Consider the following 57,671-nt stretch of genomic DNA (forward strand, 5'->3'; position numbering starts at 1 on the left):
TCATTAAATTATAAAATTCGGCAATGAAAATAGAAATGATGATGAAAGAAACAGAATTTTTAAGAAAATTGTAAAAGCAGAAACGATGAAATGTATATTTGCGATTACTTATTTATATTTGAAAAAAAACATAGTTTTCACAGCCATCAACAAAAAACAAGGAACTAAAATCAAAAAATGAAACAGGCAATCTTCAATACAATTGTACATACGGGTGATGAAATAATCGATAAGGGTGTAATTATCATCGAAAACGGAATTATTCTTTCGGTACAAAAAGACCTTCCAAATGACATTGAAACGATTGATTTACAAGGAAAACATATTGGAGCCGGTTTTATAGATATTCAGATAAATGGCGGTGAAAAGTATTATTTCAGCCAGACCCCAAACGAAGCAACGATTCAGGATATTTACGACTCAAGCCTAAAGTTTGGTACAACACAAGTTTTGCCTTGTTTAATTTCATCATCAAAAGAAACCATTTTACAAGGAATTGAAGCGACACGAAATTATATTAAAAACCATAATAACGGCGTAATCGGAATGCATTTAGAAGGTCCTTTTCTAAATCCGTTAAAACGCGGTGCACACAGTATTGATCAGGTTCGCAAACCCACAAATACCGAACTTGAAGAAATTATCAAATACGGAAAAGATGTCATCAAGGTCATTACCATTGCTCCGGAATGTTTTACGGATGAGCAATTAAATATGCTTTTAGAAAGCGGTATCGTAATTTCAGCCGGACATTCTACAATGGGCTATAAAGAAGCGCAGCATTATTTTTCGAAAGGAATTAATCTGGTGACACATCTTTTTAATGCCATGACCCAGTTTGGCCATCGTGAACCCGGCTTAGTAGGTGCTGTTTTCGAAAATGAAAACGTATATGCTCCTGTAATTTTAGACGGAGCCCATTGTGATTATGCCGCCGCAAAAGTGGCTTATAAACTAAAACAGGACAAATTCTTTTTGATTAGCGACGCTACTTTTCTGGGACGTAAAATAGATAATTTTAAATGGGATAATTTTGATGCACATTTAGAAAACGGTTTTTACAGAAATGAAGACGGCAATTTGGCCGGAGCTGCAATTTCTATGCAGGATGCGGTTCAAAATGCTTATAATCATTTAAATGTTTCTGCTGATGAAGCAATAAAAATGGCGTCATCGAGAGTTGCGGCGGCTATAGGCATGGAAAACAAATTAGGAAAAATAAAATCCGGATTTCCTGCCAGTTTTGTCAAATTTAATGATGATTTATCTCAAATTGAGAGTTTGAACTTTCCTAAAAATTCATAAATCCGGAAGTTGCCTTAATTCTTATTCTTTTTCTTTCTGTGGTTTTCTGCATCGTTTTGCCATACAAACTCTTTTAACCAAATAAGAATCAATAGCATATAAAAAAACTAAACCTTTTGAATGTTTTAGTTTGAAATAACAACGCCCGTTGCTGCACAAAATCAAAAGCATTTTAATCAAATTTGAAAGTTTCTTTTTTAGTTCATTTCTATCTTCGTTTTTGCAAAAATCCGAATCTTCTTAAAGCATCTGAAAATTAACTAAATGATGAGTGTGTTCGAGCAAAAATCCAAAAAAACCTACTTTTATCACAAATTAAATCTGCATTTTTCTATCGACACGCTTGTTTAAAACAAGTTTATTGATAGTTTTGCGTTTGAATAACAACCCCCAAAACTTTATTAACCTATGAAAAAAAGCTTTCATTATTTTTTACTTGCGCTGAGTGCAGGTATAGCTTTTAGCTGCAGTGATCACGAAACCGAAGGTGATCCTTATCAGCCCAATTATCTTCCAAGTATTGATGCAACAGCATTACCAGCAGGAAACAGACCCATGACTATGTTTGAAGACAACGAAAGTGCTTCTAGAATGTATGACAATAAAGACCGCTGGTTTAGAGTCAACCAACCAATGCAGGTCATTCAAAAAGGAAAAGATTCTGTTCAAATTTCCCTGTATTCCCCTGTTGGACTTACTGATGTAAAAATCTACGCAAAACTGCCTAATTACGAGAAACGATTTTTGATTTACAATTTTACAAAAGTTCCGGCTTTTCACAGATCATTTCATAAAATCCCGCTTACAGAGGGTAAAAATGATTACGAATTAGAAACAGGAAATACTGTTACGATTGATAAAATTGAAGGTTTTTCTTCTGGCGCAATCGAATTTTCAGTAGAGTCAAGCGATCCTTTATTTCAAAAATTCAAAAAAATAAAATCATCGCATTTAGTTCAGTTCAGCGATTCTTATCATTTAAATGATCTTGGTAAATACCTGCCAATGAATCCTGTTTTGGCAAAAGAAGCCATCACGATGATTATCAATTACTCGTATGCCCTGAGCCATCCTCTTTATTACAGCACTTTTACGAATTTTGACAAATACAAAAAAGAACAGGCTGATCTGGCCGGAACTGCAATAAATGGTGCACTAAACTGGCACGGGAATACAGAGGATGCCAACGGAACTTACGATTATTACACTAAAGAACAAATCGAAAAAATATACTGGGACTATCTTGACGGCCGAACTCTTAATATGGCAATGGTAGGCGGTGACTCAGCCTGGGGCGGAGGCGCTTTGGCTTCGCAATGGGAATCTGGATATATCAGCGGGCACTGGCTTGGAGAAATGTCGGTTTGGTCGCACGAATATTCGCATCATATTGGTTTTAGCCACAGCAGTAATTTAGCAAACAGCGGCGAAGGCGGAGGCCAGCAGGAAATGCTGACTCATTTTTATAAATACCTGATTTATCTAAATGACCTGCCGTTTACAGATCCTGAAGTACTAAAAGGATGGACAAAAACATCTTATTTATCAGGAACTTACAAAAAACCTGTATTTACTGTAAACCAAAAAAATCCATTTTTATTAAAATATAAAGGAGAAGGAAAATGGAATTAATCAACAAAATCAAGATGAACAGACTGCCTTTTTTAATCTTATTGCTTTGCTTTATTACAAGCTGCAGTAAAGACAGCTACGATATAGAACCAACAAATTACGATTATTACTATCCTACCGAAGATGCATCGATCACGGCCAAACAAATTGGAGACGGCACCGGAACGTTAGATCCAAAAGGTATCGCAATTTCTAAAGAAAAACTGTATGTGTGCAACGGAGATGTTTTGGAAGTGTTTAATGCAGTAACTCTGGCGCATATCAAAACTATCGCAAATTACACAAAAGGAACTACGACAATACCGTTTACTCAATTATCATCGATAAGCATTGACAACGGCAGAATTTATGTAGGAAGCATCGATTCGAGACTTTTTGTTCTTGATGAAGCCACAACACTGGGTATCAATACAGTTGGAAACGGTAACTGGTGGGAAACTTTTGTGCACGTCTTTGGTGTTGTTGTAAAAGACGGATTGATATTTGTAAAAGAAAAAGAGAAAAGCATCAAAGTTTTTGAAACGTCGCAGATTACCGAAACAAGCAGTTGGAAGTTAACTCCTATTGCAAAACTAAATACTTTAAACGGATGGACGGAAGTATACTCTATGGATGTTTATTCAGGAAATTTAGTTGTAGCCGGAAGAGATGCTAAAAGCTATTTGTACTACAATATTGCCAATATTAAAGCAAATGCAGCTGCTTCTTTAACTACTCCTATCGAGCCTTCCAAAACTCCGTTTACGGATATTAAACCAATTTCTGTTGCTTTCACCAATGATTTTGCTGTAACATCAGAAAATTCAGGAAGCAGTAATTTTGTGCGTTTGTATTCAAAAGAAGATTTTATCAAGAAAAGCTACAAACCGCTAGTTAACTCTTCAGATATTCTGGGACAAAATCCTTTTGGAAGCATTGTAAGTACAGCGCAGCTTAATGATCATATTTTCTTGTCTGATAATACAAATGGTAAAATAAGAATCATTAAACTTAATAAATCTACAATTGCGGAACAGAAAAACTAGTTTATTGTAAATACAAAAGAAAAGCCTTTAAAATCAAAACTTTAAAGGCTTTTTTGGTTAATAAAAAAAGAAACAGTTCAAGCGAACTCTCTTTTTCTAAATCAGAATTATTTTCAGCATTGTGTTCTGTATTATAAACCTCTCAGCATCGTTATTGACAAACTACAAGTTAAATAAATTTAGAAGCTGATCCGTTTTTTTTACTATTCACAAATTGTAAAATAATAGGAATACAATGAGATTGTACTATTCAAAAAAAAAAACTGCTAAAAGTCTAAAATTGAAAACTTAGTTTACGAAACTAAATTTATCTTCAAACATCTGCCCAATAACCGGAATTGGTTTCTTTTGCTCATTCGCGGCATTGATGATTCCGAAAATCCATAAAATGAAAATCACGTAACCAATGTAACTTAAGAAATAAAGTGAAGGCACTATCGTTACAATAACCGAAAGCAGAATATTTACTACTAATGAGAAAAGAAAAATTCCGAAGCCTTGTTTAAGGTGATACGTTACAAGATCACTTTTTGGTGATACATCTTTGCTTTTTACGAAGGCTATGATCCATCCAATAATGGTAACGTAGCTCAGGATTGATAAGGTTTTATTATTCATGGTTCTATTTATTTGTATGATCCAAAAGTAGATACAATGAAAACAAAACAAAATAATCACTTTGTCATTGGCGGTTTTCAATTGGTATTTGCAGTACTTCAATACATAAGCAGTGTGAACAATTAAAATTAAATTTCATCTTTCATGAGTTTAAAAAACTGTTCCTTCTTTCCTCTCGAAATGGGTACAACCGATTTATCATTCATGTGAACCATTCCTTCCCGGGAATAACTCAAAATAGAATTTACATTAATTAAATGCGATTGGTGAACCCTGAAAAACATTGGTGAAAGCAAAATATCTTCATAGTTTTTTAAAGGCTTGGAAACCATAATTTTTCGGCCGTCTGTTAGAAAAAATGTGGTATACGAACCCGAAGTTTCGCATCGCAAAATCTGATCTAATTTAACTACATACATCGCTTCCTGCGTGGGCAGAACAAGTCGGTCCGGTGTTTTAGAAAGATTAGTCTGCAGTTCTGCCAGCTGTTGTTTTTCCAGAACTTTTTCCTCTAAAACCGCAATACGCTCAATAGCCATTTTTAATTCCAGCGGATCAATTGGCTTCAACAGATAATCTATAGCACTGTATTTAAAAGCATTAACAGCATGCTGTTCAAAAGCTGTTGTAAATATGAGATGAAACGAATGAAATGAAAGTCCCTGCAAAACCTCAAAACCAGTTCCGTCCTTCAGCATAATATCCATAAAAACTAAATCAGGTTTAAGTCTGTCGATCATTTTTTTTGCCTCATCAACACTCTCCGCATATCCAATTATCTGAATAGTATCGTTAGAAACCATTTCGAGCATAATAGACAAAGCTTCTCTCAATCGATGTTCGTCTTCAATAATTATCGTTTTATATATCATGATAAAATAGGAATATTTATAATTACAATAACACCTTGTCCGTCTGTTTCGATATCTCTTTCCTGGACCGTAAATCCGGCATTGGGATTTTCTTTTTGCATTTTAGACAATCTTTCGTCAGTAATTGTAGTCGAAAGAGATTGATGCGTATCGTTTAATTTTAATTTTCTTGAAGCCGCCAAACCTATTCCATTGTCTTTAATCGTACAAATTAAACTCTGATTTGTTTCATCTTCTTTAAAATAAATTTCGATCAAACCATGCACGTTATTTTCCTGGGGTTTTAAACCATGTTCAACCGCATTTTCTATAAAAGGCTGAATCAATAACGGAGGAATTAAAACTTCTTTTTCGACGTTTTCATCGCATTCAATAATATAGTCAAAACCATTATTTAAACGAAGCTGCTGCAGTTCGATGTAATTTTTCAGAGTATTGATTTCTTCTTCAAGAGAAATCGTTTCTTTTCGAGATTGTTCTAAAATCTGTCTCGTGAGCTTCGAAAATTTATTTAGATACGAAACTGCCGGAATTGTATCTTTCTGGAGAATCATACTTTGAATATTTCCTAAAGCATTAAAAATAAAATGCGGATCCATTTGCGAACGAAGTAATCTTCTTTCTAAAGACAAACGCGCCGCAAGATTTTCGATCGTTTCCTTTTCCATCAGCTGCATTTTAAGTTCGTTGTTGGCCTGTTCCTGTTTTAGAAAATCCTCACGGTTTTGATAATACCTCTGACGGTAATAATACGAACGAAACATAAATACGAGACCTATCAATAAAACTCCGGCAATACCGTAACCCAGTAGTTTATTCTTTTGTTCCAGTTCATTTTCTAATTCCAGCTGTTTAATTCTTTCTGCTTTTTTAGACGATTCGTACCTCGCCTCAGCATTTTGAAGCAATGATTGTGTTGACTCTTTATATTTTAACTGCGTATATTTTGCATAAAGCGTATCATAGTTGTAATAAGCCTGAAAATCTTTTCTTTTGACAGCAACATCTTTTAAACAGCTGTAAAAAGCAGCAAAAAGATAGTTATCTGTATACGGAAGGCTTTTTTGATAATTAATACCTTCAATAAAAAGAAGTTCTGCCTGACTATAATTTCCTTTTTGAGTTAAATAAAAACCTTTAAGTCCAATCGCACTTCGATAAATAATTCTCACATTGTACTTTTTAGCAATTGCCGTAGCTTTTTCTAAATTCATTAAAAAAGCTTTTTCATTAATTGGCTGCGGGCCTTTACTATAAAGATCGGCTAAATTTAAATAAGCAATTCCAATATTGCTTTTGCTTACAATTTTATCAGCATTTTTTTCTGCCAAAGCAACCGTTTCTTCAAAGAATTTTATTGCCGCTTCCCAATCAAATAAGCCGCCGGTTTCTAACTTATCACTCAAAAAGCCACCCAGTGCGAGCCTTGCATGCAGCTGACTCTCCGGATTACCTGATTTTTCTGCATGAATCATGGCTTCTCTCGCATACTTTTCTACTTTAGTCGGCGAAGCGGGCGAAAATAAATAGGATATATCCGATGCTATTTTAGCACATTGATCGTGTGCTTTTATTTTAGAGAATAACCTATAAGCTTCTAATAAATAATTAAGTGCCTGAGGTTTGTCTTCTATATACGATTTTAAAGCTCCCATTGCTGCAGATGCATGGGCCTTTGTCCTTATTTTTTTTACATGCTGCGAAAGATAAAAAGCAGTATCAGCATAATGCATAAACTCCTTTAAATCAAGTAGCCGCCGTTGTGTAAGCGCCAAATAAGCATAACAAATAACTTCGTCCTCTTTGTTCTTATTTAGCTGTGCTAAACTAAGAGCCTTCTGCTGTATTTTTAAGCACGAAACAGTGTCAGAAAAACGTTTGGCATAACCCTCGGCTGCCATTTTTTCGATAGGAGAAATACCCTGAGCCTGAATTTTGGATAAGGCTAAAAGCGAAAACAAAACATAAAAAAATAATTGCTGCTTTCGTAAATTAAATAAATCAATTGTAAAAATTTGGCGCATAAATAGTCGTAATTACTGGCAAAATACAAATTGTCAATATACTGACCAAACATTTTTAAGTGGTTTTTATTTGATAAAACATTAAAAAACAACAGCTTAAACAAGTTCAAAATCGAAGTGAAATCTCAATATATTTCAGAATTAACCAAATAAAAATCCAAATCCTCCATTTACCAATTCTCAATTGTTAATGGGCCGGCTATGAAGTAATCTTGTTCTAATAAATAATTTAAAATTTAAATCTATCATGAATAAGAAAATCCTTTCAATATTAGTAATCTGTTTTTGTTTTTTAGCTCAAATTTCATTTGGACAGAGCGATGATAAACGCACAAAAATAGAAATCTCAGTAAAAGACGGAAACAAAACCATTACGGTCCCTATACGATCTGCTACGGTTTCCTTTACCAAAGGGGAAAATTATAAGGATCCGGCTGATAAAACAAATAACAGAACTTACTTTTTCAATCTTGATTTTGAAAAACAAGATATCAATTTACTTCGCGCTTTTGCAACAAGTAAAGATGGTCTCGACGGACAAATTACAATGGTAGATACATATGGAAAAACACCATCCAGAAAATTCGAATTTAAAGGAGCCAAATTAGACTCCTTAAGCGATCAGCTAACAGGCGATTATTCAAGTTCTTATTATTCTTTATATTGCACTTTAATAATTATAGACGGCGTAACTATTCAATAAAATAGCGGCGTTAAGACAGAGTCCATTTCAAACTGTACAACATAAAAATTTGCATATGAAAATCAACAAAATCACTGCCTTATTATTTCTTACAAGCCTCCTGTTTTCATGTAATCTTTTTAATGACAGTCCCGATACGGTTTTTCAGCAGATTGGATTAAATGCTAATAAAGTTCCGTCAAGTTTTGAACGCATTTTTAAAGAATACCGTCAAATGAAAGCCAATGGAACTTTACAGACTCTGGCCGATGATAAAAAATCAATGCGCCCGTCTACCTGTGTTGAAGCAGTTAATTTTTACTACGGAGAAACATTTAAAGAAGACATTAAAAAAATTAATAATCTAAGTAAAACAGACGAAACGAAACCGATAATCAAAGCTGGAATTGAATTGTTTGAGTACGCTCAGGAAATACAACGAAATGATTTTCCAAAAATCGCCAAAATGATCGACGACGGAAAAACGGCAGAAGAAGTTGATCTTGCAGCAAGACATCTGGACAATACAAAAGGAGTTGAACTGGATAAAAAATATAAAAAAGTAATGGATCTGCTTTTACCATACGCCGACAAACATGGTGTAGAATACAAAAAAATATAACTAAAAGTCCTGCAGGGTTTTGAAAACCTTGCAGGACTAAAACATATAACATTCAAAAATCAATAATAAATGTTCAAAACAATACTTGATTTAGAATTGTCTATAATTTTTTCCAGCTTTTTAAAGAAAGCTTCGCTTACCATTGGGCATCCCTTGCTGTTAGAAATATAATAATCCTGTTCTTCATTTGGCACTGCCGAATAAGAATGCAGTACGATTGCTCTTTTCGCCGCATTGCTGTTCGTTTCATCTAATCCAGCCAATTTATAAGCTTTCCCAAACATTCCTTTATACGGCTTACCAATAACATAACGTCCTAAAGAAGTACATTTAGAATCAGGTTCATTACTGAATTTTAATTCTCCTCTAATACCCGTTTCAGAACCAGCACCATTTGCAACAAGTCCTTCTTCTAAAATTTGATTGTTGACTAAATCATAAACGAAAAATCTATTTTTACCCGACTTAATTCTCATATCAATAAAAAAGGCAATTTTTTTATTGTAAGAAGCGCTATTCTTCATGATGCTCTTTACTTCATCAAGATGATTATTAAATCTTTCAATTTCAAGATTTATTGGCTTAACCTCGTTTTCTTTTGGAAAACTAAAAAAGCTCATAGCAAAAAACAAAGCCAAACTGAATACCTTCATAAAAATCATTTTTAAATTTCGCCATGCAAATATAATATGCAAACGAAATCAAAAACACCCCATAAAAGACTGAAAAATAATAAAATAAGACTTTTTTTCTCGTCCGTATAATTGACATTGAAACATTTGATCATAAAAAAAAGACCTCAAATAGAGGTCTTTCGGTTTACTATATTTTCAAGCTTTTTACCAGCCCTTTACAGCACCGCCTTTAAATTCGCGAACTGCGGCCTGCTCTACTTCTGCAGATTGAAAAGCCTGTAAAAACTGTTTTACTTTTTCTTCGTTTTTGTTGTCTTCACGACTTACCACAAGATTCACGTATGGTGAATCTTTGTCTTCAATAAACAAAGCATCGCGTGCAGGAACCAATCCGGCTTGCGAAGCAAAAGTATTGTTTATGATCGCAATAGAAACATTAGCATCATCTAGTGCACGAGGTAATTGTGGTGCTTCTAACTCTAATATTTTTAAGTTCTTAGGATTACTTACTATATCTGTTACTTTAGGTAATAAACCAACACCTTCTTTTAGTTTTAATAAACCGTTTTTCTCCAAAAGCAATAGCGAACGACCTCCGTTTGTTGGGTCATTTGGAATAATAATCGTGCTTTCATTTTTTAACTCAGAAAGACTTTTGATTTTTTTGGAATAACCCGCAATTGGATAAACAAACGTTTTACCAATTATGGCCAGTTTATAACCACGTTGTTTAGATTGTTCGTCCAGGTATGGTTTATGCTGAAAAGCATTGGCATCGATATCGCCTTGGCTTAAAGCCTCATTTGGAATTACATAATCGTTGAAAGAAACTAATTCAACTTCTAATCCGAATTTTTCTTTCGCCACTTTTTTAGCAGCTTCTGCAACTTTTAATTCAGGTCCTGCTGCTACTCCAACCTTTATGTAATGCGGATCGTTGTTTTTACTTTTACCGCAATTTGCCACAACTAGAGACAAAGCAATTATTCCCGCTGTTTTTAAGAAATTTATTTTCATAACCATTCTTTTAATTTTAATTCTTAATTTTTAATTGATCATTATCTGTGGTCAAAATGTTTAGACAATTTGTCTCCTGCAAACTGAATCAGAAATACTAAAACAACAAGCAAAGCAAGCACTGAATTCATTGTTACGGCATCATAACCAATATATCCGTACTGATAACCAACTTGGCCTAAACCTCCTGCTCCAACTGCACCGCCCATTGCAGAATAGCCTACCAGCGTGATTAGAGTAATTGAAGCCGCGTTGATTAAAGAAGGCAACGCTTCTGGAAGTAATACTTTATATACGATCTGCAAAGGTGTTGCTCCTAAAGCTCTTGCCGCTTCTATTAATCCTGACGGAAGACCTAACAAACTGTTCTCAACCAAACGGGCAATAAATGGAGCTGCACCGATGCTTAACGGAACCAAAGCGGCACTTACACCAATAGAAGTTCCAACAATAGCACGCGTGAACGGAATCATCCAAACGATTAAAATAATAAACGGAATAGAGCGAAAAACATTTACCAAAACCGACAAAGTTCTGTTTAAAGCCGGCTGCTCCAGTATTTGATTTTTTCGCGTAAGAAAAAGCAAAACTCCTGCCGGAAGTCCGATTAGAAAGCCAAAAAAGCCAGACACAAAAGTCATGACAATGGTTTCCCAGGTTCCTTTTAATAATAAGTCAATAATAGAATCAGACATAACCTATAATTTCTGTTTTAATGTGTTTTGAAATAAAATATTGAATTGCAGCGTCGTAGTTTTCACGTTTTCCTGATAATTCAATCAGCATCACGCCAAAATTTACATCTCCGGCCTGATCCATTTGTGCACTTACAATTTTAAAATTGGTATCAAACAATCTTGAAACCTCTGAAATAACAGGTTCATTAACTGATTTTCCGGTCATTTCAAGCTTTAATAACGGATTTAAAGTTCCGTTATCTTCTCTCTGTAATTTTTCCTCGTAAACACTCGGAATTTCCAAATGCAGTGACGAAGCAATAAATTCTCTTGTAAGTTCATGTTTTGGATCTGCAAAAATTTCGCCTACACTTCCCTGCTCGATTAATTTTCCGTGGCTGATTACGGCAACTTCATCACAAATTGATTTTACCACTTCCATTTGATGTGTAATCAATAAAACAGTAATGTTTAAACGGCGGTTAATATCTTTCAGCAAATTCAAAATAGAACGTGTTGTGGCCGGGTCTAATGCGCTTGTTGCTTCATCACACAATAGAACTTTCGGATTATTCGCCAACGTTCTCGCAATGGCAACTCTTTGTTTTTGTCCGCCTGAAAGGCTTGCCGGATAATCATTTGCTTTTTCCGCTAAACCCACTAACTGCAATAATTCTAAAACACGAGATTTGATTTCGCCTTTTGAAGTGCCTGCTAATTCCAGCGGAAAAGCCACATTTTCAAAAACAGTTCTGGAAGAAAGCAGATTAAAATGCTGAAAAATCATTCCGATTTGTCTTCTTTCAATCGCCAGTTCAGCGTTTGACAATTGCATCAACGCTTTTCCATCAACGATAATTTCACCAGAAGTTGGTCTTTCCAAAAGATTAACGCAGCGAATCAGGGTGCTTTTTCCAGCACCTGAAGTTCCAATTACGCCAAAAATTTTCCCTGGAGGCACCGTAAGTGAAACATCTGATAGAGCCGCAACAATCCTGTCTTTCTGATGAAAAGTTTTGGTAACATTTTTTAATTCAATCATTTGTTCAAATTCAAATTTTAAAACAAAAAAGCCTTTCAAATCTTCATGAAAGGCTTTCCGAAATAAATAGTATTATTTTATATATAAGCCAGATCAGTGAATTCCATAGCATTAGTACAGCACATCATACGACAGCTATAATAATAATTCAAATTCTGGTTCTCGTTTCTCATTGCGGTTGCAAATTTAAACAGATATTTTTAATTTTTATGCATAAAACACAAAACTTTTATTAACCTATCAAAATAGTAGATTAACTACAACGATTGCTTCAATAAATTTAATTTCTCAATCTATTTTGAAGCGTCTAACAGAATCGCCAGTTGTATACAGGGCAATTCAGATCGATTGCTCCAGGCATGATTGGTTCCTCTTTGAACAACAATATCTCCGGCTTGCAGCAACGTCTCTCCATCATCCACAATTAAATAAATTTCTCCTGACAAAATGACGATATAATCTAAAGTATCGGTTTGATGCATCAACGGATGCGGCTGACCTTGTGCGGCTTCTATTCCTAAATCTTTATCGGGCGGAATCTGGACGTAACGAAAATAACTTCCGTTTTTTGGTGTCTGGGGAAAAGCCGTATTTTCGATTATTTTCTCTTCAAATTTTGCAGGTGTACTGTCTGTTGACCAGATATCAGAGATAATCAAACCCGGAAAGTGTTCAGATACATTTGTAACGATATTATCTTGTTCTATTATTGATTTTCCATTGCGTAAACCGGTTACGATGCGTCTTGGAATTGTTTTCATATTGATATTGATTTAATTTTAAACCTGCATTACTAGTTTTCTTCCCTGCGTTTTATTTTCACGTAAAATCGCAAGCGCATTCGTAACGGTTGAAACTTCTAAATTTCCTACCACTTTAATTGCAGGCGCTTTGATGATTTCATTTTCTAATAATAACCTTAACTGGTTCAATCCGTTTTTGTAATAGTCGTAGCGTTTTTCAAGTCCATACGCATAATTGGAGATATTTAAGATGGCTGCACTTTTACTAAAAAGAATGCCTCGCGATGATGGGGTAGAAAAATTAGTTACATCTATGTAAATCCCATTGGTTTTTAAAAGCCTGGCACCAATTTCGGCCACATTGTTTCCTACCAAATCCACCACAAAATCAAAACTTTTATTTTCGTTTAAAGAAAGTGCGGATTTATAGATCTCTTCTTTTTTATAATTAATAATTTTCTCGGGTTTAACACCCAGATCTAGTAATACTGCAATACTATTATCATTTCCTGCAGTAACTACAAAATTTTTATATCCGTTTGCAACAAGCAGTTTTACGAGCATATTACCCACTCCGCCTGCGGCGCCTGTAATGAATATCGAATCATACAAATTGGCATTCATACGGTTAAAGGACTGCAAAGCCGTTAAACCTGCTGATGGAATTGCTGCAGCTTCTTCAAAAGAAACATTTGAAGGTTTAAGCATAGTAATTGCCTCCGGAACGCAGATGTATTCAGCGTAAGTTCCGTTAGAGCCCATACTTCCTGATCCGCAGAAAACAGCATCACCTATTTTGAAATGGGTTACGTTTTTACCAATTGCCGATACGATTCCGGAAAATTCACGCCCGAGAACCGGAGAATGCACTAACTTTCTCTCAGACCCGTCTTCTGTCATTTGATAATCAATCGGATTAAAACCTGAAGCTTTAATTTTTACTTGAATCTGATGCTCTCCCGGCTGTGGAATTTCTATATTTTCTAATCGGAATTCTCGATTTTCCTGTAATACAACTGCTTTCATTTTTATCGTTTTATTATACAAAAGTATGAACGCTATGTTCTATTTTTGTTATGGGTTAACCTGAGGTAACCGGTTACCAAATAGAAACTAGTATGGCAAAAATTAATGATAACGGAACAATTCGCGAGGCAAACTGTTCTGAAGAACTTATGGCAATGCGCGATAGTCTGGATGTTTTAGGCGGTAAATGGAAACTGATGATTCTGCGATTCTTAACCAATAGAACGCATCAGGTTATTCATTTTAAGAAAATGCAGCGCGAAATAGATGGAATTTCGGCCAAAATGCTAAGTAAAGAACTTAAAGAATTAGAAATCAATTTACTTATTACCAGAACGGAACAAGATACCAAACCCGCTACAGTGGCCTACGCCATTACAGAATATGGTAAATCGGTGCTGCCTGTAACAGAAACTTTAGTAGACTGGGGACTTGCACACAGAGAGAAAATTATTGAATCTTTAAAATAATCATTTTCCTAACGCATAGAAATATAGCTTTTCGTTGTCAATAAAATGCTTTATTTCTATGTGCTAAAAAAATTAAATGCTTTAATCTAACTTAAACCATTCATTTACTTCATCAGTAATAGTTTCTTTAATTTCAGGGTTTTCAAATTCATTTGTAACGGAGTTATATTGATAATCTTTCTGCCATTTTTTAGAATGAAGTGCAACCTGTTCGATGGCATCGCAGATGAACAAAAGTTCATCGTTTGTCATAATTGGATGCAGAGATAAACGCACCCAGCCCGGTTTATTGGTTTGGTTTCTTTGCAGAAGTTCGTTTGTAATTGCTGCTGATTTTTTCTCATTGATGTTGAAAAGATAGTGCGCGTAAGTACTCGCACAAGACCAGCCGCCACGAACCTGAATTCCGAAACGGTCATTTAAAAGCCTTACGATTAAATTATAGTGAATATCTTCGATCACAAAAGACACGCAGCCAATTCGTTCTGTATTGAGATCGCCTAAAATAGACAAACCTTTTATTTTTTGGAGCCTTGAGAAACAAAGATCAAGCAGTTCTTTTTCTCGGTTTTTGATATTTGAAACTCCCATTTTGTCTTTTAATTCCAAAGCCAAAGCCGTTCTTATAACTTGTAGAAAGCCTGGTGTCCCGCCATCTTCTCTAACTTCTATGACATCGCTGTAACAATATTTCCCCAAGGGATTGGTCCATTTTACATTACCGCCGCCCGGATTATCCGGAAAATCAGATTTGTATAGTTTTTCATTAAAAACCAAAACACCGCAGGTTCCGGGTCCGCCTAAAAATTTATGAGGCGAAAAGAAAATAGCATCTAACTGCTGTTCCGGATCTTTAGGATGCATATCGATTTTTACGTAAGGCGCCGAAGCAGCAAAATCAACAAAACAAAGTCCTCCGTTTTGATGCATGATTTTGGCTAATTCATGATAAGGCGTGATAATTCCCGTAACATTCGAACAAGCCGTAAACGAGCCTATTTTTAAGCTTCTGTGAGCATATTTTTTAATTTCCTGAGAAAGAACATTAGGATCGACTAAATTGTTTTCATTAGGAGGCAGAATTACAACTTCGGCATTGGTTTCATACCACGAAACCTGATTAGAATGATGCTCCATGTGGGTGATAAAAACAACAGGCTTGTCATTTTCATCATTCGTTCTCAGCCCCATTATTCTTTGTAGTTTTGATAAAGCAGCCGTCATTCCAGTTCCGGTTGTAACCAGAACATCCGATTCGCTGGCGTTAACCGCCTTTTTTATGACATCTCTGGCGTATTGATAAGCATAAGTCGAAGTTTTTCCTGTCTGACTTGAAAGTGAATGCGTATTGGCAATCATTGGACCAATTTTATTAAGCATAATATCCTCAATCGGGCCGTATAATCTTCCGCTGGCAACCCAATCTGCATACAGCAGTTTTTGTTTTCCATAAACCGATTTAAAACTATGATCTACACCTACTGTATTTTCTCTAAATTTAGAAAAATAACATTCTGATTCAATTGGTTTTGTTTCTGTCTCAATAGCATTCATTTCCTTATCATTTTAATTAACTAAATTTTATTATTGATTTATTTTTTCTAAACACATATAAACATAGGATATTCACATTTTTGTCATCCTGACGAAGGAAGGATCTTCGTAAGAAACTCTAACCAGAATGTCTCCAGTCTTTGTCGAATTACTTATGTGATTTCTCTCCCGAAGCCTAGGGGATCGAAATGGCAAATTGAAGAAAGCTATGTTTGTTAAAACAAGTGAAACGCCTCTCTAGATAAAGAAAAACTATTGTCCCGAAGCCTCGGGGTGTGTTTAAAAAATTAATTTGCTTGTCCTAAAAGCGATTTAAGCGTAGTCTGCAATTCTTCTCCATGCAGGTTTTTTGCTACGATAATTCCTTTTGAATCGACTAAATAATTCCCCGGAATGGCTCTTACACCATATAATTTAGCAATGGCGCTGTTCCAGAAAAGCAAATCAGAAACGTGTAACCAAGTCAAATTATCATTCTGAATTCCTTTAATCCAGTTTTCTTTCTTTTTATCCAAAGAGATTCCAATAATATTGAAACCTTTATCGTGAAATTCCTTGTAAGCCGCTACGATATTTGGATTCTCTTTTCGGCAAGGACCACACCATGAAGCCCAAAAATCGACTAAAGTGTAACCTTTTAAATTCTCATAAAAACGAACTGGTTTACCTTCAGGATCAGTACTTGTAAAATCAGGGGCTTTTTTTCCAACCGCCAATCCGTTTAAAACGGTAACCAGTTCTTTTAGTTCTTTCACGTAAGTGGTATTTTGCAGACTTTTATCGAGTAAAGCAATGTTTTGTGTGATTTGTTCCGGCGATAATCGGTACGACCAGTTTCGGTACAATACATAAGCCGAAACAATTGATTTTGGGTTTTCTGTAATAAATTTACTGATTTCCAAATCTTTTGTTTTTCTATATGTATCGAATAAATTTTGAGAAGCAGAGCCTTCTACTATAGAGCTGCTATAGTATTTCTTCGGATTTAATTTTACCGTTATTGGGCCTTTTTCAAGGAAAATATACAAAGGGCTGCTTTCTGTATTGACACTTAAACCGTATAATTCCGGTATTTTTACTTTTGTTTTAAAACTAAAATTTCCGTCTTTCACTTTTACCGAATCTATAGTCGTAAACATTTTGTTGTGAAACTTCTGCAGATAAACGTATTGAGCAACCGTATCTGCAACAGTTCCTTGTAATTGCAGATTGCTTTCCTGCGCCTGAATTTGTATAACTCCAAAAAACAGAGCAAAGCCTAATAGTATGTTTTTTATTTTATTTTGATTGTTAAGTGACGCTTTCTCAACGCCGCCCGGTAAGATTTTTTTCATTGTAGTTTAGTTTAAGATTAGACAAAAGAATTCTACAGACCCATGCAAAAAAGGTCCAATAATAAATGTTATTTAAAAAGTAATATTAGAGGATATTGAATGTTTTCACATTCGGAAACCAGCAAGACTATTTTCTTCGAAAATTGAGTTTAAAAATTCATAGCTGGCGTATAAAAAATGGATTTCGGTTTTCATTTTTTAAAAAGATATAATTTTAACAATGATGACCTTATTCAGATTTTGAGGAAATCTTTCTTATCTGTCCGCCTGTGACGGAAGGATTTAGCACCTTATTCGGCAACAGGTTGCTAAGACGTCATAGGGCCTATTCCCTCAGTCTTTCTGGATAAGTATCATACAGAAGTTTTCTGTGATGCAAATATATATTAATTCTACCGAATTAGTAGTATTTAAAATCATTTTTTTGCTATTTATTTAAAAAAACTTTGCAAAGGCAATACAAAACACTGATTTTTAATTTATTATGAAATATTATAAATATTCCTAATTCTGTATTTTACAATGGAAATTCATACGTTTAAAGAAATATAAATCAACAAATTTGACTTTTTACTACTGAAAAAACATAAAAAAAACTCACTTCTTTTGAAATGAGTTTGTATCAGATCGATATAAAAGTATTGTTTGTCATTCGTCGAGATGACAAACAATATATTATAATTTTAAACTATTAAAATAAGCCGTAGTATCTTCAATTAAAGAATGCATCAATTCCTTGGCTTTAGTATGCTTTAAGATTGGTGAAATTTGTCCGCCCCAAAATAAGATCATATCCCACTTTTGCTGATCGAGTGCTGCTTTTCGTAATGGAGCGATAAAAGTAGTCTGCAATGGAAAAGGCAGAATGCCTGATTCTTTACCAATTAGGTCTTTTGCAATTCGGCTTGTGATACCACGCCCGAGTCTGCCTGTGTAAGCACGGGAAAGCGTTGTATATTTTGCTGCATCAGAGAATAACATTTCTCTATGAACAGGCAAAGCGTTTGACTCATCGACAGCTAAAAAAGCGGTTCCAATTTGAGCTGCGCTTGCGCCTAATGTTAAAGCTGCAGCAATTCCTTTACCATCAGCGATTCCGCCAGCTGCTATAATAGGAGTTTTAATTTTTTCTCGCATTAGCTGCAGTAAAACAAAAGTTCCGGTTACAGATGCTTCGGCATTGGTTAAAAAGGAAGGCCTGTGTCCTCCTGCTTCAAACCCCGAAGCGATTATCATATCGACACCTTTACTATCCAGAAAAACAGCCTCATCAAGAGTTGTAGCTGCGCCAACAGTAATAATTCCTAATCTTCGGCATTGTTCCAAAATATCATCTGAAGGAACACCAAACATAAAACTGAAGACCTTTGGTTTAACATCTAAAATCACTTCTAACTGGTTTTCAAATCTGGATTGAAATGGTGCTGGCTTTTCGGGTAACGGAATTCCTGCTTCATCATAATACGGCTTGAAAAGCGCTTTTGTTTTTTCAAATTGTTCATCGGTTAAACCACCATCCGGAACATCATGATCTGAAACCCAAAGATTAATATTATACGGCTTATTTGTGGCTGCTTTTATCTGCTTGTCGACTTCGTAAATTTCCTGTGGACTTAAAGTATAGGCTCCGTAACCGCCTAATCCGCCAAGATTAGAAACTGCCGCTGTTAATTCAACTGTTGACAAATTTCCGCCAAAAGGTCCCTGCAAAATTGGATAATCAATTCCTAATAGTTCTTTTGCTTTTGTATTGTACCACATTTCCTGAAAGTTTTAATTATTTGCTTGTATCAGTCAACATTTTATTGACAATGAGCCACGTTCCGTTAATCTTATGGAAAGATAAAAAATCCCGATAATTAAAGTCGTACATTTTAACATTTAATTCCGCTACGGCGATAGAATTTACAACGCTTATGTGCAGAATTTCTCCTTTAAAAGGTTTGCCCGAATCCTTTGGGCTTTGTCGGTTTTTTACGCCGTCCAGATACAAATCTATAGTTTTAAAATAAGGCTGTCCTTTTACATCTCCAAACAACAATGTTCCGGGTTGAAAAATACTGCCCAGCAATAATGCATCTCCTTCATAAATACCTTTAAAATAATAGTTTTCTATCGCATCGGTAATAGCCTGAATTTCTATTTGATTTTCCATTTTGTTAGTATTTTGAGCTTTTGTGCCCTGAAAAGTCCAGAGCACAAAAGCAGTTAATAAAATAGTTTTCACCTTAATTTAAATTATGTCCGGCACCTTTTCCGCCATCGACATTGATGATTGCTCCCGTTATGAAATTGCTTTTGGCAACGGTATAAACCATTTCGGCAACATCGTCAATCTCCCCTACTCTGTTTACCAAATGTAATCCTGCACTTTGATCTGCATTCTCACCATGCATAGGCGTACGGATTACCCCCGGAGCAACGGTATTAATACGAATATTTTGTTTGCCAAATTCAGCTGCTAATTGAATTGTCAACGCATGAATAGCGCCCTTACTTGATACAGGAGCCGAAGCCGGCCATCCGCCTAAACCGTGATTTACAAGAGGTGTTCCTATATTGATAACGACACCGTCTTTTTGCTGCAGCATTTGCGGTATCACAGATTGTGTTGTAAAATAAGTTCCTTTCAGGTTTGTTTTTAGAAATTTATCTAAATAGGCTTCATCTACTTCTAAAAATGGCTTGCTGTCGAATATTCCGGCATTATTAATTAATACATCAACTGAACCAAATTTTTGAAGTGCAATTTTAACCAGTTCTTCTCCCGTTTTTTTATCACTTACATCACCTGCAAATTTTGCCAGATTATCTCCCGCTCCAAATTCATTGAACGTTTTTTCTAATGCTGTTTCTGTCAACGAATTGATGACTACATTATCTCCTCTGTCTAAAAAATATTTAGCGATTCCTTTTCCAATACCAGATGCTGCTCCGGTAACGATTATAGTTTGTTTTTTCATGATTCTTATTTTTTATCGGCCGTAATGCCTTTTTCTCTTAATACTGAAACTTGTTCTCCGGCATAGCCCCAATCGTCTAATTCGATTTCCTGAATCACAACGTGAGTTAAATGCGGATCTTTATTTAATACCTCTGTAATCAGGTTGGTAATACCGCTGATTAGTTTTTGTTTTTGCCCTCGGGTTACTCCTTCTCGGGTCAATTCGATTTTTACGTAAGGCATGATGTTAGTTTCTAGATTGTCCTGAGAAAGCGGCTTCGGCAGTGATATTAAAATCAAGTTCAAAGTCGTTGTAGATTAAAGTATCTCCCAAATCTTTGAAGAAATTTCCTGAGCGGAATTTGATGTCATATTTGGTACGATCAATAATTAATTTGCCTGCAAAAGAAATACTATTGCTGTCGTTTTTTACTTCTGCTTCAAACCCAGCTGAATGTGTAATGTCTTTGATAGTCAGATTTCCTTCAAGATAATAAGTAGAACTTGATATTTCTTTTACACTTAAAATATCAAATACTGCAGTTGGGAATTTTTCAATAGAGAAAAAATCATCAGAAGCTAAATGTCCTGCGAATTGAGTATTTGTTGCAGGATCTGTAACGTCCAGAATTTTAATTGAGGTTGTATCGATGACAATATTTCCTCCGTTTATTTTTCCATCATTAAAGATGAAATTACCATTTTTGATACCAATTGTACCATTATGTGCACCGGTAACTTTTCTACCAGTCCATTCTACGCTGCTATTTGAGCTTACGATTTCAAAATTTATTGTTTCCATTTTTATTGTATTTAAAAGTACAATACAAAGGAACGACGGTTATGAAAATTGGTTACGTGATGTAGATCACATTCTTTTTTTTTAGGGGCTAAGGGGCTAAGTTTCTAAGGGGCTAAGTTTTTGTATAGAATTTAAAATAAAATAATCTGCTTATCCGCAACCCGGGCGATAGCGAAAAGGCGAAGCAAATCTGCGTGAAACAAAAATAACCCTTGAAATCCGTGGGCTAAAAAAATCAAGAATTATAAAGTCGGCTGAGAGTCTCTCTGGAAACACCTAAATAAGCCGCAATCAAATGCTTCGGAACTAAATTATACAATTGCGGATACAAGGCCAAAAGTTCTTCGTAGCGCGTTTTTACATTGTTATTCATAAACGATAAAAGTCTTTTTTGAGAAGCGATATAGCCTTTATTGGTTCTCCAGCGAAAGAAATGTTCTACCTGATGGAATTCGGCACAGAGTTTCTCACGGTCATTGTTAGAAAGACAAAGTACGACAGCATCAGTAATACAATCTACATTTATCGCAGCCGGAATTTGATTGTAAAGCGCATTATAATCAGATGTCCACCAGGTTGGCATAGCAAACTGCAGTATGTACATTTTGATTTCATCATTGATGTAAAAAGCTTTCAGACAACCCGAAATGACAAAATATTCACAATCTACTTTATCTCCTGCACTTATAATAGTCTGTCCTTTTTGAAAAGAGAGCATTTTGAAATGGGAGAAGAAATATTCGAATTGTTCTTCGGTCAGCGAAGCTGTTTTGGCGATATGTTCTTGTAAAAGTGCTTTGGCTTCCATTTTAAAAATTTGAATATCCGGTTTTGAAGTCTTTGTAAAGTTATAAAATCAAATGAACTTATCGATTGTCTATTTGGGATTTGATTTTGTCCGTTTCACCAAAATACAAATATGAAATCATACGGCGTTGACGCAATTTTGTCCTGTTTAACAACTTAAAATTTAAAATCATGAATGCAAAAACAACAAAAATTATTTATTGGACAGGAATTATTTTAACTTCTTTATGGTTTGGTGCCAGCGGTTTTTTTGAACTTACAACCAACAAACTGGTTTGGGAAATTACACAACAATTGGGTTATCCTGCTCATTTTATTTACATTCTGGGTGTAATGAAAATCTCAGGAGTCATTACCCTATTAATTCCGAATAAGTTATTACGATTAAAAGAATGGGTATTTGCGGGGGTATTTTTTGATATTATTTTCGCCTTCTTTTCAAAACTGGTTGTATTGGGTTTTCCGGCCACTATTGATGCAATCATTGCCTTTGTAATGGTAAGTGTTACTTATATAATGTTTAGAAGATTATATAGTGTAAGTTATATTGCAAGCTAATATTTTTTCACCACAAAAGCGGTTTACAAAGACACAAGTTTTATTTCACGCAGATTAAGCAGATTGGGCAGATTATTAAAAATATCTGCGCACATCTGCTTAATTTTTTTTAATCTGCGTGAAACAAAAATTCTTTTAAATTCTTGCAATCCCGATAAATATCGGGAGCAGCAAAAAACCTCTGCCCCTACGAACCTCTGCCTCTTTGTACCTTAAAATAACCTGAGCTTCAAAACAAATAAAATTGAGCTTTTCAACAAAGCAACAACCTTCTGTCTCGACGTAAATTTGTAATGAATTTAAAACACAATTACAATGAACAAAATATGGTTTATCACAGGGAGCTCTCGAGGATTAGGTCGTAATCTTACCGAAGCAGTTTTAGAAAGCGGTGACAAAGTAGCAGCTACTGCACGAGACATTAATCAGTTAAAGGATTTAAAAGAAAAATTTCAAGATCAGATTCTGCCTTTGAAACTTGATGTTACCAATTATGATGAAGTGCATCAGGCAGTAAACAAAGCTGTTGAGCACTTTGGCAGAATAGATGTATTGGTTAACAATGCCGGATTCGGAATCATTGGTGCTGCTGAAGCTTATACAAATGAACAGGTTCGCAGTCAGTTAGAAACCAATTTGTATGCACCAATCGAAATTACGCGTGCCGTCTTACCTTTTATGCGCAAGCAGCGCTCCGGCCGAATTTTACAGATTAGCTCTGTGGGCGGACGAGTTGGAAATGCAGGTTTAACGATGTATCAGGCCGCTAAATTTGGCTTAGGAGGCTTTACTGAGGCTTTGGCTAAAGAAGTTGCTCCACTTGGAATTTTAGTAACGAGCGTAGAACCGGGCGGTTTCCGTACGGATTGGGCCGGAGCATCAATGACCTATGCAGAAGATATTGAAGGTTACGAAATGGTGAAACAACGCACAGATTTCATTAAAGCAGGAAATTTTGTTCCGGTTGGTGATCCTGAAAAAGCAGCGAAAGTGATGGTTGATCTGGCTTCGCATCCAAATCCGCCTGTACATCTTATTTTAGGCAGTGAAGCAATTGGGATTTTACAAAATGCGGATCAAACCAGAACCGAAGAAATGGAAAAATGGCTGAACGTTAGTTTGTCTACAGATCATAAGGATGCTGTTAGTTTTTTAGATACAGAACAAGGAAAATTACTTCTTGGTAAGAAATAATAATTGTTTTGAAATGTTTTTAAACACATCCCGAGGCTTCGTGACAATAGTTTTTCTTTTTTGGTAAAGGCGTTTCACTTGTTTAAACAAACATAGCTTGATACTTTTTTTCAGGCAGATTGGACAGATTTGAGCAGATTAAATCTTTACAATCTGCCCTTATCTGCTTCAATCATTAAAACCTGCGTGAAATATGTTTCTATGTGTTTAAAATAATCTCCAACTTTAATTTTTATAAATTTGTGATATGAACAATTCAAAAATAAATCAAAAGACTTCTCCAATTGCCTATTCGTGCTATTACGCACAAAATCGGGAAGGCGAGCAATTTGCTGCAGAACATGTTTTGAGTTTTCAGATTTCTGGAATACTTACTTTAAATAATGGAAATACAGAGTACGTTTTTAATCCAGGAGATTTTAAGTTTATCAGAAGAAATCAACTTATTAAGTTCGTTAAACAGCCCGACCCGAGTACCGCTTTCCAATCCATTTCTATTTACTTAAATCAGGAAGTATTACGGAATTTCTCCATAAAATACAATCAGAAAATAAGTTTGATTAAAAACCCGGAAACAGAAACGGTTTTTCCTTTAAAACAAGTTCCGTTGTTGACGAGTTATATGAATTCGCTGATTCCGTATATCAATGAAGATCAGTTGATAAATGAAGAACTTCAGACTTTAAAAGTAAATGAAGCCATTACCATTTTACTGCAATGCCATCCCGAATTAAAAGATATTCTTTTCGATTTTAATGAACCCGGAAAAATTGATCTTGAGGCGTTTATGAAAAAGAACTTTCATTTTAACGTACAACTAGACCGCTTTGCTTATTTAACGGGAAGAAGTCTGGCTACTTTTAAAAGGGATTTCCAGCGTATTTTTGATATTTCTCCAAGCCGATGGCTCATTCAGAAAAGATTACAGGAAGCGTATTATCAAATTAAAGAAAAAGGAAAAACACCTTCAGAAGTTTATCTAGAAGTGGGTTTTGAGGATTTATCCCATTTTTCGTTTGCATTTAAAAAACAATTTGGGTTACCGCCTTCTAAAGTTTAGTTTTAGTATTCAGTCGCAGTTTGCAGCCGCAGTTTGCAGAGTAATACAGTTGATCATTTTGAAGAACGAGACGCGAGCGATAGCGAACGAAGTAAATCTTCGTTAGTAACTCCGAAACGAGAGTCCAATCTTTGAATACTGAGACTGAATACTGAGACTGAATACTAAAACCTACCTATTCTCAAGCCAGCTCAAAAATGCCGTAGCTTTCTCTTTCCCAACCAATAGTTTTTCTTCTGTTGGAATAGTCAATTTGAGAATTAGTTTTCTTGAGAAATAATGTTCTGCTTCTCTTATAGCTGAAAAATTGACCAAATACTGCCTGTTGATTCTAAAAAACTGAATTGGCGATAAAAGCTTGTGTACCTCATCAAGAGATTGTGTGATTTGATATTCGGCTTTGTCAAAAGTGACGATGGTTGGGGTTTCGTTTTTAATGTAAAAAAAGGCAATATTCTCTGTTTGAATAGTTTGGTATTTATTGTTTTTAAAAACCAAAAAACTGCTTTTTCCTTTATTTTCGCCTGTTCTCGTTAAAAGATAGTCGAAATCAGGCATCATTTTTTTATTTCTTTGGAAGAAGTTTTTCAGTTCGCCCGCTTTTTTAATCGCCTGCGAAATACTTTCTCTTGAAAAAGGTTTTAGTACATAATCGATTCCGTTTGATTTGAAGGCTTCGATCGCATAATCATCAAAAGCAGTACAAAAAATTACAGGCGACAAAACCTCAACATTTTTGAAAATTTCGAAACATAAACCATCTGCAAGCTGAATATCCATAAAAATCAAATCGGGCTGATCGTTTTCTAAAAGATAACTTACGGCTCCGTCTATACTTTGAATATATGACAAAATCTGAGCATCGGGTCTGATACTCAAAATAAGCTGACCAAGTGCTTTGGCCGTTTTTACCTCATCTTCAATTATTACGATATTCATAAATCAATGGAATTTTTACTTTAAAAATAGTTTCGGTTTTATCAATTATAATTTCTTTCTTAACCAAGTGCATAAATCGCTGATTGATATTATCTAATCCAACTCCGGTTGATAAAGTTCCCCTTTTAAGCTGCACTGGGTTTTCGATTACCAGAAAATCATTTTCGGTATATAGTTTAATTACCAAAGGTTTATCGAGAGAAACTACGTTGTGTTTAATACAGTTTTCAATAAGCAATTGCAATGAAAACGGCGGAATTGCACAATCGTATTGATTTTCGTCGATTTCTTTTACTACTTCAAATCCGTCTTCAAAACGGGCTTTCAGCAGGTATACATAAGAGTCTAAAATCTGAAGTTCTTCTCGCAGCGGAATCAAATCCATTTTTCTGCTTTCTAATGTAAATCTGTAAAAATCAGACAATTTCAAAATAAAGTCAGAACTCTGAGGATCGTGCATATCCACCATCGATTTTAGAGTATTCAAACTATTAAACAAAAAATGCGGATTTACCTGTTGTTTCAAAAGTTCATATTGTGCTCCTAAATGTACAGCTTTCGTGCGCTCCAACTCCACTCCCATCTGCTGGGTTTGATAATTTTGAAAAAGTAAATGCAGAAACATATATACAATCAAATTGATCAAAATACCACGAAGTTCAAACATAATTGGTGCATCCATTTTAGAAACCTGAAAAAGCTCCTGATGTGCGATTACAAGAATCACCATCAGCAAAATCCCCATAACCACACTCAGCAAAAGTTTCCAGTTAAACAGACTTTTATTGGTGCGCTGGGATGAAAATTTTGGCAGGCTGTAAATGTTATAATACCATATAAAAATGGAAAACATAAGGGTAATTGAAGAATTGATGATGATATCTCCAGGCGTCGAATCGGCATCAAATAATTTGGGAATCGAAGCCAGAATTGCCAGCGCAATCGAACTTCCCCAAATTACTTTAAGCGAAACCTGAAAACGTTTTACTTTTTCCATAGTTGTATCAGTTTTTTATCCTGTTGTTCAAAGATAGGTTTATTTTGATTTTTTAAAACACATAGAGACATAGTTTTTCTTTGCGGATAAAGGCGCTTCACTCATTTAAACACGGATAGATTGTTAATTTTCTCTCGCAGATTTAGCAGATTTTTCTTTTCGACCAGCTAATTTTCATTCTCATTTTTGTCATCCTTCGTTCCTCAGGATGACAAAAATTGCGTAAAATCTATATTAAAAAAAATTAGGCTCGTTTTACTTCTAAAATTGCTCCTGAATTCATGTCCTGTACAAAGCCGATGATTTCGAAATCTTTTGTATTGAAATTTTTAGGAAGATGAACCGAAGCTGTTCCTTTTTTGGCTTTATTTAAATCTACACTTTGAAGCTGACGCACGATTTGATAATGTGATAAAACCCTATTTGCATTCTCACCTCTTTTTACATTGCTTTTGGCTTCTTTTTGAACTACCGCAATTAATAAACGGCTGTTTTTTGAAGTGCCTTCTACATTATAATTTACCGAAAAAGAATTGGCATCCTGACTGGTTTCTAAACTTAAATTCGTCGAAGCTGTTTTAGAAAGTGCCGATTTGATTCCGTTTCTCAGACTTGTTTCCTGAGAACCTATATAATCAATTTTTCCGTTAATGATTACCTGCGGTGTATAGATTGGATCTTTGCCCATGTATCTGGCATAATCGTATTGCCTTTTGGTATAATCTGCATTGCTGAAAATATCTTTCCAGCCTTGCTTGTCCCAATAATCAACGTGATAAGAAAGCACATAAACATTTTTATCTCTTAATTCATTTTGAATTTTCCCAAGTAATTCATCAGCCGGCGGACAACTCGAACAACCCTCGGAAGTATATAATTCTAAAAGGGCAAAACCTTTTTTATCTGGATTACTTTGGCTGAAAATGGTGTTTCCGGTTAAGAAAAACAGCATTGCAAAAGCACTTATTATTTTTATCTTTTTCATAATTTTTGTGTTGGATTTTAGATGTTGAATGTGAAATGTGAGATGTGAGATGTGAGATGTTGAATGTTGAATGTTGAATGTGAAAATGTGAAAATGTGAAATGTGAAAATGTTAGATGTGAGATGCTGAATGTGAGATGTGAGATATTAGATGTGAAATGCAACAATATATCATTTCACTTTACTTTTTACATCTAACTTTTTACATTTTACATCTAACTTTTTACATCTAACTTTTTACATCTAACTTTTCACATTTTCACATCTAACATCTCACTTTCTACAACTTACAGGATATTAATCTCAACGTTTATATTACCTCTTGTTGCTTTTGAATACGGACAAGTTTGATGTGCCTGAGCTGCCAAAGCTTCTGCCGTTTCACGATCAATTCCCGGGAGGCTGATGTTTAAACGTGCCTGAAGAGAGTATTCGCCTTCTGTTACACACAAATCAACTTCGGCATCTACCGCAGTTTCTGCCGGCAGTCTAACTCCTAATTTTGAAGCTGCGATTCCTAATGCGCCAATAAAACAAGCCGACCATCCTGCCGCAAATAACTGCTCCGGATTTGTTCCCGGACGCGATGATCCCGGAGAACTTAATTTGATATTCAATTGTTCATCTGAACTTTGAGAAGCACCTTCTCTGCCACCTGTTGTGTGTGTTTTTCCTGTGTATAATACTTTTGTGTCCATGATTTATTTAATTATTAATTGTGAATTATTAATTGTGAATTTTATATGCTTTATGTTATTTTTTTATGCAAAAAGTGACGAGTGAAAATAATTAACCATTCACCATTTACAATTCATTATTATTTTGCAACATCAATTATAGCCTGTGCAAATGATTTTGGGTCTTCTTGCGGCACGTTGTGTCCAATTCCTTTTAGAATTCTATGGGCATACTTTCCGGTGAATTTGCTGGCGTACGCTTTTCCATCTGCAAAAGCGCCGTCAAAATCGCTTCCTATTGTAATTGTAGGCACTTTAATTTCCGGTCTTGCGGCCAAACGTTTTTCCAAAGCATCGTATTTAGATTCTCCAGCTTCCAGAGATTGTCTCCATCTGTAATTGTGAATTACAATTGCCACGTGGTCCGGGTTGTCAAAAGACTGCGCTGTTTGATCGTAAGTAGCTTTGTCGAAATTCCATAACGGAGAAGCGATCTGCCAGATTTGTTTGTTGAATTCGTAAGTGTTTTGGCTGTAGCCGAGTTTTCCTCTTTCGGTAGCAAAATAATATTGATACCACCATCCTAGTTCAGCTTTTGGAGGCAATGGTTTTAGATTCGCTTCCAGATTTACCACCAAATAACCGCTTACCGAAACCAGACCTTTTACACGTTCCGGCCATAGCGCCGCCATAACCACTGCTGTTCTGGCTCCCCAATCGAATCCGCCAATAACGGCTTTGTCGATTTTTAAAGCATCCATAAAAGCGATAATATCAGTCGCTAAAGCTGCCTGCTGTCCGTTTCTGAAAGTAGCTGCAGAAAGAAAAGTTGTGGTTCCTGAACCTCTTAAATAAGGCGTAAAGACATGATATCCTTTTGAAACTAAAATAGGCACTACTTCATTGTAACTGTGAATGTCATAAGGCCATCCGTGAAGCAGGATTACAGGAGTTCCGTTTGAAGGACCAGCTTCTGTATACCCCACATTTAATAATCCCGCATTGATTTGTTTTAAAGTTCCTAATGAACCTTCTTGCTTTTGTGCCTGCGCAATTGATACTGCGTTTACTAAAAGAATGGCAATTAAAAGAACTGCATTTGTAAAACTGTTTTTGATTTTTAATATCGTTTTCATAATTTTTAATGTTTTGATTAGTTGATTATCAGTTAATTTCTTCGTCAAAGGTATTCTGGGAATCCTCTTTTTGAAAGAAGAAAAAAGCTGAAGTGGACAAAGTAAAAGTTGAAACGGACAATCGATTAGTTATGAGTTATGAGTTATGAGTAGTTTAACCGCAAAGGGTGCAATCCCGAAGCCTCGGGATACGCAAGGTTCGCTAAGTTTTTTTACACAGCTTTGCGATCTTTGCGTTTTTATAGAATCCAATAGGCCAAAAGTCCTTGCGCTCTTTGCGGTCAAATCATTCGCATTTCAACCTGAAACCTGAAACTATTTCTTCATAAATATTAACCGCAAAGGGTGCAATCCCGAAGCCTCGGGATACGCAAGGTTCGCTAAGTTTTTTACACAGCTTTGCGATCTTTGCGTTTTACAGAATCCAATAAGCCAAAAATCCTTGCGCTCTTTGCGGTTAAATCATTCGCATTTCAACCTGAAACTTGAAACTTAAAACCTGAACCCCAGAAACTATTTCTTCATAACCAAAACCGGTTTCCCTTTTTCGACTATATAAGTTGCCAGTTCTGAAGCTTTTGTATTGGTATTGTTTTTAGCCGAGTGAACAACTCCGGCAGGAATAAAAAGTACTTCCCCAGCTTTTAAAGTAACGGGGGCCTGACCTTCTACTTCATATTCAAGAGAACCCTCTAATACATAAATAATTTCTTCACCCGGATGCGAATGCTTACCGAAAGCAGTATGTCCGTCAAAATCAATTTTAGCCTGAACAGTTTCTCTTCCCGGAATACTTAAGTCATGTTTTTGTAAATCAGTACGTTTTATTCCGGTTTGAGCTGCGATTTGATTCGGAATCAAAAAGGCTAGTATTCCTAAAATTATAATCGCTATTATTACCCAAGTTTTTTGTTTTTTAGTTTCCATAACATTATTTTTTTAATGGTTAGTTTTTTAAACACATAGGGACATAGTTTTTCTTTGTCTATAAAGGCGTTTCACTTGTTTTAACAAACATAGATTGTTGTATTTTTCACGCAGATTTTAAAAAGATTTAAGCAGATAAACACAGATTTTTTTATTTCATCTGCTCAAATCTGCCGAATCTGCGTGAAACTTTTTTCGCTGCATATATTGCTATGCCATATCTGTTTAAAAATTATTAGATTATTTTCTTAATGATTTAAAAGCGGCACGAAGTTCAACTGAAAACAATTGTGGTTCTTCCCATGAAGCGAAGTGCCCGCCTTTATTTACTTCTTTAAAATAAATCAGGTTTTTGTATGCTTTTTCAGCCCATGTTTTAGGTGCCTGATAAATTTCTCCCGGGAAGACGGTTATCGCAACCGGAATCTTAATTTCGGCTGTTTTTTGTTCTGCAGCATTGAAGTTATTGTTGTTATTTTCCCAATATAAATTAGCAGAAGAATTCGCTGTATTGGTAAACCAGTACAATGAAATATCATCCAGCATTTCGTCTTTGGTCAAAGATTTTTCGGCATTTCCTCCGCTGTATGTCCATTCATTGAATTTATCTAAAAAAAACGAAGCCAAGCCAACAGGAGAATCCGTAAGTCCGTAACCTAAAGTCTGCGGACGAGTCACCATCATTCCGGCGTAACCACCGCCTTTTGTGTATAATTTATTCAGAGAATTAAAAGCTGCATTTTCTTTAACCGATAATCCTCCAGGTGCCGGATCTCCGTCTTTAAGCGCTTTGGCAACATCTGCCGGAACCGTTGCCGGCATGTTTACATGAATTCCTAATAATCCGTCAGGAGCCTGACGCGCCATGGCATCGGCAATAACAGAACCCCAGTCACCGCCTTGCGAAACATACTGTTTGTACCCCAGGCGTTTCATTAAAACATCCCAGGCATTTCCAATTTTCTCTGGTCCCCATCCTGTTGTTTTTGGTTTTTCAGAAAAACCGTAACCCGGCATTGAAGGAATAACCAAATCAAAAGCATCTTCGGCTTTTCCGCCATAAGCTGTTGGATCTGTCAATGGCCCGATAACTTTTAAAAGTTCAAAAAAGGATCCCGGCCATCCGTGAGTAATGATCAACGGAAGGGGCATTTTTATGTTTGATTTGATATGGATAAATTGAATGTCCAGTCCGTCGATGTTGGTTACGAACTGAGGCAGAGCATTTAGTTTTGCTTCTGTTTTATACCAGTCATAATCGGTTCCCCAATATTTAACAAGATTCTGAATCTGCTCTAGTTTTACTCCCTGAGATTGATCTTTTACCGTTTCCTTATCTGGCCATCTTGTAGCATTGACACGATTGCGAAGTTCTGTAATCGCTTCGTGAGAAACGCTGATGTGATACGGAAGAATTAAATCGGTTTGAGATTGTTTTGCTGTGTTCTGTGCAAAAGATAGTGTCGAAGCCAGAATAAAAGTCCCCGTAGCAATGGCTTGTAAAAAACTGTGTTTGCTTTTTTGAAGTGTTTTCATTTTTTTTTGATTTTTAAATTATTTGAATATCAGTTAATTTCTTCGTCAAAAGTATTTCGATAACCCTTCTTACGAAATGAGAAAACAGTCCAAACGGACGAAGTTTGAGGTGAAACGGACAGAGTGAAATGCGAATAATGTAACCGCAAAGAGCGCAGGGATTTTTTGGCTTATTGGATTCTATAAAAACGCAAAGACCGCAAAGCTATGTGGATAATAACTTTGCAGTCTTTGTTTGATACTTTTTTGCTCGATTAACAATTAAGCCAAAACCATTCCTCCATCCATAATAAAATCTGCCCCGGTGATGAATACAGCTGCTTCACTGCTTAGATAAGAAACCATTTTAGCAACATCTTCAGATTTTCCCATTTGTTTTAACGGTACTTTTTCGACTACAACGTCCATAATACCTTTTACGGTTGATTCGTCTAAGCCCACTTTTTTCATCACTTCAGTTTCTGTCGGACCCGGACTAACCGAATTTACTCTGATTTTTCTAGGCGCTAATTCCAACGCCGCGGATTTCATAACCGAATTCAAAGCGGTTTTACTGGCAGAATAAACCGAAGATCCCGGTCCCGGCATACTTGCTGTATTCGATGAAAGAAATACAACAGAAGCACCATCTTTCAAAATAGGAATAAAACGGCTTAAAGTAAAATAAGCTCCTTTTAGATTCACATTCATAATGCTGTCAAATTGTTCTTCAGATGCCTGCTCGATATTTCCTAAACCCGCAATTCCGGCATTAATGAAAAGGATATCCACTTTTCCAAAATCTTGTTTAACCCTTTGTGCCAGATTTTCGATATCGGAAACATTCGATTGATCGGCTGTTATGGCTGTAACACCCAACTCTACTGCCGCTTTTTCAATTGCTTCTTTTCTTCTTCCGGTGATAATAACTTCTGCTCCCTGTTCTTTTAGTTGTTTTGCTGCAGCATACCCTATACCGCTGTTGCCGCCTGTTATAACTGCAATTTTATTTTTTAAACTGTCCATTTTCTTTGTTTTAAATTAATGGTACAAAGTTAAATTGCAAAACATATTGCTTTTTTAAAGGTATCATTGAGTATACCAGAATGCGTAAATTAACATTTTAAGATTCTGAAAATTCAAATTAAACCAAAACAGAAAAATTATTGTTAAATATCAACGTTACGATTTGCATTTTTTTGGTTAAAATTATCCGATTTATTCATATTTAAAACCGTTTTTTCTTAATTTATTTCTAAAAACTCACTAAACAGCTGTTAAATCTTAATCAATTTTCATTGTAAATACTGTAAGAAAATGTATATTTGAGTAATACTGAATTTTATTATCGTGCAAGAAAAAACAAAATCACATAGTTTTATATTTCCAAAAACTCCTACGGGAGTAGACGGACTAGACGAGATTACTGATGGCGGTTTCCCAAAAGGGCGTCCAATCTTAATCTGCGGTGGTGCCGGCTGCGGAAAAACATTATTGTCCATGCAATTCCTTATTAAAGGAATTACAGAATATGGCGAACCAGGGGTTTTCATGTCTTTTGAAGAACCTTCGGATGATCTTACTTTAAACGTAAAATCGCTTGGTTTCGACCTCGAACAACTTAAAAAAGATAAAAAACTCGTAGTAGACCATGTTCGTGTAGAGCGATCAGAAATTGAAGAAGCGGGTGAATATGATCTTGACGGATTATTTATTCGTTTAGGCCATGCGATTGATTCTATAAAAGCAAAACGTGTGGTACTCGATACCATAGAGTCTCTATTTGCTGGTCTTGATAATCAGGCAATTTTAAGGGCCGAACTTCGAAGATTATTTCATTGGCTGAAAACAAAAGGCGTTACGGCTATTATTACCGGAGAACGAGGCGAAGCAACGCTAACCCGTCAGGGATTAGAAGAATATGTATCTGACTGTGTTATTGTTCTGGACCATCGCGTAATCGAACAGGTTTCGACCAGAAGACTTCGTATTGTAAAATACAGAGGCTCAACACACGGAACAAATGAATATCCTTTTTTAATTGATGAAGAAGGTATTTCGGTACTTCCTATTACATCTCTAAAACTGGACAATGAAGTTTCTTCGGATATTATTTCTACTGGTGTTCCCGGATTAAATGATATGTTTCATGGCGGCGGTTTTTATCGCGGCAGCAACATATTGGTTTCAGGAACTGCAGGAACTGCCAAAACTACCGTTGCCTGTTATTTTGCGCATGAACAATGCGAAAAAAATGAAAAAACCATTTATTTTGCCTTTGAAGAATCGCCGCAGCAATTGGTTCGCAATATGAAATCAATTGGAATTGATCTGGAAAAACATATCAATAAAGGTATTTTGCAAATTCATTCTTCCCGTCCGTCATTAAACGGTTTAGAACTCCATTTGCTTACGCTTAGAAAATTGATCAAAGAATTTGAGCCCACCACTATTATTATCGACCCAATCAGTAACCTGATTACGGTAGGAAGCGAACAAGAAGTTCGTTCGATGCTGGTAAGACTCATAGATATGCTGAAGGCTAATAATATAACGGCATTGTTTACTTCATTAAACAAACAAACCGACAATTTCAGACCTGATTTGGCTGAGGAATCTGTATCGTCTCTGGTCGATACCTGGATTACCGTTCGCGATATGGAAGGTGTTGGAGAAAGAAACCGGGGCATCTTTATTATCAAAGCCAGGGGAATGGGACATTCTAATCAGGTTAGGGAATTTGTCATTACCAGTAAAGGAATTGAATTACTCGACGTAGAATTAGGCCCTCAGGGAATCCTGACCGGAGCTGCGAGACAAACCCACCAGTTTAAGAAAACCATTTCTGATATTAAGCTTCAAAACGAAATCAGCAGAAAAGACAGGGAAATTGCCCGTAAACGCAAAGTTCTCGAAGCCAATATTGAAGCATTAAAAACCGAATTTGAATCGGCAGAAGAAGAATTGAGTATCCTGAAAGCAACAGAAGAATTACAGGCTAAATTATCTTCTAAGAAAAAATAAAACCGAAATGAAAAAAGAAGTAGCCGAATGGCAATTACTGCTTTATATAGCAGGCCAAACGCCAAAATCGATCAAGGCGCTTGAGAACATAAAAAAGTACGCCGAAGAGCATTTAAAAGGAAAATACAGCATCGAGATTATCGATTTGCTGAAGAATCCGCAATTGGCAGAAGGCGATCAAATTTTGGCTGTACCAACCCTGGTGAGAAAATTTCCTGAGCCTATCCGAAAAATTATAGGTGACCTTTCTAATGAAGAAAGAGTGCTTGTAGGACTTAATATTAAACCTATAAACGCTTAGACATGGAAGATTCATCTGATGGCACAAGTACAACCAAACATAAGTTCATTCTTTTTGTTTCAGGTATGTCTGTTAAATCAGGACATGCAATAGAAAACTTACGCAGAATATGCGACACTTATCTCAAAGAAAATTACGAGTTAGAAATCGTAGACATCAGCCGGGATAAAGAACAGGCTGTGATTCATCAAATTGTAGCAATACCAACGCTGTTAAAGATTAATCCCGAGCCCAAAAGAATCATTTTAGGTGATTTATCAGATAAAGATAAAGTACTAAGAATATTAAATTTAAGTTAGAATTTGGAGGTTACCGATAAAAATATAGAATCATTACTGACCGAAATAGCGTCATTAAAAGAACAGCTTTTTGAAGCCAATAGTATAGTTGAAGCCATAAAAGAAGGAGATGTAGATGCACTAGTATTAAACAATAACGGAGTGCCGCAGCTTTATTCTCTGGAAACGGCCGATTACACCTATCGCCTTCTTATTGAAAAGTTCCGCCAGGGTGCGCTTAGTATTTCGCGTAAGGGGCTTATATTGTATTGCAATGATTATTTTTCCGAGCTTGTTGGTATTCCTACCGAGCAGATTATCGGAACGTATTTAAATGAATATTTTGATAATCCCACCCAGTTTGTCCAGCTTATTCAGGCACTTCGATACGGAATCGCTACGCACGAAATTCTTTTTAAATCTGATGATGACAAAAAAACTTTTCCGGCTTACATCGCTCTAACTGATCTAGAACCTGCCGTAGAAGCTATTGGAATTGTTGTTACCGATTTAACCGAAAAGAAAAAACACGAAGAAGCCCTGATTCAGCATCAGCTGGAGTTAGAAGAAAAAATCAGGGAGCTAAACCGGATCAATACCAATCTCGAAGAATTTATTCACGTAATCTCGCACGATTTAAAAGAACCGCTTCGGAAAATTGTAATGCATAACGACCGCATCGACGGAAGTTACTTGTCTGAAGGTGATGCCAAATCTATGAATGTTTTAAAATCCTCGGCATTGCGTTTGAATTCACTTGTTGATGATTTAGTACAATATTCGTCGCACACCGCACAGGAAGAACGAACCGAAATTAACCTCGCCGCCATAATAGCCGAAGTCATCGAAGATCTCGAAATTATTATTACCGATAAAAAAGCCCAAATTCAAATTGGAAAACTTCCTTTAATAAAAGCTTCCAAAGTACAAATCCGCCAGCTTTTTGGCAACCTCATCACCAACGCCATCAAATACAGTAAAGAAGCCGCTGCACCGTTTATAGAAATTTATCAGGCCGAAAATTTAAATGCCGAAATGCCAAATCAAAACGCTAAATTTGTAAAGATTCAGATTAAAGACAACGGAATTGGAATGGAGTCGAGTCATCTTCTTAAAATCTTTACCATTTTTCAGCGCCTGCATGCCAGAAACGAATATTCAGGAAACGGTATCGGCCTTGCCATTTGTAAAAAGATTATGGAAAATCACTCCGGAAACATAACCGTTGAAAGTACGCTGAACGAAGGCACAATATTTAATCTTTACTTCCCAATCTTATAAAATGCCAGAAAAATATAACTTACATATCATAATCGCTGAAGATGACAATGATGACGCTGACGTTATCTGCGAAACCTTCAATCAAAACCCAAATTTTGGAAAAGTAAGTCTTGTAGCCAATGGTGAAGAACTTCTCAATTACCTAAAAGACGCGTCAAACGAAAACCCTGACGTGATCCTGACAGATATTAACATGCCCATAGTTGACGGTATCGAGGCCTTACAGCAGATTCTAAACAATTCAGACTTAAAGGACATTCCGTGCTTTGTTTATTCTACCAGCATAAATCCATCTTACAAAGAAAAATGCGACATACTGGGCGTAAAAGCTTATCTTATTAAACCTTATTCTTTTGAGGCTTTCGCCGAAATCCCGAAGACAATTTTGAGTATTATCGAAGCGTAGACTTTTCAATAATTACATATTAAAGGCAAGATTATTTCTATTTAGAATTTGATCTTGCTTTTTTTTGAGAGTGAGATTAGTTTCGCTTTTGAAATTAAAACTCATAATCATTTTTATGATTGAGGGTTTTGTTTTTTATTCTGTTTGGAAAATCCTTATAAATACTGGTTGTTAGGGATTGGATTATTTATATCTTGCTGGTATTTTTTTTTGTAAATTACGGTTTACCGTACTTGGAGTAATTCAATTCTGCTCATCATTACAATTAATTAAAAAAGATTAGATATGGAGTATATTTTTGAAAAATATGATTTAAGCCTTTTAGATAATGATAATAATAGTTGTAGAATTCAATTATCTCCCAAAAATGGAAATGCATTATTAAAAGAAAGAAGAAAGCTTTATATAATTCATTATCGAAATGAAGTTCTTTATGTAGGCGAAGCAAATACTTCTATTAAAACTAGATTTCAAAGAGGGATCGCATCTTTCAATTATTTTACACAAAATGGTAAAGCAAGAGGAGGATATAAAGGCTATAAATGGCTTAATAAGCTAGATAATACTTATCGAAATTTATCAGTTTCTGTCGCGATATTTGATGATAAATATGATGATCAAAGAAGTTTTATTGAAGCAATAGAAGGTGAACTAGTTTATTTAGTTAGAAAAAAGTTTAATTACTGGCCAAAGTTTCAAAATGAAATTCATTTTAGTAATTGTGAAGGAGCTAAAGAAATTGCAACAAATATATTGACACTGCTACAAACGGAAACAAATAAAAATTTATCTTAAAAAAATCAGGGATCAAGCATTCACCATACCCGTCCCTGATTTTTGAATAAATAATTAACCAAATCGTATTTATCTTCTTCCTCTAAAACCACCGCCGCCTCTAAAGCCGCCTAAACGGCCTCCGTCTCTTTGGAAGTTTTGGAAATTTCGGGTTTGCATTTCGCCACGATCTCTGGAGAATGCCGAGCGATCTAAATCGTTGGTAATATCAGGATGCCCGGCTTGTCCAAGTGGTTTATCCGGCTGTCCGAGAGTTTGATTGGCTCTAGGGAAATTATCACGCTGGATTCCCTCTCCTATTCGGTTTTCTCCTCCTAAATTACGGGTTTCACCTCCCAGATTTTGATTAGCTTTAGGCAGATTATCACGCTGAATCCTTTCCCCTTCTCCATTTGCTCCCAATCCCTGATTAGGTCTGTTGCGCTGTATCGCAGTTCCGGAACCTTTTGTCGAGCCTAGTTTACCCGCTTGTGTCCAGCCTCCGTTTCCGTTGTTATAATGGCTCCAGTTTCCGTTAGCATCCCTTTTGTAAACATGTCCGTCGTGTCCGGCATATAAATTATTGTTGGTGTGAATCGTGGTGCCGCCTCCCCTATGATGTGTAATTACACCTTTATTTCCACCAGAAGTTTCGTACCCAATTGCCGTTCCGCGTCTCGTAGTCACATGTCCGGTCTGAACCCATTGACGGCCGTTTGTAGCAGCCGAATGCCCCCATTGTGCATACGCATTATGACCTTGGTTGGTTCTGGCATAATTTCCTGTCCACGGATTGTACGAACTAGCTGCTGTACGACCTCCGTACCAGCCTTGCATACTTGCAGAACGTCCGTATCTTCCTGTTGCCGGATTATACCAAGCCGATGTTCCTGCTGCCCCATAAGGACCGTAAACATTTCTTCCTGCTGCCCAGCCTCCTGTCCACGGATTGTAAACCGCTCCGCCTCCATAAGCATAAGGCCACGGACGGTAAATTGGATATAAACCGCCGTAATAAACATAAGGCGGGTAATACCATCCTGTGCCATAAGTTAATATAGCACCCAATGTAGCCCCCACAATAAAGGCTCCAAAATATCCCGCTGTTGTGCTGCTTTCTACCGTTGTATCGGTTGTAGTTTGGGTAACATACGTTACATTATAAACTGGAGAGCTTGGCGGAATGGTATAAATTTCTTTCGGAACAGAATCGCAGGTTTTCCAAGGTCCGTTAGGGCTTGTCGACATGAACCAAACGGCCTGAAAACACAAATAATACAAATCACCTACTTTTATGATTTTCTCCTGAGTATTGCTTGCATACTGCATTTTTGTGCCTTCAATAGGTTTAAATTGCGGCGTTCCATCATAAGTAACTTTTACTTTTGCTTCGGCATCAGATTTCTTTATTATGGCTGTTGTAGGAACCTGAGACAGCATTACAGCATCTTGCGCTTCCTGAGTTCCGGGTACAGAGGTTAAAACATTTCCTCTTGGAGAATCTTTCGGGATTTTAGCAAAATCGGCAGGAAGATTATTTCCTGCATACGACCATGGTCCTGTTAATTCTTTCGATTTAAACCATCTTCCGGATAATAATACATAATACTGTCCATCGGCTTCATTCGCAAAAATATCATTTTCGGTATTGTCGATGTATAATAATTTGGTTCCGTCAATTTTAACAAATTTAGGATTTCCATTTACTGCTATTAATTCAGCCGGTTTACTGCTGTAGAAAACCTGTGGAACAGTACCACCGGATGGAGGCGGAATCATCTTCTTAACATCATCAAAATTCTGTCCTGAAGGCAGATTATTTAAACCAGAAGCCAATTTGGTTGTTCTGGTCCATTTTCCGTCTAATGTTTTTGAAGTAAGCCAGACATTATCGGCCAGCAAATAATAATCTTTTGCTGTTTTATCAAAAAACAAATCCCAATTAGTATTGACTACATATTGTATATCTGTTTTGTCTATAGGGACCAAAACAGGTTCTCCCTGCACAATAAGCAAAACAGCCGGATTGGTGCTGTAAAAAATAGTAGGAGGATCATTTTTAGCAGTAATTCCTTTCGCCGGGCCCTTGGTTTGATTCAAATCAGCCAGAATGCGATCTACAGAAATAGGATCTCCGCCTTTAGGCAGTGTTTCTTTAAACAATTTTTCCATTTCCGGAATCTTCTTTTTATCAAGAGCAGGAAAACGTACATCGGATACCTGAACATTCTTAAAAAAAACACTTCGATTATCCTTGTCTACTAATGTTTCGGCTTTTAAAGAAGCTACGCCCAAAACTTGTTTTCCATCTTTTGGAGTTAAAGAAAAAGCCAGTCGGGCTGTAATTTCCTTATAATCTTTCCAATCATCAACCTGGGGCTGATAATAAACCAGTTTTGTACCATTAGTATCTATTTCGCGAGGCCAGCCGTTATCGGTCAGTGAGGTAGAGTCAGAAGCAGTTGATTGCGCGGCTTCTGTACTTGATTGATTAGAATCTTTGTCTTTCTTGCAGGAGAAAAAAATTGAACTAACACAAACTACAATTATTAGAAAAGCTTTTTTCATAAATTAAAAATTTGATTACTATTTATTGAAAAATTGGTTTTTATCTATACCCAAAAAAATTGTGATGTATAAAAGTATATTTAGGAAAAGTACAAACCTATTTATGAGACTTTTAATTGGTTTCATTTTCTAACTTGAAACCAAAAATTTATTTGAAACAATTGAACGCAGTTATTTTTTTGATTTATAAAGCGTATAAAATAGAAGTGAATTGATTAAGAATAATTTTTTAAAAACAAAACAGAACCCCACAGCCCTGATTTATTATAATTATAAAATAATTTTATAACTACTAAAAATTATTAATTTGATTAATAATAACTACCGCCATAAATTTGTCTCATCAAAATCAAACAATTGATTTGAAAAAATAAATAACAACTTTAAAAAATAGAAATCATGAAATTTACAAGAAGAGCAAATGCAAACTGGAAAGGTACAGGAATGGAAGGAAAAGGAACCATTAGTACACAAAGCACAACATTGGATAATGCACAATTGTCTTTTAAAACTCGTTTTGACGAAGGTGTTGGAACCAACCCGGAAGAATTAATTGCTGCGGCACATTCAGGCTGTTTTACCATGCAGTTAAGTTTTTTATTATCAGAAGCAGGATTTGTGCCGGAAGACTTAAACACAACAGCAAAAGTAACTTTTGAAGACGGAACGATTACTTTAATTCAATTAGAATTGACCGGAAAAGTTTCTGGGATCTCTGAAGAAGATTTCCAGAAAGCAGCACAAAAAGCGAAAGAAATCTGTCCGATTTCTAAACTTCTTAATACTGAAATCACTTTAGCGGCAACGTTAAATTAATTTCTAAATATAACAACACAACAATTAAAATCTATAATCAATCCCGTCCCGAGGTTTCGGGATCGGGACTAAAATCTAAAATAAAATGAAAACAATATTCAAAAGTTTTTTAACATTCGCAGTATTAATTTTAAGCTTAGCGTTTACATCAGCAAATGTAAACGCACAAACTGCCTCTCAAATTAAAAACGTAGTCTTGGTTCACGGTGCTTTTGCAGACGGATCTGGCTGGAAAGGTTTGTACCAAATTTTAACCAAAAAAGGGTATAATGTAACAATCGTTCAAAATCCGTTAAGTTCTTTAGAAGATGATGTTAAAGCAACTAATTTAGCTTTAGACAAACAAGACGGCCCTGCAATTTTAGTGGGACATTCTTGGGGCGGAACAGTTATTACAGAAGCCGGAAACCATCCAAAAGTTGCCGCTTTGGTTTATGTAGCAGCTTTACAGCCTGATAGTGGCGAAAATTCTATTCAATGGTTGCAAACTGCCCCTCCAGCTCCTGAAAATGGTGTATTGCCTCCAGATGATAAAGGAATTGCTTATTATGATAAAGCAAAATTTCATGCTGGTTTTGCAGGCGATTTAAGTAAAGAAGATGCTGATTTTATGTTTGCTTCGCAAGGTGCTTTTTATGCAAATGGTTTTGGAACACCAATTACAAAAGCAGCCTGGAGAACTAAACCATCTTACGGAATCATAGCAACAGAAGACAAAAGTATCGTTCCAAGCATTCAACATGCTATGTACAAACGTTCTAATAGCAAAATTACAGAAATAAAAGGAAGCCACGTGGTTTTTATTTCACAGCCGGCAAAAGTCGCTAATGTAATTATTGAAGCTTCTAAAAAATAAATTTCAAAAAAGAAATTCCAAATTCCAAACTTTCTAAGACTTGGAATTTGGAATTTAAATAGTTTTAAGAAAACTTACTTACCGCTTTCACAAAATACGGCGAATCGTTCCAGCGTATTTTTCGATAGGCAAAATCTTTTTTAAGCGAATCCGGAAGGCAGTTCCATATAGCTTCGTTCATTTTTTCGAGTAATAACTTCTTCGAAAAAGAATCGGAAACTACTAAACTGATTTCCCTTACCGGAATGGGTTCTTTAAAAGGTTTAAAAAGTGGGGATTGTGTTTCGTTTAAAATAGAAAGCTGCGGAATAATAGCAAATCCTAATTGTGCGCGAACCAGATTTTTCAGAGTTTCGATAGAGCTGATATCATACGTAAACTGCTCTTTGATTTTATCTGAAGTTTTGAGTCCGCAGATATCTAAAAGCTGGGCATTATAGCAGAATTCATGATGAAGCAGCAACAATTCGGTTTTATCCGTTGGCTGGAGTTCATAAAACTCTTCATTTGCCATAGGATGCAATTCATTCAAATACGCAACAAATGGTTCTTTAAAAATAGGATGTTCAATTAAATTGGGATTTCCGGTTGGTGTTGCCATAATTACCACATCGAGCGCACCGGTTTCTAAATCTTTCATCAATTGTCCGGTATTAGATTCCCGGATAATAAATTTTACTTTTGGAGCAGCTTCTTTCATTGCTTTAATGAACAACGGAATAAGATAGGGCGATAACGTTGAAATGATTCCGAGTTTTAACTCTCCTTCTAATAGATTTTTCTCGTTCACCACAAAATCACGGATTTCATCAGCTTCGCGGAGAATTTTCCTGGCTTTGTTTATAATTTCAGTTCCAAGAGTTGTAGGTGTTAAGGGTACTTTATTTCGATCAAAAATCTTGATTCCGATTTCTTCTTCCAGATTTTTTAACTGAATTGTAAGTCCGGGCTGCGTTACCATACAAACTTCGGCTGCTCTTGCAAAATGACGTTCTTCGTCTAAAGCGACTATATATTTTAACTGCTGAATGGTCATTGGTGTAGTTTCTAAAATACTGAGATGCTAAGGTAATAAGAATTGCAGATAAACTTTATGAAAGTTGCTGTCGAAATTAAAAACGGAAAGTTGAAATCTGAATCGCAGACAAACTTTGTAAAAGTTCAAAACTTGACAAAGTTATTGAGGGAGAAACTTTTGTAAAACTTTAACAATAGTTTTAAAACCCAATTATAGCTTTTATCGTACATATATAAAATGAGGTTTGGGAATGGAGTAAATTCAAATGGAGTAGTTTTTGGAGCATGTTGAGTTTATCATTCCTAAATTATCTTTTCAAATTAAATCTTTAAACCAAAAAAAAAGCGGTCCTAAATAGATCGCTTTTTCATTTTATTTGAAGCAGTTTCTGATGGAAAAATCAAAGTCCTGCTTTTCCTTCTGCCCAATAAGGCTGTGTATGGATGTTTTTGTTTGAAATTCCTTTTTCTCTCAACGCTTTTCGAAACGCCTGAATAGACTTTGCATTTCCCATTAAATAGAAAAAACCGTTTTTCCATAAATCCCAAATTTCTGTATCTAAGTTATGAAGCGCTTTTATGGCCTGTTCTGCTTTGCTTATTGATTTTGGAACAACATCAACAACAAGCCCCAATTTTTCGGGAACACAAATCGAGTCTTCGTCTAATTCCAAAATCCCTAAATAGTTTTTTTCTGTTCGGTTAATTTCGTCTTTCATGCTTTTAAAAACGCTGATGCAGGTTTCGTCTCCAAAAAAGAAATGATATTTTGCTTCTTTATTAAAGATCTTAAAACCTCTTGGCAAACCTACTGTAATTTGATCGTTTGGTTTTAAATTATCAACAAATTTACTTCCTGGTCCGTTATGGTGAATGTGAAAAATAACTTCGAAAGTTCCGGTTTCGCTGTTCCATTTACTTGGAGTATAATTGCGATAATTGGTATCGTCAATCCGGATTACAATTGCTTGTCCGAGTTTGAATTTAACATGCGGAAAAACGCCTTTAAAATGAATAATTTTTATATTGGGACTTGGCGTTTCAACAGACGTAACATTTACTTTGCAAATTTTATTGGTAAACGTCATTTCCATAAAATCACCAATAATTTTGGGCATTGAACTCATAATTTTCGGGTTTTAAAATTCAATTCAAAATTGAAAATAAAACCCGAAAAAGATATTGAATGATAAATGGCAATGATTGGACTATTCGCGGAATTTCCTGCGAAACTCTAATGGCGTTTCTTTGGTGATTTTTTTAAACAAACGCGAAAAGTACGTGTGATCCTGAAAACCGAGTGTAAAAGCAATTTCTTTTACTTCGTTTTCCGTATAATAAAGTAATCGCTGCGCCTCAGTAATCATAGCATTTTGAAGCCAATACGTAACTGATTTACCTGAAGAAGCATTGACGCAGTCATTTAAATGAGAAGTTGTGATATTTAGTTTCTTTGCAAAATAAGACGGGCTTTCTAAAAACGTACGATCTGAAATCAGTTTTTTGAAATTGGCATAAATTAATCCGGATTGATTTTTTATTTCTTTCGTCTGATTTTTTGATCCTGAATAAATACTGGCCAAATTGTAAATCAAGGCATTAAAAAGACCATTAATAATCTGTCCTTTATTTGGATTGGAACCTTTAAAAGAACGATGTAATAAAAATATAGTATCTAAAAGTTCTTCCTTATATTCCGAATCAATCACATTGAGCTGTTCTGAAATTTCTAAATTCTGAAAAATCTCAATACAATTATTAGGAATAAGAAAGGGCGCGATGCCAATATAATATCCGGCCGCATCTGGTGAACCATCTTGTCCGTGATGAACCTGAAGAGGTTTTATCATCAATACATTAATTGCATTTATTTGAATATCGACCATATCACATTGAATTGCGGCCTGCCCTTTTGTAAGTACAAAAAAGATAAAAAAATCATCGCGGTGCACCTCTAATCTCTTATCAAAATTGGCAAAATCATCAGCAGAATGATACGCCGCAAAAATACCGCCAACAGCTTCCGGACTTTGATTGTATATGGGTATTTTTTTCAATTGCAATTTTATTTGAAATATTTATTTCTCAGCCTCACTCTTTAGCTGCAATGCTCTTTGTATAAAACTCTGATGCATTATTTTATTTTCGGCTTCGTTGATTGCCTGAAGAAGATTGTTCTGATTGTCGGCAATATCGCTAAGGACTTTCTGCATTACATCCCAAACGGGTTTCATTTGTTCGATTAATTCTTGTCCTTTTGCGGTAAGCTGAATAAGGCGTTTTCGTTCGTCTATTTTATCTTTTTTAGAACGAATCAGTTTTTGTTTTTCCAGTTCTTTTAAAAGACTTATCGTAGACGGGTGTGTATAGCCAATTTCATTGGCAATTTCAACTACGCTTAAAACCTCTTTATGATATAATGTATAAATAACCGGAAACCATTTGGGTTCAAAATCAATCCCGTATGATTTATAAAACAAAGCGCCATCTTTACGTAACTGCTCACTCAATCGCTGCAATCGCGTAGAAAGGGCCAAAATACCTGATTCGTCTATAATATTCATCTTTATTTCTTTAAATTTAAATGACGGAACACATGATCTGGCGCCATCCAGGGAAAAGCATTTGGAAGCTCTTCTTTTTGAATTTCTACAAAATGATTCTTTTCATAAAAACGCAATGCGGCTTCTAATATTGAAATCGTTCCCAAATATAAATCATCGATTTTATTTTCTTTACAATATTCAATTAAAGTATCTAATAATTTCTGGGCAATCGAGAACTCTTTACCACGAAATTCCTTTTTTACAAACATCTTTCTGATGGCTGCGGCATTATCTGCAAATTTTATTAAGGCAATTGTTCCAACTAATTCATCATTTATAAAAGCACCCCAAAAGCCGCCGCCTCCAGCATAGTAAAAATTACTAATATTAAGCAGGTCGGGTTGATCTTCTATCGTAATGGGCACATTGAATTCCTTTTGCTGAATGCTTAATATTAAGTCAACAATGGCATCTGAATATTGATTTTCGATAGGTTTAATTACAGGTTTCATATTTTAAAAATTTTTACAATGCAAAACTACGTAGTTAAATACATAAATAAAAATATTTATTCAATTTTATGATTTCTTTTATACTTTTGTAGTCTTATGCGACAAAGACATTATCCTTTTTTTGCCACAGATTAAGCGGATAAAAAGATAACCCTAACTCACACAGAAATTGAAATTTCATTAAGCTTTATGAACTTATCAATTAGAGATAAAAACTTAAATTAGCTTATATAACTTGTATAGCAGAAAATTTAACTTATACAGTTTAAAAAATATATGGAAAGAAATCAAAAAGAAGAATTTCAGGCGCTTCAGGATACTTTATATGTTTTGGGAGGAAAATGGAAACTTCCTATCATCAATTCTATTTGTAATGGCAACAATAGGTTTAAGGAAATTAAAGAAAGTATTCCGGGGATTACCGCACGCATGCTGTCGAAGGAACTAAAAGACATGGAACTGAATAATCTTGTAAAAAGAACTGAAGACCGAGATGCCAAAGTACCAATTCTATACGAATCTACATCTTACTGTCAGTCTTTCGGACCTATTATATCTGAAATGATTAAATGGGGAATTTCACATAGAAATCATATTAAAAGGCTTAAGGTTTGAGGCTTCAGGTTTCAGGTTTCATGTTGCTCAGCTTTGTGGAAATCTTTGCAGTAAGATTAACGCCAGCACAACCTGAAACCTGAAACTTAAAAAACTTCAAACCTGAAACAAAAAAAATTTCCTTACTTTTACACAAATTCCAAAAACTATGTGCCAAAAAGGTTGTCTTCCTCCTCCAGTATTATAAATTAATCATTAGACTTTATGCTGTGCTTTATACCGATTTGTATCTCGGTATTTCTTCTTATGCTTATAAGTCAATTCTAAATTAATTTATAATCCCGTCTTTTTAGACGCTTAGACAATCTTATGAAAAAATCTTATATACTATTACACATTGCTGTAATACTTGCCGGCTTTACTGGCGTTTTTGGTAAACTTATTTCGTTAAACGAAGGACTTTTAGTTTGGTACCGAGTTTTATTTTCCTCTATAATTTTATTTGTAATTCTGAAATTATTCAAAATTTCGAAAGCCATTTCGCTCAAAGAAAAATGCAGTATTGCTAAAATCGGCCTTTTGATTACGATACACTGGATATTCTTTTACGCCAGTATAAAATATTCTAATATTTCTGTGGGAGTTGTCTGCTATTGCTTAACCAGTTTGTTTACGGCACTATTTTCGCCAATAATAAACAAGCAGAAATTCAATTCAACCGAATTACTGCTAAGCATGCTGACTTTGGCCGGAATTGCACTTATTTTCCATTTTGATTCTTCGTATCAATTAGGGATTATTCTGGGCGTAATTTCATCGGCTTTTGCAGCGCTTTACACTATTTATAATGAAAAGTTAGTGACCGTTTATGACAGCAGACTCATTAATTACTATCAAATGGCCGGCGGTACACTGGGGCTGGGAATTCTTTTACCGCTGTACCTTTACTTTTTTCCAGTCGAAAGTATTTTTCCAGGTCTGAAAGATATTTTCCATCTCATCATTCTGGCTTTATTCTGTACTGTTGGATTGTATGTTTTATTCGCCGAATCGCTAAAAAAGATCTCCGCATTTACGGTTAATCTTACTTTTAATCTCGAACCTGTTTATGCTATTATAATGGCTTTCTTGTTTTTTAATGAAAGTAAGGAAGTTACTTTTTTCTTTTATATCGGATTAGTATTTGTGATAACTTCTGTTATATCACAAACTATTATTTCAATAAAAAAATAAACTGATTTTTAAGCCTCTTGCCATTTTTGTAAGAGGCTTATCCTATTTATTGTCAGTCTAAAACGTTTTCTTAAATTAATTATAAAATATTCTGATTATTTCATTTTAAATTATTTGTAATTAATCTAAATAAGCATAGATTTGCAGCCTAAAATCTAAATAACCGCCATGAAATTCACGTACTTATTTTTGCTGCTGGGCTTTTTTAACCTTAGCCAGGCGCAAAATGCTAAAATTACCGGAAAGATCGTTTCCGAAAATAACGAAGCTGTATCTTATGCTTCTGTATCTATTAAAAGCCTCAAAAAAAACAGCACTTCTGATGACAAAGGAAACTTTGAATTCAATAACCTGACACCGGGAAATTATACCCTTTATTTTTCAGCAATGGGATTTTCTGTTCAGGAAAAAACCGTTGAACTGCATGAAAATGAGAATCTGGAACTTTCTATCGTTTTACAGGAAAATATCAATACGCTCCAGACTGTAGAAATTACGGGGAGAAAAGAGAAATCATACAAAAACACAAAATCTTTTATTGGAGCCAAAACCGAAATTGCTTTAAAAGATCTTCCTCAGGCCGTTTCGTATGCTACAAAAGAATTAATTGCAGACCAGGGTTCTATTCGCGTAGGCGAAGTCGTAAAAAACTTCAGTGGTGTGAGCCAGTTTACTTTTTATGATGATATTTCTATTCGTGGTTTTAGAATTAACGGAGGAAGTAATACACAATTGTTAAACGGAATGAGAACTTCTACCGGATTCTGGAAACAGCCTCTTGCCAATTATTTAGAACGCGTTGAAGTTTTAAAAGGACCGTCATCTGCTTTGTTTGGTAATGCGTCACCGGGAGGAGTTTTAAACCGAGTTACCAAAAAGCCTCTGGATCAGGCTGCAAACAGCGTAAGTTTCTCGACAGGAAGTTTTAATACTTTAAGAGCTTTAGCTGACTTTACAGGTCCGTTAACCGAAGATAAATCGCTTTTATACCGTTTGAATTTAGGGTATGAAAATGCTAATTCTTTTAGAGATTTACAATTCGACAAAAATATTGTTATTGCTCCTTCCCTGTCTTTTCTTCCAAATGATAAAACAAGTGTAAATTTTGACTTGATTTATACGGGTTCAAAAAGCATCTTAGACCGCGGACAATCAACTTATGAGAATAACTTATTCTCGACCAAAATTTCTAATTCATTAAATTCTACTAATGATTATTTAAATGAAGAAACATACATTGTTACCACTTCATTAAATCACCAGTTTACAGATCGTCTGTCATTTTCGGCTTCCTATATCCGCACAGGTTATACTGAGGATCTTTTGGAGCATCGCGGAGCCAATAAATATGCTTCTGCCGGTGATGGATCTACCATTCCAACAGCAATTGAAATGCAGGTTTTTGAGCGTAAACGTAAACGTTATATTGACAATCTTTCTGCTTTCTTTAAATATCAGGCAAAAACCGGAGCTTTAGACCATAATTTAATTGCCGGTTATGATTATGCACAAGAGCAGGTTCCTTCCGGAGGCTCGCAATTGCAGGCAACCGGATATAGAAATGCGGCAAATAATGGTTCAATTGCCACGTATGATCCGGCCAAAAAGAATCTTTATTTGTTAGATTCAAAAGGAAATCCGGTTCCAAACGTAGCGCATTTTGACCTAACGAATCCATCGGCATCACAGCAATTAAAAGATATGAGCAAATATTTCTATGTTGCGCGTCCTTTTGATCCAACTTATTATTCATTATACGGAGTGTATGTTCAGGATCATATTAAGTTTGGTGCTTTTCAGGCTTTAATCGGAGTTCGTTATGACGAGTATACTGATAAGGAAAACTACAAAAAAGGGAACGAAAAGAAAGTAAAACAACATTCCTTCCTGCCTCGTTTCGGACTTACTTATACTCTTAATCCAAACATTAATTTATACGGAACTTACGTAAAAGGATACAATCCGCAAACGGCATCATCATTATCAAATCCAAATGCGGGAGGACCATTTGATCCTTTAGAAAGTAATATGATTGAGTTTGGAGGAAAATCTTCCTGGTTCAAAGAAAAACTTTTTGTGACTGTAGCTTTATTTAAAATTCAGCAGAAAAACACTTTATATCCGGCCAACGATCCAACAAACCCGGATTTAATGAGAGCAATTGGAGAAGAAGAATCTAAAGGGATTGAAATTGATGTAAACGGAAGCATTACTCGCAACTGGAGTATTTCTGCCGCTTATTCATACAACGAAGCTGCCATTACAGACAGTCCAATAGCATCTGAAATAGACCGACAAAAACCTAATACACCAAAACAGCAAGGAAATGTGTGGACACGCTATAACTTTACAGACGGTGCTTTGAAAGATTTTGGACTTGCTTTTGGAACTAATTTTGTTACGACTCGTAATTTAAGTCAGACAGTAACGCAAACCATTCCGGGTTATACACTATTTAATGCCGCATTATATTACAACATCAATAAATTTAAAATTCAGCTGAACGCCAACAACATAACCAACAAAACTTACTGGGTTGGAGGTTACGATTACATCCGTTTGTTTCCCGGCGCGCCTTCAAACTGGCTGTTAACATTAGGATATTCCTTTTAATACATGCTTTATTTATATTTGAAAAACATTTTGAATTACTTATTTATATGAATAAAACATTTAAAAAAAATATTGGCTTATTGCACCTTTGGCTCGGACTTGCGTCCGGGCTTATTGTTTTTATTGTGGCATTAACCGGAAGCCTTTTGGTTTTTGAAGATGAAATCGATTCTTTTGTAAATCCTGAGTTTTATAAAGTTTCGAACATCGGAACAAAAAAAATGACGGCAGATATTTATATAAAAGACATTCAGCAAAAATATTCGATAAAAAAAATCAACCGCATCCACAGTTTTGACGATCCTGAAAGAACGGTTATTATTACCGCAGCTGATACAGATAAAAAAAATCAGATTTTTTCTGTTGATCCTTATACGGGAAAAGTATTAGGGAAAGTGGCCGCGAATAAAAGATTTTTTTCAGTAGTTTTAGATTTACATCGTCGTCTTATTATGGGCGATGTGGGGCAGTTTATTACCGGCTGCAGCTGTCTTATTTTTATCTTTATGCTGCTTTCCGGACTTGTTTTGTGGTGGCCGAAAAAAATGAAGAACCTAAAACAGCGATTAACTGTAAAATGGAGCGCTTCGTTTAAGAGAGTCAACTGGGATTTTCATTCTACTTTTGGGTTTTACACTTTTCTAATTCTTTTAATAATTTCCTTAACGGGATTAACCTGGTCTTTTAAATGGGTGGAAACTGGTATTTTTTTACTGGCAGACGGAACCACAAAAAAACCTTCGGCTAAAGTTGAAAATCCAACAAAAACAGACCCAAATCTGGACAAGACTTATTTTTATCAAAACATACTTTCAAAAACAGACAGTATATACAAATACAAAGGCGATACGCAAATTAGAATGCCATCGGATACTATAAACAGTATTATGGTAATCAAATTGAATACTGAAAAATCGATTCCGAATATTTCGAGTATGGCTTACTTTGATAAATACACAGGAGAAATTTTAAAGGTTAAGCCTTATGAATCTTTCACTACTGGTGAAAAAGTGCGACGCTTAATCTATCCTATTCATACCGGAAGTATTTATGGATATCCAACCAAAATACTGGCATTTATCGTTTGTCTTTTTGCCGTTACCCTGCCTGTAACCGGCTTACTGATTTGGCTTGGAAGAAAAAAGACTAAAAAATAACTATAACTTATTATTTGTATAACCTTAACTTTTTCAGTCACTTATACAAATAGTTAATTATATTTGATTAAATATTTTATTTTTTTTGAAAAAGATGACAAACTGAAATGTCATTTTAAACGTATGTAGCAGAAGTTATATAATTTTAAAAGATTCAGCGTGGATAAATTAAGCATTCAAAGATTAAAAAAAACCTTAGCATACCTCGAAAGTAAACAACGCGAACTAAAAAGACAAAGCGAAAACGATACCCGAAGTATTGAATCAATGATTAAATATTTGAAAAAAGATATGCTGGAACAATTTAAATTGACAGATTACGACATTTACATTAAAAATGAAATGATAAACACTGAAACCTTTATTCGAAGTGTTAAAAATATAATCGACGATCATTCTTCATAAAAAAAACTTCTTAAGTAAAGTGGTTTGACTCATTTTTTGCTTAATTTTCTAAATAAGTAAATGCTTAAACATTTAATTTAGAAATATGACACAAGAAAAAAATACAAAATCAGTTTATTGTTATGGAGAAGTACTTTGGGATATATTCCCAGAAGGTGCACGAGCAGGCGGCGCTCCGTTTAATGTAGCTTATAATTTAATGCGAATGGGAATTGATTCGCACATGATAAGCCGTGTAGGAAACGATAAACTGGGAATCGATCTTATAACACAATTAACAGATTGGAACATTTCTACGCAGGACAGCCAGATTGATCCTCTTTATCCAACCGGAACTGTAATTGCGCATATCGACGAACATAACGAAGCGCATTATGATATTATAAAACCAGTTGCCTGGGATTTTATTGAATTTAGAAATGATTATATCGAAAAAATATCGAATGCGGCGGCTTTTGTTTTTGGAAGTCTTATTACCAGAAGCGAAACGTCGAGAAATACACTTTTTGAATTGCTGGAAATTGCCCAGTTTAAAGTTTTTGATATTAATATCCGTCCGCCCCACTACTCTGTTCCGATAATAAATGACCTGCTTGAAAAATCAGATGTGGTAAAAATGAATAAGGCTGAGCTGCATCTTGTTCTGGATTTTCTAAACAAGAGTTATGTAGACGAAGATGATGCTGTACGTTTTATACAAGATAAATTTAATATCAAAGAAGTATTAGTAAGCAAAGGAAGTAAAGGTGCTTTGTATTATAACGAATATCAAAAATATGATGTACCGGCTGTTCCTGTAACTATTCAGGATACGGTAGGAAGTGGTGATGCATTTTTAGCAGGTTTTTTATCGAAAAGAATTTTGGACGAAAATCCAATAGAAATCATGAATCAGGCCACAGCTTTAGGAGCTTTTATTACATCCCAAAAAGGAGCCTGCCCAAATTACAGTTTAAATGACTTTGCTCTTTTTAGAAAAGAAAATACGGCAAAAAAATAAAATAAAAAATCTGAACACCTAAACAGATTTTCTTTCATATTAAATACCCACACTCCATTTATCATCTACATCAAAAAAGGGATTTCATGACATGAAATCCCTTTTTCATGACATATTTTTCCCCATTAAGCCATAAGCCGTTTAATTTTAGACTTCAATTAAGGTTTCTGATAATTTACTGTTTTATTTAAAAACCCATAGGTAATATACTCTACTTGAAATCAAATAAAAGGGTTATTTCTTACTTAAACAAAAACACGTAAAAACACCTATTCCTTAAAACGTTTATATTCAGTAAATTAGTACAGAAACAAAATCTGTCAGATTACTTACTGATTGTAACCAAATCTAGCAAAAAACTGTAATTCAAATAACTAACATTAACCTATTAAATCTAAAAATTATGGAAGGATACGTTGGAGAAATCCGCCACTTCGCTGCCAATTTTGCACCCAGAAATTGGGCTTTTTGTATGGGACAAATCGTCGCAATACAATCGAATACGGCTTTATTCTCTCTTATTGGCACTACTTACGGAGGTAACGGTTCCAGCACATTTCAGCTGCCAAACTTAGGAGGGCGTGTTGCTGTTGGTGTTGGTCAGGGACCTGGTTTATCAGACTACTTTCTTGGTGAAATTGGCGGAGTAAATGCTGTTTCACTAAATAGTACACAGCTTCCGCCTCATACCCATACTTCAGTGGCAACTGTTACAGTCCCATCTTATGGAGACGATGGAGATGTCAGCACTCCGGATGGAAATACGCTTGCAGCAAAACCTAAAATGTATAGTACTCAGGCAGGTGACGACAGTATGAAAGAAATTTCATTTAATGTTTCGACTAGTATAGCTGGTCAAGGACAACCTATTTCAATCACACAGCCTACTATAGGCATGAATTACATTATATGCCTGGTTGGGATTTTTCCGGCTCGCTCTTAATGAAATAGGATCATTCTCAGTTCACAAAAACCAAGTTAAATCTAAAAAGAAACAAATATGGAAGGATATATATCTGAAATCCGCATATTCGGTGGAAATTTCGCACCAAGAGGATGGGCTTTTTGTAATGGCGCCCAAATAAGCATTGCAAATAATGAAGCTCTATATACACTAATTGGCACTACATACGGTGGTGATGGTCAATCTACATTCAATTTACCAGATCTAAGAGGACGTGTTCCTGTTGGCACTGGTCAGGCACCTGGACTGCCTAATATAGTACTGGGTCAGATTGGCGGTGCAGAAACTAACTCAATGACAATAAACTCAATGCCTTCTCACAACCATATTGTAGCAGGGACGCTTACAATACCGGTTCACAAAGGAGCTGGTAATACCGGAGCACCGGCCAACAATATTCTTGCTGGGTTGACAAATGCTTATACTACATCGGCACCTGATAACAATTTGAAACCCGAAAGTGCTGCAGTTACATTATCAAATACAGGTACTGGACTTCCTTTTACTATTACACAACCTTATCTGGTTACAAATTACATCATTTGTACAGAAGGTATTTTTCCATCTAGAAACTAAAAACCTTAAACAAAAAAACTATGGACGGAACGATGTCAGAAATTCGATTATTTGCTGCCAACTTTGCACCAAGAAACTGGGCGCTTTGCAGCGGACAAATATTAGCTATCTCTACTAATCAAGCATTATTCAGCCTTTTAGGCACAACGTTTGGGGGTAATGGAGTACAAACATTTGCATTACCGGATTTTAGAGGAAGAATACCCGCTGGAACAGGAGTTACACAAGGTATTACTCAATTACCTCTTGGTGCACAATTAGGAAGCAATACAATAACTGCAACAATGGCAAATTTACCAGCACATACACATGCGGGTACAGGAAAATTTGCTATGAAAGTAGTAGCCGACGTAGGAAATACAGGAGCTCCTTCTAATACTAATTTAGCCTCTTTAACTGGGCTGTATTCCAGTGAAGCTGCAGATGGCGCGATGAAACCTATAACGCCTTCAATAACAATAGATCCAACTGGAAATAATCAGGCAATGTCAATTCAACAACCTTATTTGGGATTGAATTATATCATTTGTATCCAGGGAGTTTACCCTTCCAGAAATTAAAAAAAAACAGCAACCCACTACTATCAAACTAATGGGTTGTTTTGTTTTATAAACAGTTTAAAAAAATTTATGAAGATAGCTTTACTTTTACCCCGATCTGTTATTTATCCTTCAATGTCTTTTGACATCATGGACGGATTTAAATCTGCCCTAAAAAAAATTGGAATTGATGATAAACATGAAATTGTAACTGCCGGTATAGGAGTTGGCGGCAACAATAAAGAAATTTATGAATGCTGCGAACAGTTACTATTAAATGGAACAGACATTATAATAGCTTATATAAATCCTCTTACTGCTGAATTTGTACAGCCAATATTTGAAAGCGCTGGAAAACTATTAATAGTATTAGACAGTGGTTATCAATTTCAGACATCAGATAAAAAACTTTCTAATGTTTATTTTATATCACTGGAAGGTACTTTATGCTCGCGAGTAATAGTGAATAAAGCTATTGAAGAAGGACAAAATAGATTTGCTTTTACCTGTTCTTTTTATGATGCCGGTTATAAATCACCTTATTCTTATTCGACTGCTATTGAAGACAAAGGAGGCATGATTACTTATAATCATGTTACACCATTACAACGTGCAGACCTCAACTTGACACCATTAGATGAGTTTTTGGAACAAAATAAAGATGTTTCTTTAGTTACCTCATTTTGCGGAGATATGGCTGAGGATTTTTTTAGAGAATCGGCAAAACTAAAAAATATAGCTTCCAGCAAAACATACGGAAGCGGTTTTACTGCCGAGGAACTGTGGCTTCAAAAAATACCATATCCTGGTTATAACTGGAGCTGCGCAATACCATGGGCATCCAATACGTCTAATAAAGAAAATGAAGAATTTGTTGCCGCGATGAAAAATATCAAAGAACAAAAAGCCAATGTTTTTTCTCTTTTAGGATGGGAAGCCGCTTTATTTATTGGAAATTCTGATGGACAGTCTTTAGATAACATCGCTATTGATTCTCCAAGAGGAAGAGTTTATATGAATCCAAAAACCGGATTTTCTGAAGCTCCATTATATTATGCGACCGTAACTAAAAATGAAGAAACCGGAAATTGTGTATTAGAAGACATAACCGAAGTTTCTAATTTAGATCAGGAACGTGAACGTCTTCAACATCATATTATTGCTATTCAGGATACTATGACAAATTCTTGGTTTAATTCTTATGCCTGCTTAGATTCATGAATACAACACGAGACATAGTAGTACTTTGCAACAACCGTATGGCTTTTCCGGCAATACAAACTTTACACAGCCTTGGCAGACTGCATACTATTGGAGTACCCGTAGAAAATGAGGATGTAAAAGCCTTTTGTTCTGTTTTTGCTGCAAAAGCGGGTATCAATTTAATATGGATTGAAAAATCTAAGCTAGAAGTAAATCTTCAGGAAATTATTAAAAATACTGCTTTGAAATTTATTTTCACGATGACTTTTCCATGGAAAATAACTGAAGAAATTATAGAACAGCATCCTAATCTTTTTTATAATTTTCATTATGGGCTATTGCCTGAAATGCGCGGTGCTGATCCGGTTTTTGAGTCGATCAGAAAACAAAAAAACGAAACCGGAATTTCTGTTCACAGTATCGAAAAAGCTATAGATAAAGGAAAAATAATACTGAAGAAAACACTTCCGTTACATACTGATTTCACGCACGGAATGCTTTCAACAAATTTATCTTATCTGGCATCTTACCTGCTGCCTGAGCTTTTCACATTATTGCATAATAATGACAAAGGTGTAAGTCAGGACGAATCATTGGCGAGATATTATAAAAAACCAACCATTGCTGATGTGAGTATTCAATGGGAAAAACAGGATTCTAAATCTATACAAGCTTTAGTAAATGCCTGTAATCCATGGAATAAAGGAGCATACACTCAATGGAATGGTTTAAACATACGACTGCTGGAAGTTTCTCAAACCAATACTATTACAGATTATCCAAAAGCTCCGGGAACTATTTTGGAAATAAATGAAAACAACGGACTTATAATACAATGTTATGATAATACACAACTTCGTATAAATACAGTTTATACTGAAGAAGGGTTTATGAGTGGGCACAAATTGCTCGCTTTTGGCATAAAAAACGGCGAGCAATTTGCCTCTTTATAATTTAACTATCTTAATTATGAAACATTTTTACTCTCAAATTAAAAAATTTTTAAATATCGCCCTCTTTTTGGGGATATTTTTACAGAGTTACATAGGTAATTCTCAAACTCTGGCTGCTGGAGATATTATCTTCACTGGTTATGATTCTACCTTCACTCCTGCTGATGGAGATGTATACTCTTTTGTTGCTTTAGCTGCTATACCTTCGGGTACAGTGATAAGATTTACTGATCGGGGTTATTTTGGAACTCCCGGTTCCTGGCAGGGAGCATCCGG

At 35.5% G+C, this 57,671-nt stretch carries 60 protein-coding genes and 1 riboswitch (1 of these 61 only partly in view); of the genes, 29 read left to right on the plus strand and 31 right to left on the minus strand.

All coding sequences use genetic code 11. The features are described from left to right. Positions 1-177: 177 nt before the first annotated feature. The 3 genes from nagA to BKM63_RS19340 all read left to right on the plus strand — a co-directional run bounded on the left by nagA (position 178) and on the right by BKM63_RS19340 (position 3,962). A complete protein-coding gene (gene nagA / locus BKM63_RS19330) occupies positions 178-1,305 on the plus strand; it encodes an N-acetylglucosamine-6-phosphate deacetylase (RefSeq protein WP_071638223.1) in 1,128 nt (375 codons plus the stop codon). Positions 1,306-1,713: 408 nt separating this feature from the next. Continuing rightward, complete coding sequence (locus tag BKM63_RS19335; RefSeq protein ID WP_071638224.1) at positions 1,714-2,937, plus strand: hypothetical protein; 1,224 nt, start codon at positions 1,714-1,716, stop codon at positions 2,935-2,937. Beyond that, the gene (locus BKM63_RS19340; protein WP_071638225.1) at positions 2,928-3,962 is read left to right on the plus strand and encodes a PQQ-binding-like beta-propeller repeat protein; all 1,035 of its coding nucleotides are present in this window, start codon (positions 2,928-2,930) and stop codon (positions 3,960-3,962) included. The genes BKM63_RS19335 and BKM63_RS19340 overlap by 10 nt, the downstream gene beginning before the upstream one ends. Positions 3,963-4,250: 288 nt before the next feature. Here BKM63_RS19340 and BKM63_RS19345 read toward each other — a convergent pair whose 3' ends face one another. The 3 genes from BKM63_RS19345 to BKM63_RS19355 form a co-directional block, all read right to left on the minus strand. Then, positions 4,251-4,580, minus strand: coding sequence for a DUF4870 domain-containing protein (locus BKM63_RS19345; RefSeq protein ID WP_071638226.1), 330 nt, complete (start codon positions 4,578-4,580; stop codon positions 4,251-4,253). Between the two features lie 128 nt (positions 4,581-4,708). After that, the gene (locus tag BKM63_RS19350) at positions 4,709-5,452 is read right to left on the minus strand and encodes a LytR/AlgR family response regulator transcription factor (RefSeq protein ID WP_207539281.1); all 744 of its coding nucleotides are present in this window, start codon (positions 5,450-5,452) and stop codon (positions 4,709-4,711) included. Beyond that, the gene (locus BKM63_RS19355; protein WP_071638228.1) at positions 5,449-7,476 is read right to left on the minus strand and encodes a sensor histidine kinase; all 2,028 of its coding nucleotides are present in this window, start codon (positions 7,474-7,476) and stop codon (positions 5,449-5,451) included. Before BKM63_RS19355 ends, BKM63_RS19350 begins: the two co-directional genes overlap by 4 nt. Before the next feature lie 247 nt (positions 7,477-7,723). Here BKM63_RS19355 and BKM63_RS19360 point away from each other — a divergent pair, with 247 nt between their 5' ends. Beyond that, the gene (locus BKM63_RS19360) at positions 7,724-8,179 is read left to right on the plus strand and encodes a hypothetical protein (protein WP_071638229.1); all 456 of its coding nucleotides are present in this window, start codon (positions 7,724-7,726) and stop codon (positions 8,177-8,179) included. 55 nt (positions 8,180-8,234) lie between these two features. Then, positions 8,235-8,780, plus strand: coding sequence for a hypothetical protein (locus BKM63_RS19365; RefSeq protein ID WP_083572289.1), 546 nt, complete (start codon positions 8,235-8,237; stop codon positions 8,778-8,780). A gap of 59 nt (positions 8,781-8,839) precedes the next feature. Here the strand turns inward: BKM63_RS19365 and BKM63_RS19370 are convergent, their stop codons facing one another. The 6 genes from BKM63_RS19370 to BKM63_RS19395 all read right to left on the minus strand — a co-directional run bounded on the left by BKM63_RS19370 (position 8,840) and on the right by BKM63_RS19395 (position 13,920). Beyond that, positions 8,840-9,433 carry a murein L,D-transpeptidase catalytic domain-containing protein gene (locus tag BKM63_RS19370; protein WP_071638486.1) on the minus strand — a complete coding sequence of 198 codons (594 nt, stop codon included), beginning with the start codon at positions 9,431-9,433 and terminating at the stop codon, positions 8,840-8,842. Positions 9,434-9,619: 186 nt separating this feature from the next. Then, a complete protein-coding gene (gene metQ / locus BKM63_RS19375) occupies positions 9,620-10,432 on the minus strand; it encodes a methionine ABC transporter substrate-binding lipoprotein MetQ (RefSeq protein ID WP_083572303.1) in 813 nt (270 codons plus the stop codon). Positions 10,433-10,473: 41 nt separating this feature from the next. Next, entirely contained in the window at positions 10,474-11,127 is a 654-nt protein-coding gene (locus BKM63_RS19380) for a methionine ABC transporter permease MetI (RefSeq protein ID WP_071638231.1), read from the minus strand. Further along, complete coding sequence (metN, locus tag BKM63_RS19385; RefSeq protein WP_071638487.1) at positions 11,120-12,151, minus strand: methionine ABC transporter ATP-binding protein MetN; 1,032 nt, start codon at positions 12,149-12,151, stop codon at positions 11,120-11,122. Before metN ends, BKM63_RS19380 begins: the two co-directional genes overlap by 8 nt. Before the next feature lie 293 nt (positions 12,152-12,444). Beyond that, positions 12,445-12,912: a cupin domain-containing protein gene (locus BKM63_RS19390; protein ID WP_071638232.1), complete on the minus strand. Its 468-nt coding sequence runs from the start codon at positions 12,910-12,912 to the stop codon at positions 12,445-12,447. A gap of 18 nt (positions 12,913-12,930) precedes the next feature. Then, positions 12,931-13,920, minus strand: coding sequence for an NADP-dependent oxidoreductase (locus BKM63_RS19395; protein WP_071638233.1), 990 nt, complete (start codon positions 13,918-13,920; stop codon positions 12,931-12,933). A gap of 92 nt (positions 13,921-14,012) precedes the next feature. On the opposite strand from BKM63_RS19395, the gene BKM63_RS19400 reads away from it, so the two are divergent. Continuing rightward, positions 14,013-14,390: a winged helix-turn-helix transcriptional regulator gene (locus tag BKM63_RS19400; protein WP_071638234.1), complete on the plus strand. Its 378-nt coding sequence runs from the start codon at positions 14,013-14,015 to the stop codon at positions 14,388-14,390. An 81-nt stretch (positions 14,391-14,471) separates the two neighbouring features. Here BKM63_RS19400 and BKM63_RS19405 read toward each other — a convergent pair whose 3' ends face one another. From BKM63_RS19405 to BKM63_RS19440, 8 genes are all read right to left on the minus strand, one after another. Beyond that, positions 14,472-15,944: an aminotransferase class V-fold PLP-dependent enzyme gene (locus BKM63_RS19405; RefSeq protein ID WP_071638235.1), complete on the minus strand. Its 1,473-nt coding sequence runs from the start codon at positions 15,942-15,944 to the stop codon at positions 14,472-14,474. 287 nt (positions 15,945-16,231) lie between these two features. Continuing rightward, positions 16,232-17,278, minus strand: coding sequence for a TlpA disulfide reductase family protein (locus BKM63_RS19410; protein ID WP_242661190.1), 1,047 nt, complete (start codon positions 17,276-17,278; stop codon positions 16,232-16,234). Positions 17,279-17,530: 252 nt separating this feature from the next. Next, a riboswitch (SAM riboswitch) is annotated at positions 17,531-17,631 on the minus strand. 322 nt (positions 17,632-17,953) lie between these two features. Next, positions 17,954-19,039 (minus strand): NAD(P)H-dependent flavin oxidoreductase, encoded by a 1,086-nt coding sequence (locus tag BKM63_RS19415; protein WP_071638236.1) that lies wholly within the window; start codon positions 19,037-19,039, stop codon positions 17,954-17,956. 16 nt (positions 19,040-19,055) lie between these two features. Then, on the minus strand, positions 19,056-19,433 hold the full coding sequence (locus tag BKM63_RS19420; RefSeq protein ID WP_242661191.1) for a nuclear transport factor 2 family protein: 378 nt from the start codon (positions 19,431-19,433) through the stop codon (positions 19,056-19,058). 73 nt (positions 19,434-19,506) lie between these two features. Further along, on the minus strand, positions 19,507-20,241 hold the full coding sequence (locus BKM63_RS19425; RefSeq protein ID WP_071638238.1) for an SDR family NAD(P)-dependent oxidoreductase: 735 nt from the start codon (positions 20,239-20,241) through the stop codon (positions 19,507-19,509). Between the two features lie 5 nt (positions 20,242-20,246). Further along, positions 20,247-20,465: a tautomerase family protein gene (locus BKM63_RS19430; protein ID WP_071638239.1), complete on the minus strand. Its 219-nt coding sequence runs from the start codon at positions 20,463-20,465 to the stop codon at positions 20,247-20,249. 4 nt (positions 20,466-20,469) lie between these two features. Further along, entirely contained in the window at positions 20,470-21,024 is a 555-nt protein-coding gene (locus BKM63_RS19435; protein WP_071638240.1) for a YceI family protein, read from the minus strand. Positions 21,025-21,259: 235 nt separating this feature from the next. Beyond that, complete coding sequence (locus tag BKM63_RS19440; RefSeq protein WP_071638241.1) at positions 21,260-21,832, minus strand: Crp/Fnr family transcriptional regulator; 573 nt, start codon at positions 21,830-21,832, stop codon at positions 21,260-21,262. Between the two features lie 170 nt (positions 21,833-22,002). On the opposite strand from BKM63_RS19440, the gene BKM63_RS19445 reads away from it, so the two are divergent. The 3 genes from BKM63_RS19445 (at position 22,003) to BKM63_RS19455 (ending at position 24,643) form a co-directional block, all read left to right on the plus strand. Then, positions 22,003-22,389, plus strand: a complete 387-nt coding sequence (locus tag BKM63_RS19445) for a DoxX family protein (RefSeq protein WP_071638242.1) — start codon at positions 22,003-22,005, stop codon at positions 22,387-22,389. A 315-nt stretch (positions 22,390-22,704) separates the two neighbouring features. Beyond that, complete coding sequence (locus BKM63_RS19450; protein WP_071638243.1) at positions 22,705-23,583, plus strand: oxidoreductase; 879 nt, start codon at positions 22,705-22,707, stop codon at positions 23,581-23,583. Positions 23,584-23,830: 247 nt separating this feature from the next. Then, a complete protein-coding gene (locus BKM63_RS19455; protein ID WP_071638244.1) occupies positions 23,831-24,643 on the plus strand; it encodes a helix-turn-helix domain-containing protein in 813 nt (270 codons plus the stop codon). 171 nt (positions 24,644-24,814) lie between these two features. Here BKM63_RS19455 and BKM63_RS19460 read toward each other — a convergent pair whose 3' ends face one another. The 8 genes from BKM63_RS19460 to BKM63_RS19495 all read right to left on the minus strand — a co-directional run bounded on the left by BKM63_RS19460 (position 24,815) and on the right by BKM63_RS19495 (position 32,844). Continuing rightward, positions 24,815-25,582 (minus strand): LytR/AlgR family response regulator transcription factor, encoded by a 768-nt coding sequence (locus BKM63_RS19460; RefSeq protein WP_071638245.1) that lies wholly within the window; start codon positions 25,580-25,582, stop codon positions 24,815-24,817. Next, positions 25,563-26,579 (minus strand): sensor histidine kinase, encoded by a 1,017-nt coding sequence (locus tag BKM63_RS19465; RefSeq protein ID WP_071638246.1) that lies wholly within the window; start codon positions 26,577-26,579, stop codon positions 25,563-25,565. The genes BKM63_RS19460 and BKM63_RS19465 overlap by 20 nt, the downstream gene beginning before the upstream one ends. 244 nt (positions 26,580-26,823) lie before the next feature. Continuing rightward, entirely contained in the window at positions 26,824-27,564 is a 741-nt protein-coding gene (locus BKM63_RS19470) for a DUF1223 domain-containing protein (protein ID WP_071638247.1), read from the minus strand. Between the two features lie 286 nt (positions 27,565-27,850). Continuing rightward, positions 27,851-28,261, minus strand: coding sequence for an organic hydroperoxide resistance protein (locus BKM63_RS19475; protein WP_071638248.1), 411 nt, complete (start codon positions 28,259-28,261; stop codon positions 27,851-27,853). Between the two features lie 119 nt (positions 28,262-28,380). Next, on the minus strand, positions 28,381-29,376 hold the full coding sequence (locus tag BKM63_RS19480) for an alpha/beta fold hydrolase (RefSeq protein WP_071638489.1): 996 nt from the start codon (positions 29,374-29,376) through the stop codon (positions 28,381-28,383). Positions 29,377-29,889: 513 nt separating this feature from the next. Further along, a complete protein-coding gene (locus BKM63_RS19485; RefSeq protein WP_071638249.1) occupies positions 29,890-30,303 on the minus strand; it encodes a cupin domain-containing protein in 414 nt (137 codons plus the stop codon). 240 nt (positions 30,304-30,543) lie between these two features. Next, positions 30,544-31,839: an epoxide hydrolase family protein gene (locus BKM63_RS19490; protein ID WP_071638250.1), complete on the minus strand. Its 1,296-nt coding sequence runs from the start codon at positions 31,837-31,839 to the stop codon at positions 30,544-30,546. 261 nt (positions 31,840-32,100) lie between these two features. Further along, a complete protein-coding gene (locus BKM63_RS19495; protein ID WP_071638251.1) occupies positions 32,101-32,844 on the minus strand; it encodes an SDR family oxidoreductase in 744 nt (247 codons plus the stop codon). Between the two features lie 324 nt (positions 32,845-33,168). On the opposite strand from BKM63_RS19495, the gene kaiC reads away from it, so the two are divergent. The 6 genes from kaiC (at position 33,169) to BKM63_RS19525 (ending at position 37,903) form a co-directional block, all read left to right on the plus strand. Continuing rightward, positions 33,169-34,842 carry a circadian clock protein KaiC gene (gene kaiC, locus BKM63_RS19500; protein ID WP_071638252.1) on the plus strand — a complete coding sequence of 558 codons (1,674 nt, stop codon included), beginning with the start codon at positions 33,169-33,171 and terminating at the stop codon, positions 34,840-34,842. A gap of 7 nt (positions 34,843-34,849) precedes the next feature. Then, positions 34,850-35,143: a circadian clock KaiB family protein gene (locus tag BKM63_RS19505; protein ID WP_053474503.1), complete on the plus strand. Its 294-nt coding sequence runs from the start codon at positions 34,850-34,852 to the stop codon at positions 35,141-35,143. Between the two features lie 2 nt (positions 35,144-35,145). Beyond that, the gene (locus BKM63_RS19510) at positions 35,146-35,442 is read left to right on the plus strand and encodes a circadian clock KaiB family protein (RefSeq protein ID WP_071638253.1); all 297 of its coding nucleotides are present in this window, start codon (positions 35,146-35,148) and stop codon (positions 35,440-35,442) included. 3 nt (positions 35,443-35,445) lie between these two features. Next, positions 35,446-36,702, plus strand: a complete 1,257-nt coding sequence (locus BKM63_RS19515) for a sensor histidine kinase (RefSeq protein ID WP_071638254.1) — start codon at positions 35,446-35,448, stop codon at positions 36,700-36,702. A 1-nt stretch (position 36,703) separates the two neighbouring features. Further along, positions 36,704-37,108, plus strand: a complete 405-nt coding sequence (locus BKM63_RS19520) for a response regulator (protein ID WP_071638255.1) — start codon at positions 36,704-36,706, stop codon at positions 37,106-37,108. 285 nt (positions 37,109-37,393) lie between these two features. Beyond that, a complete protein-coding gene (locus BKM63_RS19525) occupies positions 37,394-37,903 on the plus strand; it encodes a hypothetical protein (protein WP_071638256.1) in 510 nt (169 codons plus the stop codon). A gap of 69 nt (positions 37,904-37,972) precedes the next feature. On the opposite strand, the gene BKM63_RS19530 is transcribed toward BKM63_RS19525, so the two are convergent. Next, positions 37,973-40,450, minus strand: coding sequence for a hypothetical protein (locus BKM63_RS19530; protein WP_071638257.1), 2,478 nt, complete (start codon positions 40,448-40,450; stop codon positions 37,973-37,975). A 399-nt stretch (positions 40,451-40,849) separates the two neighbouring features. Between BKM63_RS19530 and BKM63_RS19535 the strand changes: the two genes are divergently transcribed. Together BKM63_RS19535 and BKM63_RS19540 are read left to right on the plus strand one after the other, a co-directional pair. After that, complete coding sequence (locus BKM63_RS19535; RefSeq protein ID WP_071638258.1) at positions 40,850-41,266, plus strand: OsmC family protein; 417 nt, start codon at positions 40,850-40,852, stop codon at positions 41,264-41,266. An 85-nt stretch (positions 41,267-41,351) separates the two neighbouring features. Then, a complete protein-coding gene (locus BKM63_RS19540) occupies positions 41,352-42,122 on the plus strand; it encodes an alpha/beta hydrolase (RefSeq protein ID WP_071638259.1) in 771 nt (256 codons plus the stop codon). Positions 42,123-42,186: 64 nt separating this feature from the next. On the opposite strand, the gene BKM63_RS19545 is transcribed toward BKM63_RS19540, so the two are convergent. From BKM63_RS19545 to BKM63_RS19565, 5 genes are all read right to left on the minus strand, one after another. Continuing rightward, the gene (locus BKM63_RS19545) at positions 42,187-43,158 is read right to left on the minus strand and encodes a hydrogen peroxide-inducible genes activator (RefSeq protein ID WP_071638260.1); all 972 of its coding nucleotides are present in this window, start codon (positions 43,156-43,158) and stop codon (positions 42,187-42,189) included. Positions 43,159-43,540: 382 nt separating this feature from the next. After that, a complete protein-coding gene (locus BKM63_RS19550; RefSeq protein ID WP_071638261.1) occupies positions 43,541-44,266 on the minus strand; it encodes a siderophore-interacting protein in 726 nt (241 codons plus the stop codon). A gap of 81 nt (positions 44,267-44,347) precedes the next feature. Next, on the minus strand, positions 44,348-45,196 hold the full coding sequence (locus tag BKM63_RS19555) for an AraC family transcriptional regulator (protein ID WP_083572290.1): 849 nt from the start codon (positions 45,194-45,196) through the stop codon (positions 44,348-44,350). A gap of 21 nt (positions 45,197-45,217) precedes the next feature. After that, positions 45,218-45,703, minus strand: a complete 486-nt coding sequence (locus tag BKM63_RS19560; RefSeq protein WP_071638263.1) for a MarR family winged helix-turn-helix transcriptional regulator — start codon at positions 45,701-45,703, stop codon at positions 45,218-45,220. Positions 45,704-45,705: 2 nt separating this feature from the next. Beyond that, on the minus strand, positions 45,706-46,197 hold the full coding sequence (locus BKM63_RS19565) for a GNAT family N-acetyltransferase (protein WP_071638264.1): 492 nt from the start codon (positions 46,195-46,197) through the stop codon (positions 45,706-45,708). Positions 46,198-46,473: 276 nt separating this feature from the next. Between BKM63_RS19565 and BKM63_RS19570 the strand changes: the two genes are divergently transcribed. From BKM63_RS19570 to BKM63_RS19625, 12 genes are all read left to right on the plus strand, one after another. Further along, entirely contained in the window at positions 46,474-46,812 is a 339-nt protein-coding gene (locus BKM63_RS19570; protein WP_071638265.1) for a winged helix-turn-helix transcriptional regulator, read from the plus strand. A gap of 309 nt (positions 46,813-47,121) precedes the next feature. Next, the gene (locus tag BKM63_RS19575) at positions 47,122-47,985 is read left to right on the plus strand and encodes a DMT family transporter (RefSeq protein WP_071638266.1); all 864 of its coding nucleotides are present in this window, start codon (positions 47,122-47,124) and stop codon (positions 47,983-47,985) included. Positions 47,986-48,153: 168 nt separating this feature from the next. Then, a complete protein-coding gene (locus BKM63_RS19580) occupies positions 48,154-50,598 on the plus strand; it encodes a TonB-dependent receptor (protein ID WP_071638267.1) in 2,445 nt (814 codons plus the stop codon). 47 nt (positions 50,599-50,645) lie between these two features. Then, positions 50,646-51,755, plus strand: coding sequence for a PepSY-associated TM helix domain-containing protein (locus tag BKM63_RS19585; protein ID WP_071638268.1), 1,110 nt, complete (start codon positions 50,646-50,648; stop codon positions 51,753-51,755). A 159-nt stretch (positions 51,756-51,914) separates the two neighbouring features. Further along, positions 51,915-52,160 carry a hypothetical protein gene (locus BKM63_RS19590; RefSeq protein WP_071638269.1) on the plus strand — a complete coding sequence of 82 codons (246 nt, stop codon included), beginning with the start codon at positions 51,915-51,917 and terminating at the stop codon, positions 52,158-52,160. A gap of 85 nt (positions 52,161-52,245) precedes the next feature. Beyond that, positions 52,246-53,160, plus strand: coding sequence for a carbohydrate kinase family protein (locus BKM63_RS19595; protein WP_071638270.1), 915 nt, complete (start codon positions 52,246-52,248; stop codon positions 53,158-53,160). Between the two features lie 403 nt (positions 53,161-53,563). Then, positions 53,564-54,103, plus strand: a complete 540-nt coding sequence (locus BKM63_RS19600) for a phage tail protein (RefSeq protein ID WP_071638271.1) — start codon at positions 53,564-53,566, stop codon at positions 54,101-54,103. Positions 54,104-54,160: 57 nt separating this feature from the next. Beyond that, positions 54,161-54,700 (plus strand): phage tail protein, encoded by a 540-nt coding sequence (locus BKM63_RS19605; RefSeq protein WP_071638272.1) that lies wholly within the window; start codon positions 54,161-54,163, stop codon positions 54,698-54,700. A gap of 20 nt (positions 54,701-54,720) precedes the next feature. Next, positions 54,721-55,260, plus strand: a complete 540-nt coding sequence (locus BKM63_RS19610) for a phage tail protein (RefSeq protein WP_071638273.1) — start codon at positions 54,721-54,723, stop codon at positions 55,258-55,260. Between the two features lie 69 nt (positions 55,261-55,329). Continuing rightward, entirely contained in the window at positions 55,330-56,460 is a 1,131-nt protein-coding gene (locus BKM63_RS19615) for an ABC transporter substrate-binding protein (protein WP_071638274.1), read from the plus strand. Continuing rightward, positions 56,457-57,395 carry a formyltransferase family protein gene (locus tag BKM63_RS19620; RefSeq protein ID WP_083572291.1) on the plus strand — a complete coding sequence of 313 codons (939 nt, stop codon included), beginning with the start codon at positions 56,457-56,459 and terminating at the stop codon, positions 57,393-57,395. Before BKM63_RS19615 ends, BKM63_RS19620 begins: the two co-directional genes overlap by 4 nt. 16 nt (positions 57,396-57,411) lie before the next feature. Then, positions 57,412-57,671, plus strand: partial view of a T9SS type A sorting domain-containing protein gene (locus BKM63_RS19625; protein ID WP_071638276.1) — the 5' portion only. Its footprint extends 6,202 nt past the window's final position; 260 of the gene's 6,462 nt are visible here — the first part of the coding sequence; its start codon is at positions 57,412-57,414; its stop codon lies beyond the right edge, outside the window.

Origin of the sequence: Flavobacterium johnsoniae, from assembly GCF_001879205.1 — a bacterium.
GTDB classification, from domain to species: domain Bacteria; phylum Bacteroidota; class Bacteroidia; order Flavobacteriales; family Flavobacteriaceae; genus Flavobacterium; species Flavobacterium johnsoniae_A.

What these genes read in the sequence shown, in the direction of transcription:
- BKM63_RS19610 (WP_071638273.1), top strand. Translation starts at nt 54,721, where the DNA reads ATGGACGGAACGATGTCAGAAATTCGATTATTTGCTGCCAACTTTGCA.
- BKM63_RS19580 (WP_071638267.1), top strand. Translation starts at nt 48,154, where the DNA reads ATGAAATTCACGTACTTATTTTTGCTGCTGGGCTTTTTTAACCTTAGC.
- BKM63_RS19440 (WP_071638241.1), bottom strand. Translation starts at nt 21,832, where the DNA reads ATGGAAGCCAAAGCACTTTTACAAGAACATATCGCCAAAACAGCTTCG.
- BKM63_RS19470 (WP_071638247.1), bottom strand. Translation starts at nt 27,564, where the DNA reads ATGAAAAAGATAAAAATAATAAGTGCTTTTGCAATGCTGTTTTTCTTA.
- BKM63_RS19620 (WP_083572291.1), top strand. Translation starts at nt 56,457, where the DNA reads ATGAATACAACACGAGACATAGTAGTACTTTGCAACAACCGTATGGCT.
- BKM63_RS19345 (WP_071638226.1), bottom strand. Translation starts at nt 4,580, where the DNA reads ATGAATAATAAAACCTTATCAATCCTGAGCTACGTTACCATTATTGGA.
- BKM63_RS19615 (WP_071638274.1), top strand. Translation starts at nt 55,330, where the DNA reads ATGAAGATAGCTTTACTTTTACCCCGATCTGTTATTTATCCTTCAATG.
- BKM63_RS19425 (WP_071638238.1), bottom strand. Translation starts at nt 20,241, where the DNA reads ATGAAAAAACAAACTATAATCGTTACCGGAGCAGCATCTGGTATTGGA.
- BKM63_RS19410 (WP_242661190.1), bottom strand. Translation starts at nt 17,278, where the DNA reads ATGAAAAAAATCTTACCGGGCGGCGTTGAGAAAGCGTCACTTAACAAT.
- BKM63_RS19435 (WP_071638240.1), bottom strand. Translation starts at nt 21,024, where the DNA reads ATGGAAACAATAAATTTTGAAATCGTAAGCTCAAATAGCAGCGTAGAA.
- metQ (WP_083572303.1), bottom strand. Translation starts at nt 10,432, where the DNA reads ATGAAAATAAATTTCTTAAAAACAGCGGGAATAATTGCTTTGTCTCTA.
- BKM63_RS19350 (WP_207539281.1), bottom strand. Translation starts at nt 5,452, where the DNA reads ATGATATATAAAACGATAATTATTGAAGACGAACATCGATTGAGAGAA.
- BKM63_RS19380 (WP_071638231.1), bottom strand. Translation starts at nt 11,127, where the DNA reads ATGTCTGATTCTATTATTGACTTATTATTAAAAGGAACCTGGGAAACC.
- BKM63_RS19525 (WP_071638256.1), top strand. Translation starts at nt 37,394, where the DNA reads ATGGAGTATATTTTTGAAAAATATGATTTAAGCCTTTTAGATAATGAT.
- BKM63_RS19465 (WP_071638246.1), bottom strand. Translation starts at nt 26,579, where the DNA reads ATGGAAAAAGTAAAACGTTTTCAGGTTTCGCTTAAAGTAATTTGGGGA.
- BKM63_RS19545 (WP_071638260.1), bottom strand. Translation starts at nt 43,158, where the DNA reads ATGACCATTCAGCAGTTAAAATATATAGTCGCTTTAGACGAAGAACGT.
- BKM63_RS19340 (WP_071638225.1), top strand. Translation starts at nt 2,928, where the DNA reads ATGGAATTAATCAACAAAATCAAGATGAACAGACTGCCTTTTTTAATC.
- BKM63_RS19445 (WP_071638242.1), top strand. Translation starts at nt 22,003, where the DNA reads ATGAATGCAAAAACAACAAAAATTATTTATTGGACAGGAATTATTTTA.
- metN (WP_071638487.1), bottom strand. Translation starts at nt 12,151, where the DNA reads ATGATTGAATTAAAAAATGTTACCAAAACTTTTCATCAGAAAGACAGG.
- BKM63_RS19575 (WP_071638266.1), top strand. Translation starts at nt 47,122, where the DNA reads ATGAAAAAATCTTATATACTATTACACATTGCTGTAATACTTGCCGGC.
- BKM63_RS19355 (WP_071638228.1), bottom strand. Translation starts at nt 7,476, where the DNA reads ATGCGCCAAATTTTTACAATTGATTTATTTAATTTACGAAAGCAGCAA.
- BKM63_RS19585 (WP_071638268.1), top strand. Translation starts at nt 50,646, where the DNA reads ATGAATAAAACATTTAAAAAAAATATTGGCTTATTGCACCTTTGGCTC.
- BKM63_RS19605 (WP_071638272.1), top strand. Translation starts at nt 54,161, where the DNA reads ATGGAAGGATATATATCTGAAATCCGCATATTCGGTGGAAATTTCGCA.
- BKM63_RS19390 (WP_071638232.1), bottom strand. Translation starts at nt 12,912, where the DNA reads ATGAAAACAATTCCAAGACGCATCGTAACCGGTTTACGCAATGGAAAA.
- BKM63_RS19415 (WP_071638236.1), bottom strand. Translation starts at nt 19,039, where the DNA reads ATGTGGTACAATACAAAAGCAAAAGAACTATTAGGAATTGATTATCCA.
- BKM63_RS19485 (WP_071638249.1), bottom strand. Translation starts at nt 30,303, where the DNA reads ATGGAAACTAAAAAACAAAAAACTTGGGTAATAATAGCGATTATAATT.
- BKM63_RS19550 (WP_071638261.1), bottom strand. Translation starts at nt 44,266, where the DNA reads ATGAGTTCAATGCCCAAAATTATTGGTGATTTTATGGAAATGACGTTT.
- BKM63_RS19510 (WP_071638253.1), top strand. Translation starts at nt 35,146, where the DNA reads ATGGAAGATTCATCTGATGGCACAAGTACAACCAAACATAAGTTCATT.
- BKM63_RS19520 (WP_071638255.1), top strand. Translation starts at nt 36,704, where the DNA reads ATGCCAGAAAAATATAACTTACATATCATAATCGCTGAAGATGACAAT.
- BKM63_RS19570 (WP_071638265.1), top strand. Translation starts at nt 46,474, where the DNA reads ATGGAAAGAAATCAAAAAGAAGAATTTCAGGCGCTTCAGGATACTTTA.
- BKM63_RS19480 (WP_071638489.1), bottom strand. Translation starts at nt 29,376, where the DNA reads ATGAAAACGATATTAAAAATCAAAAACAGTTTTACAAATGCAGTTCTT.
- BKM63_RS19455 (WP_071638244.1), top strand. Translation starts at nt 23,831, where the DNA reads ATGAACAATTCAAAAATAAATCAAAAGACTTCTCCAATTGCCTATTCG.
- BKM63_RS19400 (WP_071638234.1), top strand. Translation starts at nt 14,013, where the DNA reads ATGGCAAAAATTAATGATAACGGAACAATTCGCGAGGCAAACTGTTCT.
- nagA (WP_071638223.1), top strand. Translation starts at nt 178, where the DNA reads ATGAAACAGGCAATCTTCAATACAATTGTACATACGGGTGATGAAATA.
- BKM63_RS19460 (WP_071638245.1), bottom strand. Translation starts at nt 25,582, where the DNA reads ATGAATATCGTAATAATTGAAGATGAGGTAAAAACGGCCAAAGCACTT.
- BKM63_RS19475 (WP_071638248.1), bottom strand. Translation starts at nt 28,261, where the DNA reads ATGGACACAAAAGTATTATACACAGGAAAAACACACACAACAGGTGGC.
- BKM63_RS19565 (WP_071638264.1), bottom strand. Translation starts at nt 46,197, where the DNA reads ATGAAACCTGTAATTAAACCTATCGAAAATCAATATTCAGATGCCATT.
- BKM63_RS19405 (WP_071638235.1), bottom strand. Translation starts at nt 15,944, where the DNA reads ATGAATGCTATTGAGACAGAAACAAAACCAATTGAATCAGAATGTTAT.
- BKM63_RS19360 (WP_071638229.1), top strand. Translation starts at nt 7,724, where the DNA reads ATGAATAAGAAAATCCTTTCAATATTAGTAATCTGTTTTTGTTTTTTA.
- BKM63_RS19495 (WP_071638251.1), bottom strand. Translation starts at nt 32,844, where the DNA reads ATGGACAGTTTAAAAAATAAAATTGCAGTTATAACAGGCGGCAACAGC.
- BKM63_RS19560 (WP_071638263.1), bottom strand. Translation starts at nt 45,703, where the DNA reads ATGAATATTATAGACGAATCAGGTATTTTGGCCCTTTCTACGCGATTG.
- BKM63_RS19430 (WP_071638239.1), bottom strand. Translation starts at nt 20,465, where the DNA reads ATGCCTTACGTAAAAATCGAATTGACCCGAGAAGGAGTAACCCGAGGG.
- BKM63_RS19365 (WP_083572289.1), top strand. Translation starts at nt 8,235, where the DNA reads ATGAAAATCAACAAAATCACTGCCTTATTATTTCTTACAAGCCTCCTG.
- BKM63_RS19450 (WP_071638243.1), top strand. Translation starts at nt 22,705, where the DNA reads ATGAACAAAATATGGTTTATCACAGGGAGCTCTCGAGGATTAGGTCGT.
- BKM63_RS19530 (WP_071638257.1), bottom strand. Translation starts at nt 40,450, where the DNA reads ATGAAAAAAGCTTTTCTAATAATTGTAGTTTGTGTTAGTTCAATTTTT.
- BKM63_RS19595 (WP_071638270.1), top strand. Translation starts at nt 52,246, where the DNA reads ATGACACAAGAAAAAAATACAAAATCAGTTTATTGTTATGGAGAAGTA.
- BKM63_RS19395 (WP_071638233.1), bottom strand. Translation starts at nt 13,920, where the DNA reads ATGAAAGCAGTTGTATTACAGGAAAATCGAGAATTCCGATTAGAAAAT.
- BKM63_RS19600 (WP_071638271.1), top strand. Translation starts at nt 53,564, where the DNA reads ATGGAAGGATACGTTGGAGAAATCCGCCACTTCGCTGCCAATTTTGCA.
- BKM63_RS19490 (WP_071638250.1), bottom strand. Translation starts at nt 31,839, where the DNA reads ATGAAAACACTTCAAAAAAGCAAACACAGTTTTTTACAAGCCATTGCT.
- BKM63_RS19540 (WP_071638259.1), top strand. Translation starts at nt 41,352, where the DNA reads ATGAAAACAATATTCAAAAGTTTTTTAACATTCGCAGTATTAATTTTA.
- BKM63_RS19535 (WP_071638258.1), top strand. Translation starts at nt 40,850, where the DNA reads ATGAAATTTACAAGAAGAGCAAATGCAAACTGGAAAGGTACAGGAATG.
- BKM63_RS19420 (WP_242661191.1), bottom strand. Translation starts at nt 19,433, where the DNA reads ATGGAAAATCAAATAGAAATTCAGGCTATTACCGATGCGATAGAAAAC.
- BKM63_RS19335 (WP_071638224.1), top strand. Translation starts at nt 1,714, where the DNA reads ATGAAAAAAAGCTTTCATTATTTTTTACTTGCGCTGAGTGCAGGTATA.
- BKM63_RS19370 (WP_071638486.1), bottom strand. Translation starts at nt 9,433, where the DNA reads ATGAAGGTATTCAGTTTGGCTTTGTTTTTTGCTATGAGCTTTTTTAGT.
- BKM63_RS19505 (WP_053474503.1), top strand. Translation starts at nt 34,850, where the DNA reads ATGAAAAAAGAAGTAGCCGAATGGCAATTACTGCTTTATATAGCAGGC.